Annotated in this window: 42 protein-coding genes and 1 pseudogene; 21 read left to right on the top strand and 22 right to left on the bottom strand. The window is 36.8% G+C overall.

What is annotated here, in order from left to right:
• Positions 1-445: 445 nt before the first annotated feature.
• Entirely contained in the window at positions 446-574 is a 129-nt protein-coding gene (locus L1D51_RS21815; protein WP_338127929.1) for a GIY-YIG nuclease family protein, read from the bottom strand.
• Positions 575-733: 159 nt separating this feature from the next.
• Between L1D51_RS21815 and traN the strand changes: the two genes are divergently transcribed.
• The 3 genes from traN to L1D51_RS05225 all read left to right on the top strand — a co-directional run bounded on the left by traN (position 734) and on the right by L1D51_RS05225 (position 6,011).
• Positions 734-3,883: a conjugal transfer protein TraN gene (gene traN / locus L1D51_RS05235; protein ID WP_239963045.1), complete on the top strand. Its 3,150-nt coding sequence runs from the start codon at positions 734-736 to the stop codon at positions 3,881-3,883.
• Positions 3,884-3,953: 70 nt separating this feature from the next.
• Positions 3,954-4,904 (top strand): hypothetical protein, encoded by a 951-nt coding sequence (locus tag L1D51_RS05230; protein WP_239963036.1) that lies wholly within the window; start codon positions 3,954-3,956, stop codon positions 4,902-4,904.
• A gap of 756 nt (positions 4,905-5,660) precedes the next feature.
• Positions 5,661-6,011 (top strand): YdeI/OmpD-associated family protein, encoded by a 351-nt coding sequence (locus L1D51_RS05225; RefSeq protein ID WP_239963034.1) that lies wholly within the window; start codon positions 5,661-5,663, stop codon positions 6,009-6,011.
• 293 nt (positions 6,012-6,304) lie between these two features.
• On the opposite strand, the gene L1D51_RS05220 is transcribed toward L1D51_RS05225, so the two are convergent.
• The 7 genes from L1D51_RS05220 to hxsD are packed head-to-tail and all read right to left on the bottom strand — an operon-like array spanning position 6,305 to position 12,562.
• Positions 6,305-7,636, bottom strand: coding sequence for a cytochrome-c peroxidase (locus tag L1D51_RS05220; RefSeq protein ID WP_239963032.1), 1,332 nt, complete (start codon positions 7,634-7,636; stop codon positions 6,305-6,307).
• Positions 7,637-8,869, bottom strand: a complete 1,233-nt coding sequence (locus L1D51_RS05215) for a His-Xaa-Ser system-associated MauG-like protein (RefSeq protein ID WP_239963031.1) — start codon at positions 8,867-8,869, stop codon at positions 7,637-7,639. It lies immediately after the preceding gene.
• Positions 8,869-9,234: a TIGR03982 family His-Xaa-Ser system protein gene (locus L1D51_RS05210; RefSeq protein ID WP_239963029.1), complete on the bottom strand. Its 366-nt coding sequence runs from the start codon at positions 9,232-9,234 to the stop codon at positions 8,869-8,871. The genes L1D51_RS05215 and L1D51_RS05210 overlap by 1 nt, the downstream gene beginning before the upstream one ends.
• A complete protein-coding gene (gene hxsA / locus L1D51_RS05205) occupies positions 9,231-9,800 on the bottom strand; it encodes a His-Xaa-Ser repeat protein HxsA (protein WP_239963027.1) in 570 nt (189 codons plus the stop codon). Before hxsA ends, L1D51_RS05210 begins: the two co-directional genes overlap by 4 nt.
• On the bottom strand, positions 9,797-10,897 hold the full coding sequence (gene hxsC, locus L1D51_RS05200; RefSeq protein WP_239963025.1) for a His-Xaa-Ser system radical SAM maturase HxsC: 1,101 nt from the start codon (positions 10,895-10,897) through the stop codon (positions 9,797-9,799). Before hxsC ends, hxsA begins: the two co-directional genes overlap by 4 nt.
• The gene (gene hxsB, locus L1D51_RS05195) at positions 10,890-12,293 is read right to left on the bottom strand and encodes a His-Xaa-Ser system radical SAM maturase HxsB (protein WP_239963023.1); all 1,404 of its coding nucleotides are present in this window, start codon (positions 12,291-12,293) and stop codon (positions 10,890-10,892) included. Before hxsB ends, hxsC begins: the two co-directional genes overlap by 8 nt.
• Complete coding sequence (gene hxsD, locus L1D51_RS05190) at positions 12,290-12,562, bottom strand: His-Xaa-Ser system protein HxsD (RefSeq protein ID WP_239963021.1); 273 nt, start codon at positions 12,560-12,562, stop codon at positions 12,290-12,292. Before hxsD ends, hxsB begins: the two co-directional genes overlap by 4 nt.
• 351 nt (positions 12,563-12,913) lie before the next feature.
• Here hxsD and L1D51_RS05185 point away from each other — a divergent pair, with 351 nt between their 5' ends.
• The 3 genes from L1D51_RS05185 to L1D51_RS05175 all read left to right on the top strand — a co-directional run bounded on the left by L1D51_RS05185 (position 12,914) and on the right by L1D51_RS05175 (position 15,303).
• Positions 12,914-13,312 carry a DUF4236 domain-containing protein gene (locus tag L1D51_RS05185; RefSeq protein ID WP_239963019.1) on the top strand — a complete coding sequence of 133 codons (399 nt, stop codon included), beginning with the start codon at positions 12,914-12,916 and terminating at the stop codon, positions 13,310-13,312.
• A gap of 357 nt (positions 13,313-13,669) precedes the next feature.
• On the top strand, positions 13,670-14,803 hold the full coding sequence (locus L1D51_RS05180) for an ImmA/IrrE family metallo-endopeptidase (protein WP_239963017.1): 1,134 nt from the start codon (positions 13,670-13,672) through the stop codon (positions 14,801-14,803).
• A complete protein-coding gene (locus L1D51_RS05175; protein WP_239963015.1) occupies positions 14,800-15,303 on the top strand; it encodes a DUF4411 family protein in 504 nt (167 codons plus the stop codon). Before L1D51_RS05180 ends, L1D51_RS05175 begins: the two co-directional genes overlap by 4 nt.
• A gap of 473 nt (positions 15,304-15,776) precedes the next feature.
• Here L1D51_RS05175 and L1D51_RS05170 read toward each other — a convergent pair whose 3' ends face one another.
• Positions 15,777-16,076: a hypothetical protein gene (locus tag L1D51_RS05170; protein ID WP_239963014.1), complete on the bottom strand. Its 300-nt coding sequence runs from the start codon at positions 16,074-16,076 to the stop codon at positions 15,777-15,779.
• 185 nt (positions 16,077-16,261) lie between these two features.
• Between L1D51_RS05170 and L1D51_RS05165 the strand changes: the two genes are divergently transcribed.
• Entirely contained in the window at positions 16,262-16,546 is a 285-nt protein-coding gene (locus L1D51_RS05165; RefSeq protein WP_239963012.1) for a helix-turn-helix domain-containing protein, read from the top strand.
• Positions 16,539-17,027: a HipA N-terminal domain-containing protein gene (locus L1D51_RS05160; protein ID WP_239963004.1), complete on the top strand. Its 489-nt coding sequence runs from the start codon at positions 16,539-16,541 to the stop codon at positions 17,025-17,027. The genes L1D51_RS05165 and L1D51_RS05160 overlap by 8 nt, the downstream gene beginning before the upstream one ends.
• 30 nt (positions 17,028-17,057) lie before the next feature.
• On the opposite strand, the gene L1D51_RS05155 is transcribed toward L1D51_RS05160, so the two are convergent.
• The gene (locus tag L1D51_RS05155) at positions 17,058-18,284 is read right to left on the bottom strand and encodes an RNA-guided endonuclease InsQ/TnpB family protein (RefSeq protein WP_239963002.1); all 1,227 of its coding nucleotides are present in this window, start codon (positions 18,282-18,284) and stop codon (positions 17,058-17,060) included.
• A gap of 38 nt (positions 18,285-18,322) precedes the next feature.
• Here L1D51_RS05155 and L1D51_RS21845 point away from each other — a divergent pair.
• The 4 genes and pseudogenes from L1D51_RS21845 to L1D51_RS05140 all read left to right on the top strand — a co-directional run.
• A pseudogene (locus L1D51_RS21845) lies at positions 18,323-18,418 on the top strand (IS200/IS605 family transposase); the annotation flags it as partial.
• A gap of 510 nt (positions 18,419-18,928) precedes the next feature.
• The gene (locus tag L1D51_RS05150) at positions 18,929-19,663 is read left to right on the top strand and encodes a DsbC family protein (RefSeq protein WP_239963000.1); all 735 of its coding nucleotides are present in this window, start codon (positions 18,929-18,931) and stop codon (positions 19,661-19,663) included.
• A 6-nt stretch (positions 19,664-19,669) separates the two neighbouring features.
• Positions 19,670-20,398: a TraV family lipoprotein gene (locus L1D51_RS05145; RefSeq protein ID WP_239962998.1), complete on the top strand. Its 729-nt coding sequence runs from the start codon at positions 19,670-19,672 to the stop codon at positions 20,396-20,398.
• Between the two features lie 14 nt (positions 20,399-20,412).
• Entirely contained in the window at positions 20,413-23,010 is a 2,598-nt protein-coding gene (locus L1D51_RS05140) for a TraC family protein (RefSeq protein WP_239962997.1), read from the top strand.
• A gap of 64 nt (positions 23,011-23,074) precedes the next feature.
• Here L1D51_RS05140 and L1D51_RS05135 read toward each other — a convergent pair whose 3' ends face one another.
• Complete coding sequence (locus tag L1D51_RS05135) at positions 23,075-23,512, bottom strand: hypothetical protein (protein WP_239962995.1); 438 nt, start codon at positions 23,510-23,512, stop codon at positions 23,075-23,077.
• 301 nt (positions 23,513-23,813) lie between these two features.
• Here L1D51_RS05135 and L1D51_RS05130 point away from each other — a divergent pair, with 301 nt between their 5' ends.
• Positions 23,814-24,491, top strand: a complete 678-nt coding sequence (locus tag L1D51_RS05130; protein WP_239962993.1) for a zinc-finger-containing protein — start codon at positions 23,814-23,816, stop codon at positions 24,489-24,491.
• A gap of 1 nt (position 24,492) precedes the next feature.
• On the opposite strand, the gene L1D51_RS05125 is transcribed toward L1D51_RS05130, so the two are convergent.
• Positions 24,493-25,260, bottom strand: coding sequence for an EAL domain-containing protein (locus L1D51_RS05125; RefSeq protein WP_239962992.1), 768 nt, complete (start codon positions 25,258-25,260; stop codon positions 24,493-24,495).
• 196 nt (positions 25,261-25,456) lie between these two features.
• Here L1D51_RS05125 and L1D51_RS05120 point away from each other — a divergent pair, with 196 nt between their 5' ends.
• Entirely contained in the window at positions 25,457-25,759 is a 303-nt protein-coding gene (locus L1D51_RS05120; RefSeq protein WP_239962991.1) for a hypothetical protein, read from the top strand.
• Between the two features lie 2 nt (positions 25,760-25,761).
• Here L1D51_RS05120 and L1D51_RS05115 read toward each other — a convergent pair whose 3' ends face one another.
• The 8 genes from L1D51_RS05115 to L1D51_RS05080 all read right to left on the bottom strand — a co-directional run bounded on the left by L1D51_RS05115 (position 25,762) and on the right by L1D51_RS05080 (position 32,449).
• Complete coding sequence (locus L1D51_RS05115; RefSeq protein WP_239962990.1) at positions 25,762-26,535, bottom strand: PRTRC system ThiF family protein; 774 nt, start codon at positions 26,533-26,535, stop codon at positions 25,762-25,764.
• 69 nt (positions 26,536-26,604) lie between these two features.
• On the bottom strand, positions 26,605-27,330 hold the full coding sequence (locus tag L1D51_RS05110) for a hypothetical protein (protein ID WP_239962989.1): 726 nt from the start codon (positions 27,328-27,330) through the stop codon (positions 26,605-26,607).
• Positions 27,331-27,385: 55 nt separating this feature from the next.
• The gene (locus tag L1D51_RS05105; RefSeq protein WP_239962988.1) at positions 27,386-28,684 is read right to left on the bottom strand and encodes a hypothetical protein; all 1,299 of its coding nucleotides are present in this window, start codon (positions 28,682-28,684) and stop codon (positions 27,386-27,388) included.
• An 89-nt stretch (positions 28,685-28,773) separates the two neighbouring features.
• Complete coding sequence (locus L1D51_RS05100) at positions 28,774-29,001, bottom strand: PRTRC system protein C (protein ID WP_239962987.1); 228 nt, start codon at positions 28,999-29,001, stop codon at positions 28,774-28,776.
• A gap of 11 nt (positions 29,002-29,012) precedes the next feature.
• The gene (locus L1D51_RS05095; RefSeq protein ID WP_239962986.1) at positions 29,013-29,483 is read right to left on the bottom strand and encodes a hypothetical protein; all 471 of its coding nucleotides are present in this window, start codon (positions 29,481-29,483) and stop codon (positions 29,013-29,015) included.
• 88 nt (positions 29,484-29,571) lie between these two features.
• The gene (locus L1D51_RS05090) at positions 29,572-29,847 is read right to left on the bottom strand and encodes a hypothetical protein (protein WP_239962985.1); all 276 of its coding nucleotides are present in this window, start codon (positions 29,845-29,847) and stop codon (positions 29,572-29,574) included.
• Between the two features lie 4 nt (positions 29,848-29,851).
• A complete protein-coding gene (locus L1D51_RS05085; RefSeq protein ID WP_239962984.1) occupies positions 29,852-31,240 on the bottom strand; it encodes a ParB/RepB/Spo0J family partition protein in 1,389 nt (462 codons plus the stop codon).
• A 93-nt stretch (positions 31,241-31,333) separates the two neighbouring features.
• Positions 31,334-32,449, bottom strand: a complete 1,116-nt coding sequence (locus L1D51_RS05080) for a DNA polymerase III subunit beta family protein (RefSeq protein WP_239962983.1) — start codon at positions 32,447-32,449, stop codon at positions 31,334-31,336.
• 1,314 nt (positions 32,450-33,763) lie between these two features.
• Here L1D51_RS05080 and L1D51_RS05075 point away from each other — a divergent pair.
• The gene (locus L1D51_RS05075; protein WP_118845530.1) at positions 33,764-34,897 is read left to right on the top strand and encodes a replication protein A; all 1,134 of its coding nucleotides are present in this window, start codon (positions 33,764-33,766) and stop codon (positions 34,895-34,897) included.
• Positions 34,898-34,967: 70 nt separating this feature from the next.
• Here the strand turns inward: L1D51_RS05075 and L1D51_RS05070 are convergent, their stop codons facing one another.
• Both L1D51_RS05070 and L1D51_RS05065 read right to left on the bottom strand, forming a co-directional pair.
• Positions 34,968-35,723, bottom strand: coding sequence for a hypothetical protein (locus L1D51_RS05070; RefSeq protein WP_239962982.1), 756 nt, complete (start codon positions 35,721-35,723; stop codon positions 34,968-34,970).
• Between the two features lie 23 nt (positions 35,724-35,746).
• Entirely contained in the window at positions 35,747-36,421 is a 675-nt protein-coding gene (locus L1D51_RS05065; RefSeq protein ID WP_239962981.1) for a hypothetical protein, read from the bottom strand.
• A gap of 132 nt (positions 36,422-36,553) precedes the next feature.
• Here L1D51_RS05065 and L1D51_RS05060 point away from each other — a divergent pair, with 132 nt between their 5' ends.
• From L1D51_RS05060 to L1D51_RS05035, 6 genes are all read left to right on the top strand, one after another.
• Positions 36,554-38,455: a DEAD/DEAH box helicase gene (locus L1D51_RS05060; protein WP_239962980.1), complete on the top strand. Its 1,902-nt coding sequence runs from the start codon at positions 36,554-36,556 to the stop codon at positions 38,453-38,455.
• A 259-nt stretch (positions 38,456-38,714) separates the two neighbouring features.
• Positions 38,715-39,236 carry a hypothetical protein gene (locus L1D51_RS05055; RefSeq protein ID WP_239962977.1) on the top strand — a complete coding sequence of 174 codons (522 nt, stop codon included), beginning with the start codon at positions 38,715-38,717 and terminating at the stop codon, positions 39,234-39,236.
• A 650-nt stretch (positions 39,237-39,886) separates the two neighbouring features.
• Complete coding sequence (locus L1D51_RS05050) at positions 39,887-40,162, top strand: hypothetical protein (RefSeq protein ID WP_239962975.1); 276 nt, start codon at positions 39,887-39,889, stop codon at positions 40,160-40,162.
• Positions 40,163-40,749: 587 nt separating this feature from the next.
• Complete coding sequence (locus L1D51_RS05045) at positions 40,750-41,466, top strand: hypothetical protein (protein ID WP_239962973.1); 717 nt, start codon at positions 40,750-40,752, stop codon at positions 41,464-41,466.
• 425 nt (positions 41,467-41,891) lie between these two features.
• Positions 41,892-42,542, top strand: a complete 651-nt coding sequence (locus tag L1D51_RS05040) for a hypothetical protein (protein ID WP_239962971.1) — start codon at positions 41,892-41,894, stop codon at positions 42,540-42,542.
• Between the two features lie 901 nt (positions 42,543-43,443).
• A complete protein-coding gene (locus tag L1D51_RS05035) occupies positions 43,444-49,035 on the top strand; it encodes a hypothetical protein (RefSeq protein WP_239962969.1) in 5,592 nt (1,863 codons plus the stop codon).
• Positions 49,036-49,138: the final 103 nt, after the last annotated feature.

Here is a 49,138-nt window from a genome sequence, read left to right as displayed (position 1 = left end):
GAGTTATTGAAACAACAGTGTGAAGTGAATCACCTATGGGCGCCACCTTAATGTCGAATAAGGGGGGCTCATAAAGTTTCGATAAATTTTTAAGTATGGAAGTTTGACAATAATAAGCACAGCTTCTATCTTTAGAGTGTATTTCATAAATTATTAAGCCAGTAAATTCCTAATTGATTATCAATACCCAAGCATACAAACTCACCTTCATCCCTTAGTTTGTATGCTTTTTTCTTTTGTATCCTAGTTTAGCCAGAATGACGCTGGATTTCCTTTTTGTGCTTCTATACTTTGCTGGTTTGGTATTCTATAACAGAGGTTCAGCTATTAGGTGACATTATGTTCTTGTCGAGCATTTTCTATTGCTAAAGACTCCCTATATTCAGCAGTTTCTGCTGTCAGTTTCCAATGAACATCAAGTAAATTCTGTTGCTCAACTACTTGTCTAATCTCTGCTATAGAGATTTTGAAAAACTCTTTTCTGGGATTTACTTTGTTTACTTGCTCTCTCAAATCTTCTGTGAAGTTCTTTTTCTAGTGTAGGGGCATCCTCACTATAGATCATGGCATGCATATCAAATGATAATGGAGCAAAGGCACCTCTGAGCCCTTTTACTCTATCAGGTGGCTTTAATTGAGCAAATTTTAATTAAAAATCTAATGAAAATTGGGATTTAGATGGAAATATAGATTTTAAAATAACTTCAAATCAATTTACATCGCTATATGTTGAATGAAGTGTTTTAAGAAAAAAATAACCGGATATACAATCATTGCAAGCATGGTTGGTCAAACCATTACTGTATCAGCAATTGGGGTATGGGCTGGGTTACTCGCGATTGCCACTCCATTTGAAAAAGCTATTGCTGCACAGGAACGGTTTGACCAAATTCAACAAAAATACAAAACAGATGATCCAACAAATAACCGCTCCGATGATCAGCATTTAAATCAAACGTTATTAAAATACCCAAATCAAACAGCCATAAATCTAAATCGAGAAAATGAATTAATACAAAAATACTACCTAACCCCACAGACATCTAGAACAGTTGATTTGTCTGTTTATGGTAATTTTGGTGACAATGCACAGCAGCGGATTGAAGATAGCGTAAATGTTGCGAGAGACATGTCAAAGTCAGCTGTTGTTCCATCGACTAATGCTAGTGGAGGTTTAATTACAAATTATAGTAATGGGGGAGTTTCGCTTACAAAAGATGATAGTGGTAATTATGTTGGCACTATTGATGAATCAAAAGTTACTGAGCATGTTTCTAATCAAAACGAGTACACTAGCTCAGAGCTAAATCACTCTCAAACAACATTTGATGCAGACAGTCACTATGGTAATGAGACAGAGTTTTATGCTTCAGGAACAACTAAAATAAACAGTTTGAAAACAGGCACTGCTAGTGATGCAACTGTATACCAAACAATTCAATCAATTCAGAATGACAATAAACCTCCAGAAATAAACCCAAGAAGCAGTATTTTCAATTACGGATTTAATGAAGTGAATGATGCCCTTGACGGTACCGGATCATGGTTATCGTCATGCACAGATGAGTCAGTTGACATAACACGTGAATTTACATCAACACAATCAACAAATCATTTATGCATGCAACCACTTGCAAGCAATAGCTTATATTGCGAAGTTGAAAGAGCTACACCAGTTGCATATGACGTAATTGTGCAAATGGCGGGTAAGGGCAAGCAATTTTTAACAGTAGAATTTGATCTAAAGCAGCAAACCGCTAAGACAATAGCCCCAACTGATTCAATTGCAACAGAGCTGAAATTTGAAGGTCCAAGTTTTGAAGACTTCTGCACAGTTAATAATACTAATATTAATAGGGTAAGCCTTGGTGTTTGGTCTAACACCACTATAGATGGAAGTATTGATGAAAGTACTTGGATTCGAGAGTTGCAAGCGCCAACATGTGCAAATGGTTTAAAAGGTATTGTCCAAGTTGAAGATAAAACTGATGATGGTGGTGATACAAAATGGATTTTGAACGCTCAAGTAAGATACAGGTTTACTGGTGAAGTAGGGGAAAGCAAGCAATATCCAGCCGGTTGCTATGATGCGATTGAAAGTGAGCTAAAGGAAAGCAATGGCTTAGCAGGGTTTAGTGACACCACCAGTGGTGACACTGAAAGCCGGTTCGAAGGTTTTTGTAAATTTGATAGCTATACAAATATCGAAGTTGGTAGCGTTGGATTACCCCCAGAAATATTCGAAACAGTCCCTCCTTTTTATAATGGTGATACAGGAAATAAAACTTGGAGAGTTAACCTTGATGGATACAACTGTGATCCTACTAAAGGTGAAGATTACTGTATAGTAACTCGGAGAGCCACTGAGGAAGAAAAAGCTGCAGGAATAGAGGATGAATTCCAATGTTATTCCTGGGATGAGATAGAATCTCAACCAAACCACTGCGCTACCTACCAAACTGATACTCAATGCCAAGAAATAGAAAGAACATGTGCTGAAGGATGGCTTTGGGAGCGAGATGACGCCGATGATATTTGCTTCGCTTACACTATTGAGTATCAATGTGATGAAGAAATTGTTTCGACTGTAACAAGCTCCGTAACACAGAATACCTGTGCGGCTACATTGCCTTGTGTTGGAGGGAATTGTGAAACATCAAATAGTGAAGTTAATGATCAATTCGCAGATGTTCTTGCTATGGCAACAGTAATACAGCATATGGAAGATGGGATGAACTGTGAAGATCCTACTGACCCATCAACGTGCACTTTTTTTGAGGGTGAAGGAAAGTTTTGCTCTTGGGAACCAAGTGGTTTAGGTAATGACTGTTGTGAGGCTCCTGATGGTGTTGATATTTATGAATATGCACAAGCTGCTTATGGCATGCTACAAGCAGATGCATTTGTAGCTGGACTAGATGGAACCAGCAATGCTGTAGTAGGCGGCTATCAGAGTCTGAGAGAACCTATTGCTAATGCAGCTACAACTGCTGGTGAAGCTGTTTCAAGCGCCTGGTCTTCAGTGTCTACAGTGTTTACTGATGCGGCAAGTACTGCGGCAGGTAATGCAGCAGGGGAGGTGGTTGATGCATCTGGAGCCGCAATGGATATTTTATCGGATCAAGCTATTGAAGAACTGCAGCAGATGGTTATGAACTACGTTTATGATTCGATTCCAGAGGAATTAGCGCAGGCATTAATGGAAAAAACCGTTGAGAAAGGAGTATCTACAGTGGTGCTATCAGAAGGAGCAAGTCAAGCTGTAGCGGTAATTGGTTATGTATATGCTGCATACATGGTGTATCAATATATTAAACTAGCTTTAAATTTGCTCACTGCTTGCCACGAGTATGAAATGGATATGGGAGTTAGGCTTGCTACGAAACAATGCATTCCCGTAGGTAAGAAATACTGTGCTGAAGATGCTTTGGGTGTCTGCTATCTTCGTCGTCAAGATTATTGCTGTTATGACTCCATCCTATCTCGAATAATAATGGAACAAGCATCACCAATGCTTGGCCATGGCCTAGAAGAATATACAACAGAAGAAGTTGATGGTTCAAAATTAAGGAATTGCCCGGGGTTAACCCCTGAACAACTGTCTAACCTAGACTGGAATAAAATTGATTTAAGCGAATGGATTAACATAATGATCGAGTCTGGTATTGCTGATTTTGATCAAGACCTTGATAAGCTGACTGGTTCTGGTCGACTACTTAATAATGAAGGTCGAGAAAACGCTGTTGATAGAACAACACAAAGAGCTGTTGATGCTGAGCTTGCTGAGAGAGCTATTGAAACAAGAAGTATCATAAATGCAGATGATATTGATTGTTCATATGTGCCGAGACCATTGGCATGCTACTTCCTTAATGATGATTAATGATTATAAAGTTGCGCAATATAAATAATAAAGTACGATATATTCACTTTCGGGACAAACGAGAAAATCTATGAAAAATATAACTAAAATAGCCTTAGCTTCGGTCGTGGCATTAACTTTATCAGCTTGTTCATCAACAAAAGAGCCAATTGTGTTTGATAGCTTTCAAGCAAATGAGAATGACTCATTTGCAAAAACAACAATGCGTTTAGCTGGCAGCAATAAGTTTATGGATAGTGCTGACGGAAAGTCAGGGACACGCAAAGTACCTGGTTCGAGTGTAATGGCTCTAGGTCAGCTGTTAATGTTAGATTTTACTGGAGCAGCCAGTACAGCTATTAATGATAGCATCATTGAAAACGAGCCTTTAGCTAAGAACGCTCAATTTATTGTTAAGGTTGATAATGTAGGCCAATCAGTGCTTGCAAATCCTGAAGGTATTATTGCTAGAGCTTCGAAAAAGCTTGATGAAATTGCTGCCAAGAAAGGGCTTGAAATAGAGTCAGAAAGGACAACAAATATTCAGCGAATCATCAACTATAAAAACAAAAATCAATGTGAAAATTTGCTTCTTGTTCTGAGTACCTGCGGACAATACCTTGGGCTTGGTCGAGTTTCTTCTTATAATCAAGAAAATAAGTCTGCATATGTAACTTTTGAAACAAAAGGGACAACTGTGTCACTGCATTTAATGAGCGATTACATGGGGGATGATGTTTACTTGTATCACCCAAGAAAATTAGGATCAGGTAACTGGGATTACAGTTGGGCTATGTACGCTGGTTCTCATATAGTCATTCACAAAGGGAAAATACATAAATTTATTACAGGCCAACAGGTTGATGATGGTGTGGATATTAGTGAACTGCGATATTTGTTTATTGAAAATTGGAAAAAAGATGACAAGAGCGAATACAACGAAAAGTATCACAAAAACCCTAAAGACAAAGGTAAATACTTATACGATTACCATTTAAAAGACATGAGCTTCACTGAATTACCGCTTGATACTAAACTATAACTCTCGTGAAGAGCCAGCGATTAAGCTGGCTCCTTCCTTGAAACGGACGAATTGATTGACAGACACATTTTTTAATGAGGGTTGTTCGTAAGGGAGATGAAGTATAAACCCATTCATTTATAATAATTAAATACCTGAATTTGAGGTTTCAATGCATGATAAACATGTCTCAATGGGCCCGACTTTTGATTGAGCTACATTGATTGCATCATCTACTTTTTCGAAGTTACCCAGAAGTAATGTTCTATAATTACTTCTCATTAAGAGGCATTTCCTTTTGTGCAAAACAAAAATATTTTTGTTAGCTTCAGATAAATCGAGAGTAAATTCTTCCTGCATAGCTTCTTTAATTTTTCAGAGTTGATTACGCGCACTATATTTCCATGTTTTGTTAAACTAAAGCCTTTTTAGGAGTAATTGAGATAAGCTGTTTTATTCTTGCGATATGCATGAGATTAACTCTAAATCCGTAACATTTTTTTAATAACAGCGGGATTGTAGTTAAAGAACGACAGTAAATAGCTTGAATGTTTCATATTATTTCTTATCAACTTCATATTGTAAGGAAACAAGATTATGGCTACGTTAAAATTTAAAGCAAAAGTATTGAAGCCCAGAAAGGGTGAGTCTGATTTTGAAGCATTCTTAATTTTACCAAAAGATATTAGTGATTGTTTGCCGCGTCGGTGAAGAACAACGGTTGACGTATCATTTTCAGGTTATAATTTTCGTGTCACGCTAGAGCCTGATGGGGATTTGAGCCATTGGCTTAAATTGAGCTCCAATGACATAGCTTCTGGAAATATCCGTGTAGGCTTAGAAAACATATTTGAAATATGTCCGGTTGCAGTCGAGCCTGAACCTAATGTTCCTAAGGACTTAATCGACTCAATACAAAAGTCCTCTCAGGCATTACAAAGTTGGGAAAATACAACGACAATTGCCAGGGTTGATTGGGTTCATTGGATTGAGTCTGCAAAACAGGTAAAAACCCGAGAAAAAAGAATCTCTGATGCATGTAGCATGTTATCTGAGGGAAAGCGAGGAGTATGTTGCTTTGATAACTCAGGGTTTTATAGCAAAGCTCTGAAAGCGCCAAAAGTCTAAACTATTTTATCGATTATCTAGGAAGAAATCCCAGTCTCCTTTAGTTGCTGGGTTGTTATTTGTCTGAACTGCTGTGATAGTTGATAGTTAAAGCTTCGTTAATGGCAAATGCATTATGTTCCTCATTTGACTAGTGATTAAAGCTATTGATTGGGTTACTTATGTAGCTGGAGTACCTTCGTTTTCGAATACGCTCATGTTAGAGAGTTCAAATTTCCAGAAGGTAATAAAATCGTAAATTAACGTATATAGTCAAAAAGTAGATCTAAATACAAACAATGAACTCTAATATATCAATTCAGAACATCCGTAGTATTCAGCTCGTCAACCGTAAGCCCACTAGGAACTTTGGAGGGAACAAAATCCTCAATAATATGAGTCTTATCTTCTAAAAATTTCAAAAATTCAATTAATACTATGACCTCATTTTGTTGAATCATATCCTTATATTTAAATAGAGTGCGAGTACATACCTCGTTATAATCATGTTCTGGTAAACATCCAGTAAAGTGCTTGTAAATCGCCTGTTCAAGACTATCAATAGAGCCATCATGCATATATGGTGCTGTCAAAGTTACATTTCTTAATGATGGGGTTCTAAATTTTAGAAAATCTTTTAAATTATCTGTAACCTCAAACCTACCTTCATCAATACTTTTATCTTTTTTGAGGCTTACTACACCAATAGAATGAAAATCAAAGTCTGAAAAAAGTGTATTTGAGTGACAATTATTGCATTTATATTTGTCAAAAAATAACCGTGCTCCTTTAACCTCTGCCTCTGGCATTTGTATGTTACCTTTCAAAAACTCGTCCCAAGGTGTTTTACGCGTTGCGAAAGCAATCTCTTGAAATCTAGCCAAAGCATTCGCTAAATCGCTTATAGTAAAATTGCTCTTATGTGGGTAAGCAGACTCAAATAATTTTCTATATTTTTTCTGTACTGAAGATAAGCCTTGATTACCTGAATGCCCAATTAGGCGATGCTGAATGAAACTTAAATAAACCAGATTCCAAATGGACTCATTTACATTTTTGAAGTTTCCGTACAACTTTTTACAGTAATCTTGCTCTTTGCCAACTAAAGAACATGTGTGACTTTTTAGCTCTGAGTTGCTAATTATTGGTATCAATGATTGAGCCGCTAGGGCATTTTCTAGGCCCAAAGGAACGTGCTTGCCTAGAGGAGTTAAAAATTTAATTGGCCCTTGAAGGTCAACTTCCACACGCCCATCCCAGAACAATTTTTTTACTTCATTGTTATCAAGATTAAATAACGCTTGAGTATTTCGGTCCAGTGGTTCATTACCTTCATCAGCTAATCGCAATGCCCCTAAGTTATGACCTCCAGCGCCTATAGCTTTTCGTAATGAATCAGAAGTGTGGTTATTTACCAAATGGCATGTCGAACAAGCCGTGTCTTTATTTGTACTCAATAGCTTTTCAAAAAATAATGCTTGCCCCAAATTATACTGAGCATCTAATAGTTTAGGTTCATTCCGTATTGGAACTATTTCATTTTTTTCTATGAACTCTAGCAACCATTGATGATCATCTAGTTTAGAACTAGCTATACTAGTATAAAAGAAAGCAAATACAACAACAGCTAATATAATTTTATTCATCTATAGAGTTTTCAAAAATTCTAGTAAATTTTGAAATTCCTCTTCGTCAAAAATTTCAATGTATGACAATAACTCAGACCTACTTGCTAATATACGGCCATAGTTGTACAACTCATCTTTTGACATATCTCGATCTTTAAAGAATGGAATTGGATTCAAATGAAATAGTACCACTTCATCCAAAGAGTTAAATATTCCATTATGTCCGTATGGCTTTGTACTCGATACATCCAACAATGATGGCGTCTTAAATTTGAATCGGTCTCCATATTTTAACGATATTTCAGAGCGTCCTAGGTCTTGCCCATCAACACTAACACCAAACTGCCCCTGAGGGGTTGCAATTGAGTGGAACTTAAAATCACTTAAAAGGTCACCGCTATGACAGGAAGCACATCGACCTTTTCCGTAGAAAAGAAAGGCACCTTGTTTCTGAGCAGTATTTAAAGCATTGGTATCTCCCTTGATGTACTTGCTCCAATTATTTTGAATGCAATTTTCTTTATTAACAAGAAAGGAGCTTATTGCATTACCTATGTCTGATAATTGAATTTTTTCAATTTCAATGCCACTTTCTACAAATTTAGTTTTTAACTCTTCCCAATCCTGACCTTGTGAATTTAATATTTTCCTATTTAGAAATTTCGATGCGTGCTTATAACGTTCTTCATAATATGAATCATCAATTGAAACCATCTCATTACTTGTACTTTCGCTCAACAATCCCAAGAATTCGTCTCTAGCCAAAACAGGCAAAACAGCAGCCAAAGCTAAAGGCGAATCAAAACCCTTTGATACATCATCACCGATTATTGATACAAGTCTGCCTTGTTCTTGCTCAACTTTTCCATCCCAAAAATAGGTTTTAAAGTCTTTGTGGCCTCTTCCAACTAAGGTAAATGAATTTCTTGGAACAATTATCCCTTTACCATCTTTTAAACGTTCTTCACCTTCGCCACTCCCGCCAACACCTACGGATAACGGCAACCCATCGACCCTATTTAGATCTTTTAAATGGCATGTAGAGCAAGATGTGTCATTACCACCGCTTAATAGTTTACTTTCGAAAAGAGCTTCACCTAATGCAGTCAGATCTTTGTTATTGTTTTGAACAGCATTACAATCGAAGCCCGTTAAGCCATATATTTCAATAACTTTCTTTAACTTAAAGTCAATATCAGAAGCATTGGCACCTAACGAAGCTAGTATCAATAAACAAGTTAACCACTTCATTATCTCTCCCTGAATTTATGATGTTTAGCTAGTTCTTCCGCTGGTTTCTGGTGTATTTCTAAAGCCACTAACCCTAAGGCCGATAATCTATATTCTGAAATTCCATTTGATAACATTAGCTTTCGAAGCTTGTCATAGTCATGGCAATCAAGAAGTTGTAATTCGCTAGACTTTTTTAATGCATCATTTTGCTGTTGCTCTATATACCAATTACTATCCATTGCATGAGCACATTTCAACGTTAATTTCATATACTCAGACTTGTTTTTATAGAAGGTGTATTCAGGAATTAAATACTCTTTAAATACATAGCCAAGGACAAAAATTATTACGCAGAGTTTAAATGTTATATTTAGTGCTTTCATTGCACTAAAATTCCTAGCGAATTGAGAACTTCAATATCGAGCTTCTCTTTAGCAGTTTGCCCAACAGATAGTCTATATTTATTTACGGCTTTTCTCGTTTCAGGCCCCATAATTCCATCTAACTTCCCGTGATAGAAATCTAATGCTTGAAGTGTTAACTGTACTCTTAGAATGATATTTTTTCTTTTTTCTGCATCCGACATGACCTTTTGAAAATTAGATTCCTCGGCAGCTGGGATAGTTGATTTAGGTCTTGATGGTTGCCCCAAAGGATCTGATGGAGAGCTTACAGGAGCAGTTCGAGGCGCTGGAGTAGGTGTCGTTCTAGGCGTGTAAGTGCCACCAGATGATGAGCGATGAGAAGAATGACTAGCGTGAGATGAATGACTTCTGTGCCCTGCCAAAAAAATTGGCATTTCACCTGTATTTAAAGGTGCGCTTTCGACATCATCAATAAATTGAAACTTTTTTTTGCCCTCGTCAGAAGAAACAATATCATTGCTAGCATTTGCAGTGATAGCGGCGAAACCACTAAATAGACCAACTAAATTTTTTATTTTTCTCACAGTATTCTCCCTTTTGGCGTTACTTCCATATGTTTTATTGAAGAAAAAAAGCCTCCGCAATCTGACTTAATCGTACAATACTCACATTCAGGTGGAAACGTATTTTTCCAGTCACTTATTGATTTCTTCGCAAATTTATAAAGTTCTTCAGGGATATGGCATAGAGGATAATTAAACAAAGAAATTTCAACCCCAAACCTGTTACCTAGAAGACAAGTTTTTTGCAGTTCGTCATGATAAAATTCTGGCTTTAAATACAGATTTTTCCAGTTTTTTTTAGCCCATCCCGTTTGCTCTAGGTTCATTATTGAAACACGAGTGATTGAGTTGAAACATGTTAATGCCATTTCTACTATTGAAGACAATTCATTGAAATTAGCCTTTGTAGGTATGACCCTTAATTCAATTGGTATACCTTTGTTTCCTGCATTAATCAATCCCTTTATCGTATCATTCCATGCTCCCTTACTATTTACCAAATAATCGTGAGTGCGACTAGATGCAGAGTATAAGGGGATTCCAATTTCTATTTTTCGTTTTAATGCAGCTTCTTTAAAGTTTTCTGTGAAGTTAATATCTTTGAATGCTCTACCATTCGACAATATATGTAGTGGTGTTTTGTCATTAAATTCATTGAGAATCTTGAAGAAGTTGAGTATAGCTTTTTTATCAAGTAATGGTTCCCCGCCAGAAATTCCAATTACATCAGAGCTCCCAAATGAGACAATGGACTGAGCAGCATATGCAAAAAGTACAGTATCATCGACGTCTCTTGGTGGCTGCGAGCAAAATAAGCAAAGATTATCGCAGCGCTCAGTAACTAATAGGGTATTTGCATTCGCACTGCAGCAAAGGACTACTCGAACTTGCCCTCGTCCGTTCAGAAGTCCTATGTCTCCATGATTAGTCCATTTATCTAAGAGTGGATTCCTGATTGTTTTTATTGTTGAATCTGGAGTTTTCGATTCACATATCAATAATTTAGGTAAAGGAGATGTTTCTTTAATGGCATCTCGATATTTCAATATTTGAATGGGGCCAAATACACCATCAAGTTCTTCAACGTAGAATGAATCAGGTCTTGCTACTTCAGTCATTTAACCACCCATCTAATACATTTTTATATTTCTGATCTCGGATAAGTTCAAAAATAAAATCAAAGATACTTTTGTGAAGTTCACAAAACCTGGAATAGCTTTTATCTCCAATAGGCTCTCCAAAATCTTGCAAGTGATAAATAGGATCGGAACCACAACTGCCTTGGTAAACACAATCAGAGCAACCCGGAACATCAAAATTGAATGAATGAGCAAGAAGTTGAGTTGAGTGTTCTAGGTTTAATTCAGTATTATTAATATGCCCTATAATTAATTCGTCTGCTCCATATTTTCGATAGACCATTCTGGCTTCATCTGAACCAAACACATTTCCGGTGTAATCAATTAAAATACTGTTTTTTAGGTAACCAGCTGGAGCCATGAGGTCAATATACGCAGCAGACGGTGAATTTAATAGCCGCTTATAATGAATCAGCAAAAAATGTTCGATTAAAGGCGTACCCGAAAGGTTTTCATTTAGAATTCGACTAATAAGCTTTTTATAAAAAACCATAAAATCAATGATCGAAATGTCTTTAGCTTGTTTTTCTTCTGCAAAACCATATGAACTAACTGGTCTCACAAACATTCCTATCAGCCCTAGAGCCAAGTGAGTATCGACTAATTCGTCATAGCCCTCCAGACCATCTCTTGTTACGGTTGTAACAGTTCCGATCTTTTCTCTGCCTAGCTCATGGTGTATCCAATTTATATTCTTTTGAACTAACTCAAAGGAATCTTTTGTTATTAGTTTTCTATGTTTGTTATGCGCTTTTTTGCCTGCATCTATACTCGTTGAGAAGCCAACATTTTTACCTCTACACCAATTGATTATCGATTCATCAATTAGCGATAAGCTTGTTGCGATAACAATATTAAAGTTTTCTTTTCCCACTTCAATTTCAAACTGTTCATAAAAGGTTTGAATAAAATCAAATGCAAGTAACGGTTCTCCTCCCTGAAACTCAATTTTGTAAGGAGGCTTTTCTATTTTCGTTATGTAGTTTATAAGTGATGGGATTTGAGAAGATTGCAAATCAAAACCACTTAGATCTGCATTAACTCTACTCACTTGGCAATATGAGCAATGATGATCACAACGCAAAGTCGGTACGATCATAATGAGTCGAGGAGAGGTTAGGTCTTTATTAATTCTTTTGCTGAAAGCTGAAGTGGTTAAATGTACCTTACTCTCAAAATCTGCATCAGAAGTAATAAATAGCTTTTGTTCCAATTCATTGAGTAAATTTTTATCTGTGCATTGACCGAGTTCAAAAGCATCTCTCAACGATTGTATATTATCAAGAACATGGTAAGTGTTAGCCAAATTTGAAATAACTGTCCTTCCATCTTTTAATTCCCTAAATTTAATAGGTAAACTTTTGTAATTAGTCATTCCTTACTCAAATCCTTTAATGCTTTCCTGATGATTGCTAATTTTAAATCATCAGTCTGCGAGTCAATTTTTTCTCTTAACGAATAATCATTTAGCAACTTATGTAATTCATAATTACAATTAACAAAATCTTCTTGGCTGCAATTAAGCTTAATCAGCCATTCGCCCTCATTCTCTTCCATTGTCCATTGGTACTCTGACTTTAACCAGTAGAGTGCTTTTCTAAAAACTAATTCAGAATAAAGCTTCTTACTTAAAGACAAAATCATTAATTATTCTCCTGCAAATTTGAATTTCCATCGCTAGAAGTGGTTACATTGAGTCATAATGTGATCGATGTGTAATAGCAACAAGTAGTGTAAGCCTCAGATATTTTTTAGGCCACTTTAAAACCTTCATTACCTGAGAGAAGATAATAAATACTTTAATTAGTTATATCCTATTGTAGTATGTCGGCTGAATTCAAAATGCTGTTAGTGATTCCCTAACCTTTATTAATTGTTATATGGTAATAACTTACACTATTTGCTATTAATGTAAGAGCATATAAGGACGTTTTCACGCTAAATCTGGAGAGTGTCCTCTGATAAAGGTGTTAAGGCACAAAGGAGATTGCGTGCATGGGGTTTCGAAAGAGTATAAAAGTTGGAAAAGGTGTACGGGTTAATATAGGTAAAAAAGGGATTAGTAGTCTTTCTTTGGGAGGTAAAGGTTTAACTCTGAATGCGAGTGAGAAAGGTATTCGTGCTACAGGAGGTATACCCGGTAGCGGAATCTCTCACGCCCAGGTGGTTTATAAACCCGATGGGACTTCTAAGCACGTAAACCTTAAGAGTAGCTTACCACCACAAATTGACACTGATGTACGAAAAGTTCGCTTTTTGCTTGGTATGGGAATTTTTTTCCTGCCGTACATCTTTGCTTGGTATACTCTTCGCAAAGGACACTCCACAATTTCAAGAGTCACAAGTTTCGCTTGGTTGTTTTGGCTTATATATTCAGTTATCCAACAGCCCTAACAAAGCAACGTATAGCGATCTACATTCGTTTCTATTAAAGACTGCTACAAATCAATCAACTACAAGGCTGTCGTGTAATAGCGATGTTACGACCGTACGTTTAAGACAAATCCATCCTTAGGCCGTAACTTATTTTATGCCCTTCTCCATGTTTCGATTTATTGATAAGGCACTTCACTAAACCCTCATTCACCATGCATTTTCTAATTATGTGTGCAATTCAGTTGGGCATGCTTACATTAAGAATCTAGCTTTCGCACTATCCGAGGCAATTCCGCTAGCGACTAATATAACAAGTTATGTACAATGCCGCCTATAATATGTATTGTGGTTACAATAAATTAAGTAGTAGAGATCATGGCAACGCAAGCATTAATTAATCCCCAAATTGTAACTTGGGCACGGCAACGAGCCGGCTTAAGCAAGGAGGATTTTGCTCAAAAATTAGGGATTAAAAAGGTTGAACGCGTAGTTGAATGGGAGGCTGGAACATCTAAGCCTACATTTGTTCAAGCCCAGAAAATTGCAAGCGCCACTAATATTCCTTTTGGTTACCTATTTTTAGTTAACCCTCCTAAAGAAGAGCTACCTATACCTGATCTCAGAACTATAGGTAACAAGCATCGTGATGAAGTATCAGTTGAAATGAGAGACATCATTAAGCAGGTAATGTATAAACAACAGTGGTACAAAGAGTATTTGCGACAAATTGGCGAAGAGGAATTGCCGTTTGTCGGTCGCTTTAATACAAAAAATACTGTTTATGATGTTGCACAAGACATAAGAGGTGAATTAGGAGTTCCACTGCCTCAAAAAGGCTCTTGGGAAGACTATCAACGTCAACTAATCAACGCTGCTGAAAACTCTCGCATTCTTGTTATGAGAAGTGGCATTGTAGGTAATAACACCAGAAGAAAGCTCGAAGTTAGTGAGTTTCGAGGCTTTGCCATCTCCGACAAATTAGCGCCTGTAATATTCATCAATAGCTCTGACGCGCCAGCCGCAAGACTTTTTACGCTTATTCATGAGTTAGCTCATCTTTGGATAGGCAGTAGTGGGGTTTCTGATCTTGGCAACGAACATGCTGAAGAAGAAAAGTTCTGCAATGCTGTAGCTGGCGAATTTTTAGTCCCTGAGAAAGAATTCCATGAAATGTGGAACCCTCTAGTTAGCCTACTAAATAATGTTGTAGCAATTAGTTCTAGATTTCACGTTAGTAAACTCGTTGTGGCTAAACGGGCTTTCGACTGTAACGCTATAGACTCCGATACTTATAGAGAATTTTACCAACGTGAAATGAAAGCGTTCAGACGCAAAAAAAGCAGCGGAGGAGACTTTAACATTACTGCGGGTGCCCGTAACAGTGCTTTATTTTCTAGTGCAGTTGTTGCAGAAGCTATGAGTGGGCGGATTCTACTTCGGGATGCAGGGAGCTTATTGGGAATTCAACCTAATAAAATTAAAACGTACGCGAGCAAACTTGCCTTATGAATTACCTGCTAGATGCAAATACATTTATTGAAGCGAAAAATCGGTACTATTCGATGACAATTTGTCCGGGCTATTGGCAGTGGTTATTGCAATCAAACAAGCATTGCGGCGTTTCAAGTATCGAATTCATAAAGAAAGAGCTGATTAACGGTAATGATGAACTAGCGATATGGGCTAAAGAACATCCAGGTTTGTTTGAATCTAATGATGATGAAGCAACCCAACTTGCCTTCGCAAATGTGGTGAATTATGTAATGTCTCTAACCGAGATGAAAGACGGAACACATGAAGAGTTTCTGAGAGGGGCTGACCCTTGGTTAATTGCTAAAGCTATAACAACTGGATCAGTGATAGTTACCCACGAAAAGCTCGACAAAAAAATCAAGAGAAAAATCTTAATCCCAAACATTTGTGAGCACTTCAAAGTATCTTATATCAACACTTTTGAGCTACTAAACAATTTAGAAGCTAAATTTGTTATGCATACATCAACCCCTTAGGCTTTAGAGCCCTATTTACTTTCAAAAAGTATAGCTCGCTAATCATACTTGAAGCGCCTCCACTAACTAATCCAAACCTCATAAGTAATTCAGTAGCAATAACGCTAACCTTGTTTCAATAACGTTTAAAACCGGTAATTTCCGGCTCTAAATTTTCTTATCCGTGACATTAGTATTTGGCGTACATTCAAGCGAGTTCTGCACTACTGAATTTGGAGTTTTTAGCCAATATTTTTAGTTTGAGTCGTATAGGTAAAGTGGTGGCGTTGCATTAAGCATCTTAATGCGGCGTTAGTCCCTAAAAATTTATGCCGAATTCACTTAACGCAGATGACAACCTAAAACGTTTTTCCAATACCGAGGAAACCCAACACATTGACTAACACTCATAGTAAAATCACTTGTGAAAAGAACGGGTGTAAGAACTGATTACTTTCATCCTTGGGGGGATTCATAATTTATGCACTTTAGCTTCATTTGTATAATGACTTTAATGAGCTATTTTTGGTATCCCAGTAATATAGAAGAAATGGAATTGCACCTTCTTTAATATCTTCTGCTGAATAGAAATTTTCTGTATTGAAAGTTTTAAAATAAATTCCTTGAGAATAAGCTTTAACTGTTGAGGAAAGAATGAGCGCCAAATAGATTAAAACAAGAATTGTGGTAAATATTGTTAATGATGTTGAAATTTGCATCAATGCAAAGGTAATAAGCAATAAAACCATTAGATGGGATAAACTTCTAACTTTATTGATTTTAATTTTGGTCATACATAAAAATCCTTTTTAAGTTCCTTCCTAAATTGTACCTATTAATATTCTATTCCTTGTGAGTCTATCTAGTCAATTTGCAGTATCTATATGAATTGCATTTTTCACATTATATTGTGAATTTATTGCCCTATTGATTATATTTCTCTATTATTCACAAATATCTGTGAATTTTGGAGCTAAAAATGGAAATATCTGTTAGTTCAGCAAAGCAATTAGGTAAATTATTATCTTCTGTTAGAAAAAGCCAAGGATTAGACCAAAAAACAATTGGAGAGTTTTCGGGCAATAGTATCAATACGGTAGGTGACTTTGAAAAGGGGAGAGGTTCATTGTCCGTAAGCAGGTTATTTGATTTGATGGAGTCACTTGGTATTGAAATGAAAATAGACTTCGCGCTGCCTCCATCAGATGCTTCAGCACAAAGTAAACTAATCAAGCGCATTAATGAGATACTTGATAATGAATAGATCGCTCACAGTATTTGTAAGTGCAAAAAAAATGGGTGAGTTAAAAGATGTGAATGGCTTTTGTGCTTTTGAATATGCACAAGAGTGGGTTAACTCAGATAAAAACATTTCCTTGTCACCGGATATACCAATTCAAAATGAAATGACATTAGATACAGGTACTAAACGTCCTGTTCAGAGCTTTTTTGATAATCTTTTACCCGAAGAAAACGCGCGCAAATTATTAGCAAAAGATGCGCAAGTTGACCACTCCGATTCATTTGCATTACTAGAAGTGTCAGGTATTGAGTCCGCTGGAGCCTTAATAATGTTGCCTGAGGGTAGTGTCATGCCTGAACCGAGTGCTGAGCCTTTAGAATTATCTCCTCTTTCAGAGAGGATAAAAGCCCTCCCTAAAGCACCATTGAATAAGAGGGAAGGTAGTCGGATGTCACTCGCTGGAGCACAGCGTGAACTACCCAGCGACATCGGTTCACTCTGATCACAGGGCTTCTACAGTCTAGCTTAACAGCTAGGCTGCTTCTTTTTTCTCAGATCCAAAATCCAACTTCGATAATTCGAAGACTTTCGTTTTAACAGATTGTTTCTGCTGAGATGCGGGTGTTACCCTTGCGACGATTCCAGCCGCAATTATATCTAATTCACCTGTACTAGCTATGCTTCTAGCTGCAGCTAGATCGCGGCTTTGATACGCTCCGCAAGCCGTACAAGTAAAACGCCTATCATTCAATGTTAAAACATGGCGTTGCCTGCACTCCGAACAAATTCCAGTGGATTTTTCAAAACGACCTATTTCATGATAGAGCTTGCCTTCTAGCTCAGCTTTATACTTTGAAAGCTGAGTGATCAAACCCATCACGTTATCTGCAACCATACTACCATTGAACTTTTGCATCGCTTTTACGTTTAAATCTTCGAACACTAAAATATCATTTTCATTGGTTATCTGTCGTGAAGTTTTGTGCGCAAAGTCCAGCCTTTGCCTTGAGATTTTTCCATGTAATTTATTGATGCGTTGTTTTGTTTTTTGCCAGCGATTTGAACCTATGGTTCGACGTGCAAGCTGGCGTTGCAATTGATTTAACTTCTCTATTGCTTGCTTTAAAAACTTCGGRTTGTCGGCCACGAAACCGTTCGAACCAACCACCGTTTGCTTTGAGTTGATGTCAAAGCCAGTGATCGTTTCCAAAACTTGTTTAGCCGTTTTGCATTCCACTTCCTGAGTGATACTGCATTCCCATTTTCCGTGACGATATTGAACAGTGACGGTCTTAATTTTGCYCACTAGCTCACGATGCAGAACGATTGGCACTTTGCCGACYTTCGGAATACTRATAGCGCCATTTTCGATTCGAATGCAATTGGAATTATTGACGGCTCGAAACGAGTCGTTGTGAAGTTTTTTCTTTTTGTATGAGACTTTATGCTTTGGAAAGCGCTGCAAACGAACCTTTGAAAAAGCATTCTTAACAGCMGTTTCTAAATCGCGAGYAACCTGCTGAGCCGCTGCTGAATCAAAAGATTTAATCCACGCAAACTCTTCGAAAGGCTTTAATTCCTTAAGAAGCGAGGCCATTTCTTTGTAAAACAAGAACGTCTTATCGTACTCATATCGACGCATATTTTCAGACAACAACAGATTCCAAATGCCACGCGCTGTCGCACCAAACTCAATAAGCTTAGCTTCTTGCTCTGGCGTAGGATTTAGCCTGTAGTTGTATCTGAGCGTCTTTTTCATACACTGTATAGACTACTGTATAAGGTCGAGTTATCAAGTTGGAATATGAAACTAAATCTCACTGCAAATATTTAATTGCACTTCATTTAATTCTGGTAGTTAAGTACAGAAAACCTTTACTAAACGGAAATCTGGAATAGTGAAAATGAAAAGCTCACTATCATTACCATCGATCTATCAATTGAACGCTGTATAAAGCAACGAATAGCCCATAGAAGCTTACCATTAGTTTTGGAAAGTGGTTTTTTACAAGAGCCTATTACAAGTGAGCACATAAATTCATGGTGTGATGCATTCGATGAGGAAGATTACGAAGATGTTTCATTTCGACAACACCATGTCATTGTGAAGTCTTGATATGTGACAAACTTTATTCGTTAAGGTTGGTATATATCAACCTTAACCTTAGATCAGTATTTTACCAACCTAAGGCTTTATCATGCCTAAAACTAAGTATTTAGAGCTTTGAGTATCCTAAATTCATCTTAATTTGTTGATTAAACAAGCATATCAACCATCGAGTTAGTAAAACTCTGTTTTGTCCAAACCCATGAAAAAAAGCAAAAATCAGTAATTAATCTCCCCTTTTCACTCTATAGCCAAGATTACAATGACATGTATGTCAATTTAAAGAGTAAGTCACAATGTCACTAAAGAAAAAAATTACAGCTATTGGCCTATCAGCAACTGTAAGTCTTTTAAGCGTATCTTCAATGGCGAAATCAATTAATCCGAAAGAATTAAAACAAACTCTTTCTCAAAAAGGTGATATCGAAGGTATTCAAGAACTCCCTGTTGAAAACTTAATGCTGGTTAAGACTAAATCAGGACAAACATATTTTGTATCTAAGAATGGCCGCTTTGTATTTCAAGGGCAGTTAATTGATACATGGTTTAGGCGAACTATTGATGAATTGAGCGAAGCAAGAAATGCTCACCGTGTCCCTCTTGAAAAAATGGGCGTAAAACTAGATGAGCTTGCAACACTATCATTTGGTAACCAAGACATACCCAAGCAAGCAACAATATTCGTTGACCCTAATTGCGGATACTGCCACGCCCTGTTCAATAAAATTCAGCAATCTCCAGAAAAGTACAATGTTGACTTTGTACTAACAGCGATGCTGGGCAGCCAATCTTTACTAGAGTCCAAACGCCTAAATTGCGCTGTTGATAAATCTAAAGCTGTCATCGACCTTATGAACAAGACAAAACTAGCAACAGAAATGAGAGAAGACTGCGATGCAAAGGCTGTTCAAAAAGCACCTATCGTTATGGGATTGCTTGAGGCTAGAGGAACCCCATTCCTAGTTCGTGAAGATGGTTTAACCTTTAATGGGCTACCAAGCGATTTTGATGCATGGCTTGAGATGGAGTAACTAGCAATGAAAGAAATCTTTAAAATCAGCTCAATTCTAGCCATAGCCTCATTATTTTCTGGGTGTTCAGCATTTACGATTGGTGAAGAGGAGTTTTCATGTGCAGGTAAACCGGAACTTGGTCTCTGTAAAGGGCCGATGGAGGTTTATGAGTTAACCAACAATCAAGACCACCTTGAGCACATGATGACTTCAGAATATGCAAAAAACGAAGGTGAAAAAAAGTCAAATTCAGAAGGAAACCAAAAAGTCATTTACGTTAATAGTGAAGGGGAAGACATCACATACGTATATGAACCAAGAAGTTTGCGAAGACAAAACGCACAGGATTATGACAAAGCCAACATTGTTGGTATCGCTAGCAATGACACAATGTCATATTCGAAACAATCACACGATGAGTTAGATAAGTTAGATGACTTAAGAACTTTCAATTACGTTCCAAATGATATCGCGCCAGAGCCTCTCGCTGTTCTAGAAGAAGCTAAAGCAATGCGTATTTATGTTGCTGCTTGGGAAGATAAGTCTGGAGATTTGAATATTCCAGGCTTCGTTTATATTGAATTACAACCAAGACGCTGGGTAACAGGCCATCAAGCTCAAATGCGCCCAAGTCGAGTATTACCATTTCAAACAATAAAGAAAAGCAAAGTAACAAGCCAAAGAAAAGAAACTATGGCCAAAGGTATCGATCCGTTGAGCATTTCTAGACCTCAGCCTGAGGCTAATAAGTAAAATAGGTGTATAGCATGCTGAATAAAATCCAAGAAGCTATCGAAAAGATATTGAATCCAGATATCGAAGAAACCCAGCAGAATTTTGCTGGCCCCCTTTGGCGAAGCACCATTGAAGATCAACAAAAGCTTCTCGGAGGTAATAAAGCCGCAGAATTAAACTGTGTAATGGAATATATTAAAGAATATCAAATGTTCTTAATGGAAGGCGGTTACATTGGATTTGTTATCGCCTGCCAACCAACTAACGGGGTAAACAACGAAATAAGAACAGCCTACGAAGGCTTTCTATCTGATGAGTTTCCTCACAACACATTAATTCAACTAAGCCTAGCTGCTTTACCACGAATAGATGGCTTTCTAAATGGTTACAGGCAACTACGAGGGAAGCGAATTGGTGGTGAAGACGGTGAGCTTGCTGATGCAATGAGCGAATCAGTAATTAATTATTACTCTAAAGCAAGAAAAGAGTCTCTTGATAAAAAATCAGGTATCCGGCCAAGAGATTTTGAACATTGGATCACAGTAAAAATCCCAGTTAAAAACTTTATCCCTTCCGATAAAGAGCTCAAAGAGTTCCTAGAGATAAAAGATAGAACATATTCAATATTCGAAGGGTTAGGCTTAGCCCCATTGATTTTAAATGATGAAGAATGGCTTTCAAGAATGCAGACTTTCTTCAATCATTCACCTAATGCGCTTTGGCGAGATAAAGTAGAAATCAACAAACTTGTCCCACTGGGTGCGCAAATATTAGAGCAGGGCGGAATAATTAACCGTGATGAATATGGTCTAGAATTTTCATCTTTAGATGAGAAATCAAATGGATTTGCTTCAGTCATGACCCTCAAGCAAACACCCGATTACTTAAACTACGGTGATATTATAAACCTGCTAGGTGATTGGCGTTTTGGCAAGCGTACGGTTGCTTGGAACCCATATTTAATGACACTTAACGTGCAGTTACCAAGTATTCATTCGGCAAATGAAGAATTTGATCGCCGTAACAAATGGCTAAAAAAACAAGCAAAAGGAAAAATGCTGGAGTGGGTTTCAACCTTAAAAGACCAGGCACAAGACTACTTTGCAATCGAAGATGAACTGAAAAACTCCAGATTATGTAAAATTAGCCTTAATTTAATAATCCTTGGTGAAAGTAAGAAAGAAACATTCACGGCGACTAGGAAATTGCAGGCATTCTTCAAACGTAAAGAGTATAAGTTCAACATAGAAACAATTTTGGCGCCTAGCACTTTCTTAAACGCTTTACCTCTTGGACTTGATGATGAATATATAAAATTATCAGACCGGTTTGATGAATGGACGGCAAAAGGGGCTGTATTTTTATTACCACATAGCGCGAGTTGGAAAGGAAACACTTCACGGCCAATTCTAGAGTTTGTCACGCGCTTTGGGCAAATATTCGGTTTAGACATATTTGAAACAGATGGCTCCTTTAATGCACTTATTTGCGCTCGCTCTGGAGCTGGTAAGTCATTTTTCAATAATAAGCTAATCACTTCATATCTAGGCTCTGGTGTTAAAAGCAGGCTTGATGTGGGCAGCGATACTGACGGCGCTCAAGTGTTTGTTATTGACAAAGGTCGCTCATATGAAAACTTAGCAAGCCAGTATAAGAATGCTCAATTCATTGACTTCAATGAGAACATGAAGTTTTCGCTTGATCCATTTGCAAATATTGATGACTTTTATGGCAAAGAAGGTCAAGCAGCCATGGTTCATTCCTTGCTGAAAGCAATGGCGTCAGAATCAGGTGATTTAAGTGACTACCAATCTACAGAAATGCTTACAGTACTCACTGAGCTTTGGAACCTTAAAGGGAAAGATTCATCAATCACAGACTTTTCTGAGCTGTGTGAAAAGCACCAAGATGTTGAAATAAAGAGGATAGGGCGCCAACTAAAACCATGGTGTGAAGGCGGAATTTTTGGAGACTTTTTTGGTAAGAAATACCCACCAATAAACTTCAAATCACGATTAATCGTTTGTGAGATGGATGAACTATCCTCGCAACCTCACTTATCACAATGTGTTCTGATGAGCCTTATCAACGCAGCTCAACATGCAATGTTTTTATCAGGCAACAAACAAAGAAAACTTTTCATTCTCGATGAAGCTTGGGAATACCTTAAAGACAAACCGGGTAAAATCAATTATCTAGCCGAATTCCTTGAAACAGGTTGGCGTCGATTCAGGAAAACACGTGCAGCTGGCATTTGTATCACACAGAGCTTACTTGATGCTTACCAAAGCCAAGCAGGGATGGCCATTGTTAACAATAGTCCATGGAAGTTTATGTTGGCCCAGGAACCGGAAGCCGTTGATAAACTCAAAGAGTTAAAAGCGTATGATGGTACAGATCAAGACTATGATTTAATGAAAAGCGTTCATACTGATAAGGGCCATTACTCAGAAATCTTAGTGAGATACGGGCAATCGAGGGAAATTGTTAAGCTTTTTGTAGATAAAGAAACCCAACTAGTTTACTCAACAGATCCAGATGACAGGGAGTTAGTAGACAAGTTTAAGTCTCAAGGTTATTCAATTAAAGAAGCTCTAGGGCTTGCAAATAAAGAGAAGGGAAGGGGGTAATCACCTCTGTGCGTACACGTATATGTATGTGTACGCACAGATAAATTGCAGATGAAGCGAGTTGTTAAAACTTGCCCAATTCAACTAAGCACTGCTTTCGAAGACCGCAAATTTCATTGAACAATGATTTATTAAACCTAACTCGAACAGCAAAACCATTACCATATGCAACAATACCTTGCGGTGCAGGTAGATACCATTTGTTCAGCATTCCCATATACAATGTAATTTGAGCTCTTTCATATAAATTTACTCCAGTATAGTTTCGAGACTTAAATTCACATACAACAAACCTAAGCTTTAATAGATTGAAGAATAGGGCATCTGGCATACCGACTAGATTCTTATTTTCTACCTTTATTGGTTTTCGCCCCCCAACATCACCACCAAGAAATAGATAATAAAGAGGCACTTGTAGCTTTCTCTTGACGCTATACCCTTTTGCAATAAGTACGATCACTACGATAGAGAAAAATAGGAAAATTTGAATAATAAGTAACATATGAAACCTATAATAGTTAAAAACACAGCGCGTATTAGATTTGAACTTTTACCTGCCCGGGCGTGCTCTCGCGTGCCTCTTTTAGCCAGTTTTTTATCGAATGCACCACCTTTAGCTTTCCTAAATAATTCTCTATCTGAGTAATAAAGGGCTAATTGGGAGACTGGTATTGATTTTTTTGGTTTCATTTACACCTCCTTATGTCACTCATTATTTCACGCTAAAAAATTGAGGCAGAGATTAAAATAGAGAAAATTGAGTTTTTTTTTGAATTCCAGCGCAATTGTTTAACCAGGGTTTAATGGAAGACATACAAACACTAAAACAAGGCAAAGCTGTGATTTATTTAAACCAAGTCGATCTAAAAAAACTGGTCCAAGAGCAACTATCTAAGTCTGGAATAGTTGATGCTTCTACGTATAGCTATGTAAACGAACTAAGCAAGTTGCTCTCTGATCACCGGCATGAAGCTCTATCTCTGGCACTTATAGGGGAGCTGAAGCATAAAGCTAATTACTTAACTGACTTAGCTGAAAAATCGATGCGAATGTATTTCATCCACTTTCTAGAAGATATTGTGATGGGAAAAAACTCAAGAGCTGCAGTGGACATCAAAGTTCGATGTGAATACTGTTCCGGGTTAGCATCACTTTCAGAATCAAAGCACATATTCAAAGGTAAAGATCACGGTTTAATATATCTTTGTGAAAACTACAAATCAGGATGTGATTCATACGTTGCAGTGCACAAAGGAGATAACTTACCTCAAGGAACCCTGGCTAATGCCGGCACTAGAAGCGCAAGACAAAAAGCACACAAAATAATAGATGTACTTTGGAAAGAGTATGGTTTTGCAAGAGTTGATGTGTACAGACAGTTGGCTAACTACCTAGAAGTTAAACCTAATGATTGTCATATTGGTAAATTTACCGAACAACAATGTAAATCAGCGATAAACTTTACGAAACTTATAATTTAAATTATTCCACAATACCCGTTAATACTTTTGGCACTCCCAACCCATAGCCTTGGCCAAAACAAAAGCCAAGGCCTCTTGCTAATTCTACTTGTTCTTCAGTCTCCAAGCCCTCAGCACAGACTTTACATCCGAAAGACTCGTTGAAAGTCGATACGAATTTAAAAACCTTCTGGCAGTTAATATCATGCAGGGACTTAATACCAAAGTTTCCATCAAGCTTTATCATGTACACATCAAGCTCGCATAGCATTTCAAAATTAGAGACACCGGTACCAAAATCATCAATCGCAAATAGATACCCATTTGCTGTCATTGAATTGGTGTTCACCAAAACATCATTGAACATCTTGTGCGAACAGGGGCGCTCAGTAATTTCAAATATCACTCTTGTCATATCAATTTTGAATTTTCGAAAGTAATAATTAACCAATCGCTTAAAGCCCTCAGAAGCAACTTGGGCAGGTTCTAAATTCACTGTAAACTTTACGTCATTAAACTTCGGATCGCTTACATATGGCCTTATAGCCTCAAGGGTTAGCAAGGTTAGCTGATCTGATTTACCTGAAGAGATTACATCTATAACAAGTTCTTCAATTGAAATACTAGCAAACTGTCGCGACCTTAACAGAGCTTCATACATAACGACCTTATTAGTTTTAAGGCAGAAAATTGGCTGAAAATGAAATGTGAAACTTTTAAAATCAAATTCCGCCTGATGTATCGCACTCACATCTGATTCAATAATAATTTCTCGATTGTCAGCTAGCATAGTAACCCCTCGCATTAATACACTAACTCTATATCAACAAACCCAACCTAATACTTAAAAAAAAGATAAATTCAGGTAATAAATTACTAAACAAAGGTTAAACAATGAAAAATTGTTTAATTTTGCAGTTTTTTCGACATGCCCAACTATAAGTAGGTGCTAATTTGATGGGGATATTAACTAAGGAGCATATTGTATGAGTTCTACATTGAGCAAAATGATCGTGAAAATTAGCAGCGGTAATTCAAAACGAACTGTTGATGAACAGGTGAACGTGGGATACCAATTTATCTTGTTCGTGCTATTCATTTGTTTTGGTGCAAGCCTATATTTAATAGCTAATGCAGCAACATTAATTATTTTATTTAGACTTGTCGCTCCAGCCTTAATCTGCGGATACATTGCAAAGTGCATTATTGATGTATTGAGAGGTGGGAAAGCCGCCAAGCTTGAAGCGTCAAAGGAATTAGCGGCAATGCGAACTGGTGAAAATAACTAACCTTAAGAGTTGTAACCTAGCACTTGCCAGCAAACAGGGTCTATTTTTAAAGGTTTTACTGTCGCACTCTCTAAATCGACATAAGAACCATGATGCGAAATAGATCCCTTTCTTAATAACTCCCACAAAAGCCTTGTTGCTTCCAGTACAACCTTTTTGTTAATTCCATACTCTTGTTTACGTAGAGCTTCTATGTGGCTACAAGAGTCCTCGTCAACATCAACAATACTCTCTAATTGGGGGTATAAATCAAACACATTGGGTAGCTTATTAATTTGCTCGTAAGCGTGACCTAAAATAATCTGACCTGATGCGCGTCCGTTACCCAAATCTAACCACATAAGTGATTTATTATAACGAGAACCACGATTATCATTAGCAAAAAAACGCCCCAAATCAGCACGAATCTTTGCTTTATCTACACAAGTAACCACCAAGTCATAGTTTCTATAATCAAATACCTCTGGCAGTAAACGCTCATTTTTATATTTCCAACTCAAATTGCCATGTAAATTAAATCTTGAAACAAGCGTTTCAGCTTTATACATACCAACATCAACAGGATAAAATCCTTGCCTACCGACATTTGATTCACTCACTTTATCATCGTCATACACACTGATGTTTAAGTGAACTTGATGATTAGTGACCTTTCGCAATAAATAATCAAGTTGAAAACATTCTGATAAAAACGCAGATCCTGTACCACCCGCACCAATAACTAATACATTTAATGGTTTAGAAATCCACTCTGATGGAATTGAAAACGTGTTCATTTTTTAACCCTTTTAATGTGACCGGACATACAATGTGAATTATTCACTATCAATTTGAATGTGAAATATTCACAAGGCCGAACTTAAAAACTCTCCCAAACGCATAAATCGATTTAACTCTCGCATTCTTACTTTTGCATTGCTTAGGCTCTTTGTGTTGGCTTTAGCGCTCCAAAATGCGAGCAAATTTTGCGTTGTTACAACTTCCTTTGCTTTAAGGGTCTTTTCGTGGTTTACGTGAGTGAAGTTTGAGGCCAGTACAGTTTTCTCAACATCATTCATGCATTCAGCAATTGATATGATCTTTTTGGGTAAAGTTGCATTTCCTTGGCAAACAACTCCATTCGAATAAATATTCATCAGTGGCGCATGATACAAATGCGTATTTTCATTGGGTCGTTGATTACTTGGCAAAGCAAACACAATTAACCCATTAGGTTCTCCTTGTTTACCTTTTTCCAAACAAAAAAGAAGGGCAGGGTAGATAATTGAAAATTCAGTCTTGGCGTTATGACTTCTATACCAAAAAATTCCTTTATGAGAAGGTTTGTGCCATACCAGCGCTTTACTGTTATTTAAGATCACATTGCTTGGCAGCAGTTCTAAATCATCGGTTTTAGTTTCAATTTTTTTAGGTGAGAGTTGTGTGCGCATTATTTCTATACATTCTGGTACATCAATGTATTCACCTAACTTCATGCCATCACTATCAATCATGTGCTTTGTTGCACAAAAGATATTGTTCGCAGATTGCCCATGAAATACAAGAGCAACCTGTGGTGTATGATTATTCATTTTTATCTCCGAATTTAGAAGGTAAAAACAGAATACCCAACGATGATAAACGCGCTTAACTTGAAACTAAAACCCCTATTAACACATCAGCCATACGCATTTGCTTTAATGCATCCAGACAACGGACATCTGTTAGGTCAATTTTTAATTCGCCGTTTTCACAAGTCTCATTGAAGTATTGATTTAAGTTATTTAAAGCCGCTGTATCATTAGCTAAATCAAAACTAATAACACGTAAATCCGAAACAATTACATCAGAACAAGTTTCAAAATAATTAACCAAATCATATTGGCAATGAGAAAGTAATAGCTCACTAAGGACCTTCAATTTATAAGCGAGTGGATGAGATACAAGGGGGTTTTGTGTATCAGACCAATTCTGTAACACAGCTAAAATATTTTTGAGACTAGTTTTCAAATCATCATAGAAAAACAGATCATTAAATAAACCGTCATTATGAAGGTCAAAGTTAAACTCTATACAGTCTTTTAAACTAAATATCAGGCTATCAATATCACCATACATATCAATAAATTCTTCTGCCACTCCTGAGTGATGCTCATTAAGAAACAAAGCCAATTCTTCATCTTCAAGCTCAAATACAGACTCTTTCAATGCATTACGACTTTCAGAACTTAGATCTCGTACATATTCCATCAATTCCTGATCAACACTGTGCGAGTACATCAAATCGAGCGATGTATTATAAGTACCAATACAGGCTAAAACATTGATTAAATTCACTGTCAGATCTCTTAATGGCTTTGGCTTATCTTTTAAATCAATATCAAGCACAGCCAGACCTTGACCATACGTAAACTTCAAGTAGGCATCTGGAGATGAATAATAGGTATATTTAGAAGCCTCAAAGAACACAGATTCAATGCCTAGCTCTACAGTCCTAGTCATAAAATCAGCAATTTGTTCATTAGTTGATAACCCAAACTCTTTGAGCTTACTTAACCAAAACTCTTTGTAATCACTGAGTTGAGATTCAATTGCGTTAATAGTTAAGTCATGTAGGTCTTTAAGTGCCAAAGCCTGCTTGACTGTATTCACTTCACTCGTTAGAACACTTTCAAGCAACTCATCGGCTAATGAATGCTTTTGAATCCCTTGTAAAAAAGGTTTCCAAGAACTCCAGTCATCTGCCAAGGTTGTTAAATGGCCTGCCGCTAAAAGGGTTTGCTCATCTATTTTTTCTTTTGCTTGAGGCGTTATCATAGGGACAACACCGTACAGCTGTTGATGTGGAAGAGCTACATGAGCGGGGGTAACCATTTCCCTTTGTAAGGGCATGGCTGCTTGGGTAAGCGACCAAGCTCCAATTTCCTCTGTACGTGAGATGAACATTCTTCTGAGACCCCTTTTTTTGTTGAGTTTATCTTTTCTATTTGCGCATCTAGCGCCAAAAGGCGCTTATCGAAATTGCTTACCATAAATCATCCATTTGTTTTTACAGGCGGAATTTGGATTGTGTATTCCATATACCGACCACAACTAGACAATATACCGTCACTTTCATAAATACGTGTAAAGCGTACCATCGGGTACTGCGTAGAAAATAATTCAACAACTTCATCAAGTGAACCACTAGGAATCGGATCTGCTAACTCAATTGAACCTAAAATAAATTTACGCTCTAAATTCTCTAAACTTTCAAATTGCATTGTCACACCCCTTATAGCGAATCAGCTTGCTCATCATCAAAATCTGAAAAACCTTCATCAACTGTGATGTTTGGCTCTGCATCAACAGTTGGTTCATTTTTTTTCGTTACAGAGCCCTCAGAAGCGCCGACAGAGGACGTTGCAGCATCTAATGATGATTTGACATCAACAAGTGAGTTATAGCTTGCAGCAGCGCTTACAAACGAATCTGTGTACTGAGTAATGGAGTCAGCGAAGTTAACATCTAGCTCGCCAATATCACCTTTGGCAATAAGTGGCTTAGAAAGCGCTGTTCGTAACCTAAGTTGCGCCGACTTATCACGCTCATTTAATTTTTCAATCGCACCTTCAAGCTCAGGAGAGTTAGATGGGTATAACTGAGTGTTCAATACCACTTGAGCGCCGTTATCAGTTAATTTTATTGAAAGCTGTACTTGTTTTGCACCTGCTTGCTTCATTAGGTTTGCAATAGACTGAATCATATTTATATCTCGTTTTTAAAAGTAAATTAATTAGAACATGGGAAAAAAAAAGGCAACTTCATCCTAAGAAACCCCAAAGGGAGAGAAATTATTTTAAGTGCTTGAAAATTGTGTCAGGCGCAAAAGAAGACCAATCAAAATTAAAAGCGAGAATAGCTTTAATAAAGTCACCTTTTGATTTAGCAGCAATTTTAGAAAATGAATGCTTGGCTGATTTGTTAGCTTCACAATCATTAAATGCCTTATCAAAACCAGCACTAACACACAGACCTTTAATACCCGCACCTGTATAGTTTTTTAATACTTCCTCAGAGGGATTCCACGCTGCGGTTATAATGTCTTTTGCGTTATCAAGTGTTGCCATAGCGCTAATCATTAAGGCTTGTTGTTGAAACACTCGCTGTTACGGCTTGATTTATAGCTTCTTGAATTTGCTCATTTGAAATTGGTTTACATGCCAAAACGTTTTCATTAAAACTATCTGATTTTTTGAAAAATGCTGGCTTATAACCTGTCGTAATAGCCATTGAGGCAAGCACAACACCATTTACGTACCAAGCTTCATTCGCAAATATTTTTTCAGCTTCTTGATGAATTAACTTCTTTTCAAGCTCAAGAACAGCACTAGGTGTTTTTTGTACCACTGGTTGAGGTTTTTTGGTTGATATACTCGCACTTTTTGAAGTCGAGGGTTCTATAGAGTTAGCTTTGGTTTCAGCTTCAATTTCTTGAGTATTATCTGGTTCATTAAATGCTTTCACACATTTTGCAAAGCAAACCTTGTCAATACATTGCGACTCTAATGTTTGACCTTCACGACCAGAACGATCATCCATAATCACTACATTCGATTCACAAGATGCACAACCTTCGTTGTATTGTGATTCACCAATACTGGCACTAGAAACTGTATTCCTGTCAGCGCTTGAACATTCAACTAATAATATTACTGTGCCGTATTTTTCTTCCGCTAACTTCTTTTGCTCTTTCAGCCACTCATCGGTTTTAACATTCCAGCATGATAGCTTTGCACACGCTGCTTTATCACTAACGTTAAAGTCAAACATACCAATCTGGTGTGAAGTGTTATGAGGACAGGCTGCACAGTCTTTGGTGTCAAATTTTGCTGTATGTAAATACTTCTTAGCCTTTCCAGCACGTTGCTTTAGATACTCAACGCTCCAATTTTCATTGATGATGTTACCTAATGTGCCGATTTGTAACTTCTCTGAAAAGCTCGATAAAATGGTTGCGTGACCAATCTTAATTTTATTTTCGTTTAATGCGTTTAATACATCATCACAACAACGCAATAACTGAACACGGTCATTTAATTTTTTTTGAGTCCAACCTAATCGCTCGGCTGCGGCTGAATAATCACCTTGATACATCGTAATAAATTTTTGCGCTGCCTTTGATTCATCAACAATGGTTAAATCATCTCGCACTAGGTTTTCAATTAACTGAGCTTCATACGCTTCATTGTCAGTCATTGGCTTTATAAGTGCTGGTATATCGTCGAAACCAAGCTCTATACACGCCTCCCAGCGACCAAAACCTGCTACCACTTCAAACTTAGACTCGTTTGCTGTTGGACGAACAAGAATTGGCTGTAATACCCCTCCAGCCTCCTTGATAGATTCGGTTAAATTTTTACGCGCCTCACGATTAGTTTTTTCACGTGAGTTTCCTAATGCAAATGGTACTAACTGAACTGTTTTTAGCACTTGTACTTCTACATTGTTTTGATTATTCATAACTGATTTCCTAATTTGTTTCTCTTGACTGGAAATAAGGTATCAAGGTGTTCAAAACGCGCATTTTTTACGATAAAAATAGCGCTAGATAAACTAGCGCATAGACATGATCACACTGTTGATGTTGGCGTTATCAGGGTTAGTGATTTTGAGGAGAGCTTTTGAAGTGAAAGATATACAAACAGAGTTTGATTTTATGCTTTTAACAGCATCGAACAGGTAATTTGGGTTTAAGGTAAATACAGGCTCATAACCATCGGATACATTTGCTTGTAATAATTCAGTATTTACTACATCGTCAATTTCATTTCCTTTATCGGCATTTGCATTTAGTAATAACTCCTGCCCTTTTAATGAGATTGTTAACTTTGCAATTTTTGCACTTTGAACAAAGCCCTTAATTCGTTTTACAGAGTCCAGCAACTCACTTTTAGCAATTTTAATGGATTGAAATAACTCAGTATTTAAAATCTCACTTACGTCTGTAAACTCAGTGGCAACGAACTTTGAGCCATATACTGTTCCTCCAGTTGAGCAATAGAAGTGGCTATCATCAAAGAAAAAGCCCAAAGTACCATCAGGCTGTGCTTGGAGAAGCATTTCAGCAAGCTTAAATGGCAAGATACCTTTCAAATCATCTACAGAATTTTCTAACTGAACAATATCCGTAGCCAATCTATGACCATCACTAGTGTATAGCTTCATCTGATGAGAATTTATAGAAAAGTTAATATGATTTAGGAACGGCCTTACATCGTTATTCGCCTTGGCATAAAAAATACCAGAAATAGCAGACTTAAATGATTCTGCATCACAAGAAAATTGAAAGCCATTAGGAATTACAATTTTGGGAATAGGGTAGCTATCGCATGGCATTGTAGCTATTGAAGCTCTAGAACGACCATGTTTAACAATTACTTTATCTTCATCGAATTGAAATTTTAGTGACTTACTTTCATCGGTAAAGCTACTTATAACAGTATTAAGTTTTTTAGCTTCGATACAAATCTCATAATCTTCAAACGCATCAATTGGTGAAGATTGCCTAACAATCGATTGAGTGTCAGTTCCTAGAACTTCTGCTATGCCACCAAGTAATGAGAAGTGAATATAATCCAGCGCAGATATATTGCACTTTGAGCCATTTGCTACACCACAAGCATCTACAAACAGATGTTTTGCGGTAGAGAGTGAGATTGAAAAATTCATGAATATGCCTTCTATTGTTTATTTTACAACAGAATGACAGCTAAATTACATCGTGCATTTTGCAAAGAACTTATTAGCTAAAGGTATTGAGCTTAGCTCTTTTTAAATACCAAATATCATTTTAAATTTGATTTGTTGAGAGCTAAGAATAAATATTAAGGATAATGATGGTTAAATATATAGGTTAGATCTTTAGGTTAGCGCTGTGGATTGTGTTGTTAACTTATTGATTTTTATAGCTAATAAAAAATAAATGAGATCGCAATTACACGTTATTTAGATCGCAATTACACCTTACTTAGATCGCAGCTACACGTTATTGGTACTCATATTGATATTATTATCAACAGGTTATAAAGGGTTGCCTGTAAAATATCCACAACGACATTGCTCAAGATCGCATTTACACTTTATTTTATTCACAACCACAGTTTGATTTTTATTCGAAATGATTGAAAATAGGCCAAATTACTGTACCAGATCGCAATTGCACGCTTCTCAGATCGCAATTACACCTTTTTTTAGTGGGTTATTCACAGCCCTGCTGAATCCATACTACAGAAATTTAGTGAATTTTCATTTGAAAAAAGTTTTTTTTCGCCCGTTACCTTTGTTTGTGTGTGGTACCATTCTGTAAAACACTGAAATATATGCGTTTTATTTTTCAGATCGGTTTTACACTTTATTTTGTAATTTCTCTGTCCTTTTTTGAGCAAATTCTTCCGATTTATTTTTGACCAATAGTTTTAAGTTCACATCGGGTACACAGAAGTAAGTTGATGAAATAATAAACTGAAAATAAATCTCAGACCCTAATTACACGTTATTCAGTAGTTATGTAGCTTCTCAGATCGCATTTACACTTTATTTTATGAGCTAAATTTTTGTGTCAGATCGCATTTACACGTTATTTTATGACTTCAAATTTCATCCCAGATCGCATTTACACGTTATTCTATGGCCTCAAATTTCATCCCAGATCGCATTTACACGTTATTTTTTGGCCTCAATTTTCATCCCAGATCGTATTTACACGTTATTTTTGAACTAAATCTTCACCTCAGATCGCATTTACACGTTAATCAAATAGATAGGTTTTGAACTCAGATCGCAGTTACACGTTATTCAAACTGTTACTCAAACTACCAGATCGCAATTACACGTTATTTTTAATAGGTTTATTAGGTAGTCAGATCGCAGTTGCACTCTATTATCGCTATGATTATAAAGAGTTTTTTAATAATGGTGCATTTTGCTGTGTTATTTATATAGCGATTTGATATATTTGAAATTCAAGTATGCGGGAATATCGGTATGAGCAAAAACAAACTTACAATAAATAATTTGCCAGAGACTATCAGCACCAAAGGGCTAGTAGTTCAGGAAGCCGCTGAGGTTGAGCAGCTGAAACTCTTTACTGATGTGCATTTTGAAGGTTTGAAATCTAATTCATTATCAAATACCTTTCCTTTATACGATTTATGGTCTCGTTTTGTAAGAGTTAAAACTACCATATACCCAATTAGACAAGCACCAGAAAGGCTCGTTAATTCTCGCTCTATTTCTGATAAGTTGGATGGTGTTGAATACACTGGTGAATTGCAAATCTCACCAGCTGTAATCAAAGGTAAAGAAACAGACTATGTTGCTTGGCCATCTGACCGCGAAGAAAAGGTAGAAAGGGCACTTATTTCACTTGCAACAAAAGGCAATATTTCTAAGATTAATAACGCAAGCGGCACTCGTTACGCAATTCATTTTAAAATGAATGAACTAAATGCAGAGCTTAAGTCAGTTAATCAATCATTATCTTATCCTGATTTAAAGGAAGCGCTACTAATCCTGTCTGGGAGTCAACTGTCTTTTAACTACAGCACCAACTCAAATGGTGAAGTAGAAACAAATGAAGCAAAAATGCCTTATCTGGGGTCAATTCATTTTTCTGGTAAAAAAGGGCCAAGCACTCAGAGATGCATTGTATTTCTTAATGAGTATATGGCTCAGCAAATTGAAACTGTATCTTATAAAGGATATTACTTTAACCAGGCGCAACAATTTAAGAGAACCTTATCTAGTTGGCTTACAACAAGACTTTATACATTGTTTAGATACGCCAGCCCCGAAAAGACGTATCACTTCATGCTTGTAAGAATAATGATTAAGTTTGGCTCTATTGAGTCAGAAGACATTACTGAAAATCGCTTAATTGCTATTCGCAGAAATATGACTTCAACTATGAAAGATCTTATTAATGCTGGCATTTTAGAGAAGTATGATATCGCTGCTGTAAAGGACGATGAAGATAAAGTTATAGACTACAAGTACACTCTATACCCAACAGAAGGGTTCTGTGATGAAATCGTGTCACTTAATAAACACGCTAAAAAAATAAAAATTAAAAGCAATACGACAGAAGAAGTTGTTGAAACTCTTTTAATCGAGCAGTAAGGGGCAGTACTATATTGGTTATGGGGGCTGCACTGTTAAAGTTGAACAGTGCAGTGGATTAAAGCTAATTTTACATATCAAGTATTTCGGATTCTTTAATCAAAGCTTTTGAATAACCATACTTTTTAAGCAATTGTTTTACCTCATCTATGTAACCTTGCGAAGCAAATGGCGAAATGTACACTTCTTGAATAAGCTCATTAACATCAATCTTCACACTCTTACCTTGAATGAAATTAACAGTTTGATCCAAGCTCTTCTCAGGTGGTGAATCATTCAATATGAAAAGCCTTAGCTCTTTTTCAAAATCATAAAATGGTTTTTTCGTTGTTATTAGTGATAGCCTTGATAGGCTATCATCGCAAAGGTGTTTTTTATATTTAACTTTCCCCATATAAAATGGCTCTGGGTTACTGTCTTGCCCGTTGATCACTGAGCGTTTAAGTTTGCTCACTGACGTTTTAACGGCAACCCCATTCGCCTCACCTGAAAGATAAATCTTCCATAAAGCGTATGACTTATGTGGAGTTAATGACCAGCAGTTGATAAAAACACAATTTTTCTTAGGATTGGTGTTCCAAAAAAAAGCTTCCAATTCACCTTTAAGATTGTTCCCTGTAATACCGTCATTAATTAGGTCATCTCTTTTTTTGTTTTTAACACTTTCAGGTATAGATACTTCATATTGATCTGAGAGTGCATTAGCGTTTGGAAAAAACAAAGTGGAATTTATGAGTAACTGTTCAAATTTCCAAGTACTCATATACCGCCAAACAGATGAATTACCATGAGGTATTTCTAGAGCATCGTCATTTTGTAAAATCATCTTCAACCTCCATTTTCAAGCGCTCAAAGACCCAAACTAGCTGCTCGGTTAAAATTCTGCACAGCAAATTCAGCACTAATGTTGTCGAAGTTTTTCAAATAAGAGTCCAGTGCAAATTGACCTATACGTACTGCTTCATTGATAGGAGTAGGTACTCCACAAAGCTTTTTACCTTTTTGTGACACTTGCACAAACAATTTCCCTTCTTGGTATTGAACCTTTAATGATTTGTCATTCTTAGCTCCGTAATGCTTTAACTCAATATTTTCCTTAATGAATAAAAATGCGCATAGAAATTCAATCAAACCTAGCTGAGTAAGCTGAATGGAAATCTTGTTTTTCCAGTCATAACTTTTATTTGCTCCAGAAGCGGCCTCAATTCGAATAGTAATAACCCCTTTACTTGTTATATCTGCTTTGAATTCGACAGCAGCCTTGCTTGCATGAACTTTAATTGAGTAATACCTACCACCGGGAGCATAATCAGGGTTGAAATCACTGCTTTGTGTTTGACCCTCTTGACTCTGTTTCACTGGAGACTGAGCATTATTGTTATGCATATGACTAGGAGTATAGTTTTCATTCACGTATAGGTTTTGACATTCAGCACCAGTGTTATGCATCTGACTAGAATCAAAATACTCATTCGCACTTTTTTGAGGCTGATATTGTGGTTGATATTGAGGATGATTATTCATAAACAAATCCAGTAATTAATTTACCTCATTATTTCAAAACATAGATATCGCGCATTTTTAGAGTTAAAAACCTCCAAGTTGCACATTTTTCAATATGAGGGAATATAAAGGAACGATTCAACGACGGGGAAAATGATGGAGCTGAAATCATTAGAGAGCTTTGGTATTAAACATGCTTGGCAGGTGCCATTAATTTGCCCAGTTGAAATTGAAGATTACACAAACATTGTCACTGAATTTTCTAAGGTATATCAATTAAGCGGCCATAAAGTAGTAATAGCTGGAAAATTAGTATCAGCACCATCTTTCAATTGGGTTAGAGGGAAAGGGGTTTTAACAATTGAGCTGTTTGACGATTTAGGTTACTTACTTTCAATAAAGCTTTTCGGTGATACAAAGCTTATTGAAGAAAGTCTGGCTGAAGTTGGTTCAACCTATTACTTCAAAGGAGTTTCATTTGCTAATGGGGCTTACCTAAACTTACGCGCAGCAAAATTAATATCCAGTGCTGACATTGGGAAATTCGTACCAATTTACAAATCTAAGCGCGGTTACCTGTCTAAAGAGCAGGTAAGAGAGGTTATTAGAAAACAGTTACCCAACACACTTAATCAAGCAGAAAAACATCTAAGGGAAGTTATAAAATGGGTACCAAACATTAGACAAGTTTTAAAGACTAAGAAAATGACTTTAAAAGATGTTCTAACCGAATTGCACAATCCTAGTTCGGTAGAGTCATGGGAAGAAGCTAGGGGTGTCATAAAAAGAATTGCCGCCTTATATTGTATCCGTGAAATGAATGCCTTAAATCCAAGAGAGCCAAATAAACTTGTAAACTCTTTACACGGTCTACCTATCAACGTGCTAAAGGAAAAAATTCCTTTTGAATTAACTACAGAACAAACACAAATTGTTGAATCAATAACCAATAAATTTAAGGAAGGTACCAAAGTCGATGGGGCTCTAATTGGTGATGTAGGAACTGGAAAAACAGTTGTCTACGGAATTTGCGCAGCTTCAGTGGTCTCCGCTGGTGGGCGAGCAGCGATTATGTTACCTAGCCAAACCCTTGCAGAGCAAATTCATGAAGAGCTAAATTCATATTTTGGTTCGTTAAAGCCAGTCTTAGTTACATTAGAAACAGAACAAACAAACTTAGAGGAAACGAATTTTTTAATCGGTACAAGCGCTCTGTTACATCGAAGGGTTGGTGTACTGGATTTAGTTGTGGTTGATGAACAGCATCGGTTTGGACTTGAGCAAAGAGAATTACTACTTTCTGAAAATACACACTTTTTGGAAGCAACAGCTACTCCAATACCTAGAACCCAGGCTTTGATTTCGTATGGTAAATCAAAGCACATATTCAGACTTACCAAATGTCATGCTAAGAAAGAGATAACCACTAAATTAAGACTTAAAAGTGAAAGCCATGCACTAATGAAAGAATGCCTTAATCAAGTTGAGCTTGGTAACAAAGTACTCGTTGTATGTCCCACCAAGGTTAATTCTGAGAATTTCGCATCTGTAGAAGAGGTATTCACGAAGTGGAACAAGTTTGCCCGAAATAAAGTTAGGTATATTCATTCTGGTTGCAGTCCAGACCACAACAGAAAATCAATTGCAGATATTAAGTCGGGCAAGGCTAGCATACTAATCTCTACAACAATGGTTGAAATTGGCTTGACTATCCCTCGGTTAACAAAAACGATCATCTACCATGCTGAAAGGTTCGGAACAATAACGTGCCATCAAATACGGGGACGTTTAGTGCGTCATGGTGGAAAAGGACAGCTAGATTTATATTGCCCAACTGAGATTGGTGAAAAATCATTACAACGCTTACTTCTCTTAACTAAGTTCGACGATGGTTATGAATTGGCCGAACAAGATATGATCTTAAGAGGATTTGGCGATATTGTTAAAGCAAGCGACTTATCTCAAAGCGGCTCTACTAAATCCATATTAATTGGGGAAAAAGTTGAAGTTTCTGATGTGGAAGAAATTCTATCGACACTAGAAACTACAAATTAGCTCTTAACATTCAATTTCATTGTTTTGCTCTCTTTGTGAAGCATAAATATCTCACGGTATCGCAAAAAAAAACTAAAAATAGTAAATAAAACTCGCGGAGCACGATAAATACATACTGATATATTACTAACAAATCTCGATCTTATCTTTAAACGGTTAGCAGAGGACAAATTTACTTTGCTGGTATTCATAGGTTGGATACAGAAATAACTGTAGGAGCTAATTAAGTTGTCTAAAAATTTCAAACCTGGAGTTTGTTGTGGAATTAAATTCAGAACGTAAGCTGATCACATTACTCACTTTACTATTAGTTACGCTTTTAGTTGCGGGTATTTTAGTGTGGGTGTCTAACTACCGAGGCTCTATACCGGATATTGAAATGAGCTTAACCCCGGTTGAGAAAGAGAAGCTTAGTGAAATTGGTTCAGTGAAATTAAAAAGGGCAGGTTTTTTTGATATTGATTGTAAAAGCTATACTGCTCATGAGTTTAGTTATTCTATTACATCAAGTAATAGCAGCAGATCAGATGACTATGCAAAGTGGTCATGCGGCCCAAGCCTGAGATATGTTGATTGCCCTGAAATAAAAGTAAGCATCCAAGGTGAGCAAGCTCTAATAGAATCGGGATTAACACAAAAAAGCGAATATGGTTTAGAGCAAGAGAAAATGTGTGCATCGCTTGCTATTAAAAATGCGCCAACAGAATTACTAGCCACGAATTCAAAGGTAACAAAATCTAATAGTGAAGCAGAAAACCTGCGCTCTTATCAATTAGATTGAGGTTAAGTCGGTTTAATCAAGACAATATTAAATCAGTAAGGTGATTGTATGAGTAATGTGAAATCAGAAGAATTAAAGCGATGCAAATATATAACGACCAGTCTTGTTACAGCAGCAGCCTTGACAGCGTTCTTAGTTTTTATATTGTACGTTCATTCGCTCATTGTTGAGAACTTAGGCAGCATCGATGCTTTTTTCACACTCGACATCGAATTCCTTAATATATTTTTAGTGATTTTGTACACAAACATCTTCGTGTTAACAAGCTCCTTAATAATATTAATAAGCGCTAGAAGTGAGCTCAATACTATAACCTGGTACATCGTACTCGCTATCAGCATCCTAACGTACATTATTTTAATGGCCATATATTGCAATAGCTATTGGGGTGTAAAAAACATTACAACCTTCCAAAGCAATCTAGCCACCTTTATTTGGCTACCTGTTTGGTGTTTTGTGATTTTAGTTTTTGCCATTTTGAGTGAAATTCATCGCGAATCTAAAAAATAGATCGTTAACAAAAAAGAATAAAAATAAGCTTGTACTGGCTTTGTGTAACGAGCGATTTCAATCGTTTAACAAAGAGATTTCATTACTAGCGCCGTCTAGTGCTTTATAAGTAATTTGGTTTTTTAAATATTGAGGTAGGTATGATTGCAGAAAAAATTAAGCAATATTGTGATGAAAGCCCATTTAGTAAATTTTCACTTAAGCTTATTGCTTTGCTAGAGGGTTCAAAGCCTAATTTAACAATCGACAATTTGATTTCGATACTAGATAACCGCCAAGAGTTTGAAAGCTTTGTTATCGGTTTAGAGCCTTCTAAAAACAAAGCCGAGTTGGAGAAAGTGTTAGAGTATAGCGAAGATTATTTCTCGCAATTAGTTTCACAAGTTTTGACTTTGTTGATTAAGGCAAAAAATTAATATTGTCATAGAGTAGGTCATTTCCTTTTCGTAACCATCTGATATATAAGTTATAAAGTATTTATTAAGATGAGCTTTATTTATTCAAACTATTAGGTGAACAAAATACATATGCTATAAAAGTACAGTACCTAATTTATCAACTACACTTACCCTTTATAAACTAATCAGAAAGGCGTATGAATGGTTAATCAATTAGCTTACGTGATCTTACAGTTTCGATGGATAAGTTTGGACTTCATCTGACAGGCAGCTATGAGCGATATTGAGATGTTCACCATGTTTATTCTTTAAAACATGCCTTCTTAAAGCCGACTCAGCGCTAAGTGATAACTCGAAAGTAAAAATTTTTTTTAAAACTCTACTTAATCTATCTGGGCAGATTTACTTTTGCTGCTCAATTTTTGGGCAACTTGAATTAACAGATATTTATGCTAGCTTTGAATTGACTGTCTAGTCCGACATTGTTGCGCTGCTTATATAATAAGCGTTAGTTGTAGAAACGGACAAACGATTTAACGCAATGTGATAAGAGCTTAGTTAGGGCTGTTCATTGCATCAGAGCATTTCACTTAAGGAAAAGTTAAATGAAGAAATTAGTCATGTTACTTGGCATTATAACTTTATCAGGCTGTTCAGTATTATCCCCTCAAAAACCACAACATATATCTTCAGATGCAATTGGGGGAAAAGGAGATTTGTACTCTATAGCAGCAAACCTTCGAACCATCGATATTCGAAAAAAAGATGCTGATTATATAGTGTGTTCTGAGCCTGTACCTGATGTTGCAATGTCTAACGCATTAAAATTGGCTTTGGATGCTTCAAACAAACAATCAGTGGATACATCGGCAACTCTTGGTGATGATAGCACTTCGGGAAGCGTGTCTAATTCATTAGGCTTAAAAGGCAACTCAGATGCTTCAACAACTGCTCTTGAGTTGGCAGGGCGAACACAAATTGTGTTATTGGCTAGAGAGTTTATATCGAGTAATTGTAAAGCTAGAGCTAATGGCTGGATAGACGATGCAGCATATAAAAGTGGTCAAGATAAGATCATCGACCAGATTACGGCGATGATCACTACAGACAAAACTAAGGCAGAAGCTGAAAAAGCGAAAGCTGAAGCTGTTAAGGCAGCAGTCAAATTGGATAAAAAAGCTCTTGCCAATGTTGCTGATGCTTTTCAACAAGCTAAAGCAGATTCATGCCTAAGTACCTATGATTCTTGCATGACGTCAGCGGCAGGAGACACGAAGAAAGTGAAAGTATGTAAAGCCTCACTTGGAAGGTGTAATAATTAAGGAGAGTAAGATGAGCACATTCAGAAATGCAGTAAATAGCCTAGATGACAAGTCCGCATACATAATGGTAGCAGACACCTTAGTTTTAGCGACAAACCTTAATATAGTTGATGATATGGTCGAAGTTACGCTTGCAACTCCCATTAGTGACGGAATTGGGAGGATATTTGTACATATAGATAACCTAGTTCTTGCAAGTAACAGCTAACAAGAAAAGGCTGCAAATGATTAGCAGTGCTGCTTTTAGTGCCACTTATTGACTGCTTTCTAAATCTAGATGAATTAATTGAATGACCGCTCTTGGCACTAATTGTAGGAGCCATAAAGTGAGAGCCTTGTAAGCAGAAAAATACGCGAATCTTACACTATAAGATTATTAGGTTGTAAAAATAACCAACTTCACAATGTAAACGAGGGAATGACAAATGCAAATAGATAATAAGGTTCAAGAAATAATCAACAAAGTTAATTCAGGTGAACTAAACGAATTAATCAATCAATTAGATGGTTCAGATTTTGGTATTCAAATTCCTGTATTTGAAGATCAAGGAACCATCAAAATGATGCTTGAAGGGTATTCTCAAATTGAACGAGACTTAGTTATTTCTATTAGCCAAGATGAAGCAGGTGACGATGCTCTTCCTGTTGGTTGGTTTGGAAAAACTGACGGTAAGGATTCAAGCTGCAAACATAACGGGACTGATAAATGTCGTCATTGTACTGGGCATACTGGGCAATGTAGGCATTGCACTCATACTAACAGCAGTACTTCCAATCCATTTGACGCTCCAGAATTAGACTACCATGGAACAGTCAGTGAGATTGAAAACAAACAAGAACTACTAGATGCTCTTGCACAATACGGGCTAGGCTTAACTCTTGTTCACGGTCATAGTAACGAGCATATGTTTACAAAGCTTCCCGCTGAATATATTTCTGTAGTTGCCAATGGTAAAACAGAGTTTCGTTTAGAGTCGGATGTTGCTAGTGACCCCTCTTTTGTTCCCAGTGCATGGAGAGTAATAAACGGAAATTTAAATGTGGTGGGTGGTCACTCCCAATTATCAGTAGATTAGCGCTAAACAAATAAAATCAGCGGACACATAAATGCTTCGTTGCTTTAGGCGTGAAACTTCCGCTGTTGGCACAAAACAGCTCTTTACTGTCGGATTTGATTAAACTCTAAAAATCAAATCTGACAGATAAAGTTAAGACTTATTCAGCTTACGTGATAAGTGCACCAGTTTTGCTAGCCTTTAGTGTTCAGTTTTATAAATCAATCATATTCAATAAAAGCCTTTCAGCTATTTGCTTCTTTTTGGCCATAGTTATTTCATACTCGACTAAGGTGGGATTATTCTTTTTATACAATAGTGGAGATGTATGGAACACACTTTTGTACTTCACATTTCTTAACTTTCTAGAAAAGTTTTTTATGCTGTTCGGCCTTTTCTACTTACTTAAATTGAAAGTTAGTTTCAAAATAACTTTTTGTGTTTTTTCTATAATTTACTCTTGGTTGTTACTTGGCTGGTGGCTCGGGATTTCCACTTGGAACTTTAGAGGGCTACTGGCAATGTTTAATGCTTCATTTACATTTTCTTGGTAATCTTCTTAGTTAAGTTTAAACATCTTCTTCCACAGAAGATCATTAAACCAGCTATGTTTACTTTATCAATTTACACTGTGTTTTGGTTAAGCTTGTATCCAGTCATGGCAAAATTCCCATATGGAAGACTGTTGCAATCTATTCAGAAACAACTTTATGCATATCGATGTATGCTATTTTCTTTGTTGCTTTTAATGACAAAGTTAAATGTGATAGTGCAGTTTGACTAGGGTTGGTTGGAAATTTCTTTAATCATTCCCTTCCAAAATTAATAAAACGAATTTTTCTTCTATTTCAATTTTTTTTCAGGCTTTATTGATTGGCTAAGTTGGTAAGTTAACTTTGAGTAATTCCAACAAGGTCTAATAATGAGTCATTTAAAGGCAGCGGCTTTAACTACTTTGATGTTTTCATTTAGCGCTATTGCTATCACAACTATCAAAGGAACGATGAATGTCTACAAACCAGAATTTGTCATCGAGAACAAATCAGGCACACTTATTTCAAACGTAAGAAACTTCAAGCTTGAGGCTCGCCAAACTGTTATAGACGATTACTGTACTGTCACTACAGATAACAATTTAGTATTACAAGGGGGAACCTTAAACGCTGGATATTGTTTATTTGAATGGAATAACACAGCCGGTTATTCAATTGATGGATTTAAAGTTGAAGGCATTGCCTCTAATTCAGGTCCGAATAGTATTGGCTACTCAATTTATTATTATTCAGGGTCGGCAAAAGCAAAAAAGTTAGTTGATACAAAAAACTTTAGTTTTAATTTTGAAGCTCCTGTTAAGCCTACTGTCCAAGGATACTCAGTTAAGCTTGGAAACTCATGGAAAAGCGTAGGTAGCCATACCAATTACAACCCCGCAAACAAGTTTTCTGCAGTTAGAGTTAATGTTGACGCAAGGGATTACAGTCAGAAGGTTTCTATACCATCGCTTGGTAGCTGTACAGTAGTAAGCGGTGCTACTTCATGCGATATTTCATTTTCAGGACTAAAGCTTGGCGATGCTATTTCAAATAAAGTGGGCTCTTTAAGCTATCAAGTGTCAGTTGATTCGAGTAATAGTTATTGGGGAGTTAGTAACACCAAACATGCTTTAACTGTTCCTTGGAATTACCAACCAACAAAAATTGACCTTTTTGAGGTTAATTCAATGCCTGCTAGTTATGCGACTACAAAGACAATAAACGTTAATAGCAAATCAATTCAAGTTTCGAATAACACAGCTAAACTCGTTTTAAATAAGCCTTCCAGCGAGATTGTTGGCGATTGGTGGGCCCCATCTGAGTTAAATGTAAAATTCAGCCGAAATAGTCAGCCAACCATTTCAAGTGGCATCACCTATAGCGGGAATGTTCTATATACAAAAGATGGCTCACTAGTTACAGCAAATAAGACTATTACGAGCACTAAGAGAGAAAGTGTAAATGGTGCATATGTTTACACGTTCGATACGACGCAAATTGAAGATGGTTATTATGGTGCTTCTGTGGCTTTCACAAATTCAAGTGGCATCCCTTCTAACCAAAATTTTAATGGGTTAAGAATTAACAAAACTGCCCCAAAAATTGATATTTTCAAATCAGGTGTTAAGCAAAATAACAGCAGTAACTTTGCATACAATCAAGAGCTGGTAATTTCAACTTTCAATTCATTTACAGATGACGTTGACCTGGTATCGATTCAAGTTAATTCTTCTAACGTTGCTTTTAACAAGCCAAAAATTGGTGTGGCCACAATACCTGACACTGTTATTTTCAAAAATGGCTTAAATACAATAAAAGTTACGGTCAAGGATACTCTGGGACATTTATATTCCAGAACAATCACACTAAATAAAGTTCAAGATGAAATCGAGTTTAAGATTAACAATTTAGGTGGTCGATTAGTATCTCACGTAAAAGAGTCTAGTTTTGAAGCAGTCCAAACTAAGTTTTCAGGTTTCTGTGACATTGTGACTAATGAAGCGGTTGCAATTGGTACCAACAATAATGTATCTGGAAAGTGTTATTTTGAATGGGTTGGTATGGATGAGCTTGATAGAGATAACTTTTCTCTGAAAGGTCGATTGAGAATGAGCGGAGTTGTGCCTGTTGGGTATAAAGTGTTTGCCTATTTTGGCGCGGAGAAAGAGAAAACACTAATCAAGTCTGGAACTACATCTTTTAACGTCGAGGCCCCAATTGCGCCTGAACTAACAAAATATTCTATTTATGTAGGGAATAAATGGATCGACAATAATAGCGATGTCAATCACGATCCAAACGCTCAGGTTAAAGCCATTTCAATCACTACAAAGCCAGTCAATTATTCACAACAGGTGATTGTCGATAATTTGGGGAGTTGTTTAATAAATGATGGAAGTACATCCTGCACAATAAATATCACTCCTTATTTCCTTGGAAATAAAAATTACATTGGCTATGAGGATGGTATTGTTTCTCACCAGTTTAAGGTAAATTCAATTAATAAGTACTTTACTGATAAAGAAATAAACTCACAGGCCATTGTAAGTTGGGAATATGCATACTCTAGGGTAGAGCAAGTAAAAGTTAATGCAAGGGCTAGTGGTTTGCCATTGAGCTTTGGCTTGTTAGGCGCTTCTATAGATGTTGAGAACGAAACAGCGAGAGTTGTATTTGATAAACCGTCTCCAGCTATATCAGGTACATGGTGGCTTCCTAAATCGATTGAGCTTGAGTTTAAGGTTAGTGGTTCGCACGAAGTTCTTAAGGAGCTTGAATTTGACGGTACTACTCTTTTTAAAAACGATAATATTACTGAAGGTGAAACTGTAATAGTAAAAAATCTAACCGGGCCTGAAGTTATTAATAACAAGTTTATTTATACAGCTGATGTACAGAGTGTACCAGATGGACACTACGATATTACGGTTACTTCAAAGTACTTATATTCAAAATCAGATAAAAAAGAATTTAAAAACGCTGCATTCTTATCTCGTAAGCAGCCATCAATTTCTATTTTCAGAAACAGCCAAAGTATGGAGGAAAATGATGAGTTTTACTTTGATAGTGAACTGTTAGTAGCAGGGTTTAATGGCTACGTAAATGGTGTCACTATTGAGAGTGTACAATCAAATGGCGTGCCATTAAGTTTAAATTCTGTTGGTGACGGTATTGTCACTATTAATGGCTTAACTCAGCAGTTATCACCAAAAGATAATGCAGAAATTAGTGTTGTAGTTAAAAACTCTTCAGGTGATAAATTTAATTATGATCTAAATGTTGTCTTTGCTCCTATGTCGTTTGATATAAAGCATCGTGAAAACGACTATCTACCGTTCAGACTAATTGAATTGGTTTATTTAGATTCTGAACAAGTGAGCGGCGAAGAGTGCTGGTTCTTTAGTGAAAGAGACCTCGCGGTTAAATATGCGCGCAAAGGTGTTAAAAGTTGCATATTCAATTGGGTTAATTTACCAGAAGGCTTTGAAATATCATTGCGAGGTAGAACACCATCGGCTGTTGGTTATTTAGACAAAGCGCTTGTAGAAATTGAAAGCGATATCGAAATAATTAATGAGTTTGGTGAAACGCTGATCATACCTAATGAAAAGACACTGATTTCTTCTCAGGAACCAACAGGGATTTCAGTTGAAGCTAGCTCAAGGCGAGAACTTATAAACGGTTTTTATCCAGTTGAATATTCGGGTGGTGAAATTGTCAGAATGGGTACTGTATCGAGCCCTGGTTCATTAGATATGACATTCGACACCAAAGGGGTTAGCCAAACATTTCCGAAAAACCCTTCTACAAGAACAGGTGAAATATTTAGAACATCTGGTAGGTTCGATATGCCTTTTGAAGTTGAACGCAATCTATGGGAAGTATTCCCTATAGATTACAACGTTAAGTACCATAGAATGCCAGAAATAAATGCATCCCAAAGCATTAAAGCTTTAGTCGTTCCTGATAGCACACTTGGCGTTAATCTAGATTTTCAAGATGATCAGATCCTATCTACCGATGAAGTAACGGCTAAAATCAACCTTGGGAATTACAATCGAATCGATGGATGGGTTTATGACAAAAGCTCAATGGGTGAATGGGAAGTTTACATAGGTAAGTATGACAGAAGAAATATACCTGAACCATTAACAGAAACTGTCACAATAGATGCGAAAGGAGAAGCCTTCATAAAAATGCCAATGGAAGTTATTGGCGAAGAAAGTGGAATTTATGTTGCAGTAGCAAAAGCAAAAACACCTATACCTGATTATGAGTACTATATTCAGTCTGCTCGTGCATACTTTATTGTGTACAAAGGCACTAAAATTGAAGGGGAGCTAAAGGATGGCTTAATTAAGGGCCGGATACCATTGAGAGCTTCAGCAATTTACTCACCTGAAGACCGAGCAGATGTTGGATCACTTGGCAAAGTTGTGTGGGAAGTTTCAAGTAACGGTTCAGATTGGAGGGAGTCTACAGAACATAAAGATACTTTACGTTGGCGTAAGCGATATGAAAACGAAGAAATTGAATACTTGAGAGTTAAAGTTGAAAATAAGTTTACAGGCGAATGGTCAACTAGCGGCACTCTAAAAGTTGTTGCTTATGAAAAACCTGAACTATTAATTCAACAAACTAATGAAGTTCTATTTAATGAAGCTGCAAAGTTCGTTTTGTATGACGGAGATAACCTCGTTCAAAATGGGGATGGTGTTATCGAGTGGTCAACTGATAATCGTAAGTCTTGGTTCTCAGGTCCAGCAGAAATCTCATTCTATAAAGATGACTTTACAGGAAGAGATATCAATGCCCGAATGAAATATAACGGGATAGCAAGTGACAGTAGTTTGGGTGATGAAGCTTTTGTCGAAGCTAGGGCGCGATACTACTTCTTAAGAGCGCCACGATTCTATTTTGATTTAGATGTCCCTGATCTAGTCGAAGTCGGCTCTACACACCACATTAAAGGAAGCTCTTTCACAAGAACTGAGTCTATTAATGGTAGGACTCAAAACCAATGGGTGTTACCGGATGGGAAAGTAATAAATGATAGTGAATTTGACCTGACATTTAGTGAAAATCTTCTTGAAGGAAGAAACTTTATTCTGACCTACCAAGCTTGGGTAGAGGGGTCAAAGCAAGAGACAATCAACGAGACTAGAGTTCGTGTGAAAAGCTGGACATACGAGTTTCCTGAAATTGAACTAAACATGCCAGCTACAGTAAATTATATGCCTTCTAAACATATTGCATGGGTAGGCTTAGAGCGTCATTTTGCTCCTGGCGTCGAGTATACATATGAGCTACTAAAAACACCCGGAGTTAAAGTGTTAAATCAAGATGACGGCAAGTTTACTCTGCAGTTTTCCCAAGAAGGAATGAAAAATCTCACATTTAGGGTTACTAACAGCAGGGGACAAAGCAAAGAAGTAAGCCAAATTGTAGAAGTTTTACCTCCAACACCATTAGAAATTGAGATTGTGCGTACATTCAGTAATGAATACCTGAGATATCCATTAGATGTATCACTTAGATCTCGTGTATGGCTTTCACATCCAGATGATAGAGTTTCAGTGTATAAATGGTACTTGGATGGCGCGCTTGTCATGGAAAGCAAGCGTTATAGAGAAAGTATTGGAGATTTATCAGTTGGTAATCATACTATCCGCGTTGATGTTGAAACTGAGTTTGGTCAGACAGGTTCGCAGTCATTTGAAGTAAGCGTGATACCAAATCAGAAACCAACCGGTAGTATTAATATGCATGAAACAGATCAAGTGTTTGAATTACATCTCAACTGTAATGACTCGGATGGTCGAATTGCTGCGACTACATGGCAGTTAAATGGTGAGTTACTAACGCATTCTCATAATATTATCCAATTCAGCAAGGATAAGCTAAAAGGTACAAATTATGTTGTAGGTAGATGTTATGACGATAGTTTTGAATACATAGATATCACTCAGACAATTCATTAAATGATATGTGAATATGGCAGCTATTTTGACTGCCATATTCATAACATGATTGTTAGTTTCTAATTGTACTAAACCAATGCTAAAAAGAAGTAAACAATAATTA

The sequence above is a fragment of the Pseudoalteromonas shioyasakiensis genome (genome assembly GCF_022398475.1).
Lineage (GTDB): Bacteria > Pseudomonadota > Gammaproteobacteria > Enterobacterales > Alteromonadaceae > Pseudoalteromonas.
Note: the sequence above shows the minus strand (reverse complement) of the source record. Positions and strands in the feature narration are given on the sequence as shown.

Bases quoted from the DNA above. Each gene is read 5' to 3' on its own strand.
- L1D51_RS21815 (WP_338127929.1), bottom strand. From the start codon at position 574: ATGCATGCCATGATCTATAGTGAGGATGCCCCTACACTAGAAAAAGAA.
- traN (WP_239963045.1), top strand. From the start codon at position 734: ATGAAGTGTTTTAAGAAAAAAATAACCGGATATACAATCATTGCAAGC.
- L1D51_RS05230 (WP_239963036.1), top strand. From the start codon at position 3,954: ATGAAAAATATAACTAAAATAGCCTTAGCTTCGGTCGTGGCATTAACT.
- L1D51_RS05220 (WP_239963032.1), bottom strand. From the start codon at position 7,636: ATGAATAAAATTATATTAGCTGTTGTTGTATTTGCTTTCTTTTATACT.
- L1D51_RS05215 (WP_239963031.1), bottom strand. From the start codon at position 8,869: ATGAAGTGGTTAACTTGTTTATTGATACTAGCTTCGTTAGGTGCCAAT.
- L1D51_RS05210 (WP_239963029.1), bottom strand. From the start codon at position 9,234: ATGAAAGCACTAAATATAACATTTAAACTCTGCGTAATAATTTTTGTC.
- hxsC (WP_239963025.1), bottom strand. From the start codon at position 10,897: ATGACTGAAGTAGCAAGACCTGATTCATTCTACGTTGAAGAACTTGAT.
- hxsB (WP_239963023.1), bottom strand. From the start codon at position 12,293: ATGACTAATTACAAAAGTTTACCTATTAAATTTAGGGAATTAAAAGAT.
- hxsD (WP_239963021.1), bottom strand. From the start codon at position 12,562: ATGATTTTGTCTTTAAGTAAGAAGCTTTATTCTGAATTAGTTTTTAGA.
- L1D51_RS05185 (WP_239963019.1), top strand. From the start codon at position 12,914: ATGGGGTTTCGAAAGAGTATAAAAGTTGGAAAAGGTGTACGGGTTAAT.
- L1D51_RS05180 (WP_239963017.1), top strand. From the start codon at position 13,670: ATGGCAACGCAAGCATTAATTAATCCCCAAATTGTAACTTGGGCACGG.
- L1D51_RS05175 (WP_239963015.1), top strand. From the start codon at position 14,800: ATGAATTACCTGCTAGATGCAAATACATTTATTGAAGCGAAAAATCGG.
- L1D51_RS05170 (WP_239963014.1), bottom strand. From the start codon at position 16,076: ATGACCAAAATTAAAATCAATAAAGTTAGAAGTTTATCCCATCTAATG.
- L1D51_RS05165 (WP_239963012.1), top strand. From the start codon at position 16,262: ATGGAAATATCTGTTAGTTCAGCAAAGCAATTAGGTAAATTATTATCT.
- L1D51_RS05160 (WP_239963004.1), top strand. From the start codon at position 16,539: ATGAATAGATCGCTCACAGTATTTGTAAGTGCAAAAAAAATGGGTGAG.
- L1D51_RS05150 (WP_239963000.1), top strand. From the start codon at position 18,929: ATGTCACTAAAGAAAAAAATTACAGCTATTGGCCTATCAGCAACTGTA.
- L1D51_RS05145 (WP_239962998.1), top strand. From the start codon at position 19,670: ATGAAAGAAATCTTTAAAATCAGCTCAATTCTAGCCATAGCCTCATTA.
- L1D51_RS05140 (WP_239962997.1), top strand. From the start codon at position 20,413: ATGCTGAATAAAATCCAAGAAGCTATCGAAAAGATATTGAATCCAGAT.
- L1D51_RS05135 (WP_239962995.1), bottom strand. From the start codon at position 23,512: ATGTTACTTATTATTCAAATTTTCCTATTTTTCTCTATCGTAGTGATC.
- L1D51_RS05130 (WP_239962993.1), top strand. From the start codon at position 23,814: ATGGAAGACATACAAACACTAAAACAAGGCAAAGCTGTGATTTATTTA.
- L1D51_RS05125 (WP_239962992.1), bottom strand. From the start codon at position 25,260: ATGCTAGCTGACAATCGAGAAATTATTATTGAATCAGATGTGAGTGCG.
- L1D51_RS05120 (WP_239962991.1), top strand. From the start codon at position 25,457: ATGAGTTCTACATTGAGCAAAATGATCGTGAAAATTAGCAGCGGTAAT.
- L1D51_RS05115 (WP_239962990.1), bottom strand. From the start codon at position 26,535: ATGAACACGTTTTCAATTCCATCAGAGTGGATTTCTAAACCATTAAAT.
- L1D51_RS05110 (WP_239962989.1), bottom strand. From the start codon at position 27,330: ATGAATAATCATACACCACAGGTTGCTCTTGTATTTCATGGGCAATCT.
- L1D51_RS05105 (WP_239962988.1), bottom strand. From the start codon at position 28,684: ATGTTCATCTCACGTACAGAGGAAATTGGAGCTTGGTCGCTTACCCAA.
- L1D51_RS05100 (WP_239962987.1), bottom strand. From the start codon at position 29,001: ATGCAATTTGAAAGTTTAGAGAATTTAGAGCGTAAATTTATTTTAGGT.
- L1D51_RS05095 (WP_239962986.1), bottom strand. From the start codon at position 29,483: ATGATTCAGTCTATTGCAAACCTAATGAAGCAAGCAGGTGCAAAACAA.
- L1D51_RS05090 (WP_239962985.1), bottom strand. From the start codon at position 29,847: ATGGCAACACTTGATAACGCAAAAGACATTATAACCGCAGCGTGGAAT.
- L1D51_RS05085 (WP_239962984.1), bottom strand. From the start codon at position 31,240: ATGAATAATCAAAACAATGTAGAAGTACAAGTGCTAAAAACAGTTCAG.
- L1D51_RS05080 (WP_239962983.1), bottom strand. From the start codon at position 32,449: ATGAATTTTTCAATCTCACTCTCTACCGCAAAACATCTGTTTGTAGAT.
- L1D51_RS05075 (WP_118845530.1), top strand. From the start codon at position 33,764: ATGAGCAAAAACAAACTTACAATAAATAATTTGCCAGAGACTATCAGC.
- L1D51_RS05070 (WP_239962982.1), bottom strand. From the start codon at position 35,723: ATGATTTTACAAAATGACGATGCTCTAGAAATACCTCATGGTAATTCA.
- L1D51_RS05065 (WP_239962981.1), bottom strand. From the start codon at position 36,421: ATGAATAATCATCCTCAATATCAACCACAATATCAGCCTCAAAAAAGT.
- L1D51_RS05060 (WP_239962980.1), top strand. From the start codon at position 36,554: ATGATGGAGCTGAAATCATTAGAGAGCTTTGGTATTAAACATGCTTGG.
- L1D51_RS05050 (WP_239962975.1), top strand. From the start codon at position 39,887: ATGATTGCAGAAAAAATTAAGCAATATTGTGATGAAAGCCCATTTAGT.
- L1D51_RS05045 (WP_239962973.1), top strand. From the start codon at position 40,750: ATGAAGAAATTAGTCATGTTACTTGGCATTATAACTTTATCAGGCTGT.
- L1D51_RS05040 (WP_239962971.1), top strand. From the start codon at position 41,892: ATGCAAATAGATAATAAGGTTCAAGAAATAATCAACAAAGTTAATTCA.
- L1D51_RS05035 (WP_239962969.1), top strand. From the start codon at position 43,444: ATGAGTCATTTAAAGGCAGCGGCTTTAACTACTTTGATGTTTTCATTT.